This is a genomic window from Sulfitobacter sp. THAF37 (genome assembly GCF_009363555.1).
Classification (GTDB): domain Bacteria; phylum Pseudomonadota; class Alphaproteobacteria; order Rhodobacterales; family Rhodobacteraceae; genus Sulfitobacter.
The window spans coordinates 170,846-226,156 of sequence record NZ_CP045372.1; the positions used below are offsets into that span (position 1 = coordinate 170,846).

The window sequence follows — 55,311 nt, forward strand, 5'->3', positions numbered from 1 at the left end:
AGCGAGGCCGACACCGGGACGGCGATGATGTCCGCTTTGGGGATGGACACGTCATCGACCCGCATCCGGCGCAGGTTCATCATCCCGCGTGCGCTGACACGATCCGCCGGTGGCGGTGTCACATCGTCGTCTTCATCTGAATCCGAGGGACTGAGCGCCCCGATCACACGCGAGAAAAAGCTGCCCTGTCGGGAATGGCTGTCGTCGTGTTCATCAATATTGTCTTCGTCAAGCGCGCTACGCGCTGCGGTAGAAGATCCGTCTGTGTCGCCCATTGGGTCCTGTCTAAGAGTATCGGGCATACGCCCCTTCAATTCCTATATGGGTCATCCAGACCCATCTTGCCAAGTATTTTGACCTCCAGCCCCTCCATCAGGGCCGCATCAGCGTCGGTTTCGTGGTCATAGCCGAGAAGATGCAACACTCCGTGAACCAGCAAATGCGTCACATGAGCCGGCATCGGCTTTTGCGCCGCCTGCGCCTCGCGGTCGCAGGTGTCAAAGCTGATCGCGATGTCGCCGAGTTCGCATAATCCGTCAATGCCCCGTTGCGGCGGGCGCGGAAAATCGCCGGGGGTGACGGGTGCGAGGTCCGCGGCGGGCCAGCTCAGGACATTGGTGGGCACCGGCTTGTCGCGGAAGTCGCCGTTCAGAACCGCGATACGGGCATCGTCGCAGGCCAGCACGGTGACTTCGCAGCTGCCGGGGTCGATGTTGCGGTCGGTCAGCGTGGCGCGGATCGCGGCCTCGGCCAGTTCGTCCAGCGCCAGACCCCGCCACCGGTCGTCCTCGATCACCAGGGCAAGCTCATCCACGGCCTGCCCCCGTCGCGGGAAGGAATGCAAAGTAATAGTACGGGCGCATCAGCCGGTGCCCAGATCCGCCTCATAGGCCTCGATGATGGCCGCGACCAGCGGGTGGCGCACCACGTCCTTGGAGGTGAAGTAGTTGAAGCTGATCTTCGGGATCGTCTTGAGCAGGCGCTCCGCGTCCGCCAGGCCCGAGGCCACACCGCGCGGCAGGTCGATCTGGGTCCGGTCGCCGGTGATGACCATGCGAGATCCCTCGCCCAGTCGGGTCAGGAACATCTTCATCTGCATCGACGTGGCGTTCTGCGCCTCGTCCAGCACGACAAAGGCATTCGACAGGGTGCGCCCGCGCATGAAGGCCAGCGGCGCGATCTCGATCCGCTTTTCCTCCAACAGTTTGGCCAGTTGCTTGCCCGGCAGGAAGTCGTTCAGCGCGTCATAGAGCGGCTGCATGTAGGGATCGACCTTGTCCTTCATGTCGCCGGGCAGATAGCCCAGCTTCTCGCCCGCCTCGACCGCCGGGCGGCTGAGGATGATCCGGTCCACATGGCCCCCGATGAACATGCTGACCCCCACCGCGACGGCGAGATAGGTCTTGCCGGTGCCGGCGGGGCCGATGCCGAAGGCCAATTCATTCTCGAACAGGGATGACACATAGGCCTTCTGCGCCGCGGTGCGCGGCTCCACCCGTTTCTTGCGGGTGTGGATTTCGACCGTCTCGCCGATCGGCATCTCCATCTGGTCGCCGGACCGCACGCCGGTGCCCGCGTCCGAGCCGCCCATGCGCAGCGCGCTGCTGATGTCAGCCGGTTCGACCGAACGGCCGCCTTCAAGCCGCGCATAAAGCGTGTTGAGCAAGGCCGCGGCGCGGTCCGCCGCATCGGCATCGCCCAAAACGCTCAGGTGATTGCCGCGGCGCACGATCTGGACCTCAAGCGCCTTTTCGATCGCAGCCAGATGTGCATCGAAAGGGCCGCAGAGATCAATCAGCAGACGGTTGTCGGGAAATTCCAGCACACGGTCCACCGGGGCATCCGGTGCAGTGGTCAGGTCACTTGTGGTCAAGGGAAGCTCCTTGGTTGGGAGTTGGGGGCGGCGGTGCAGACTCGACTGATGCAAACATAGGAAAAGGGCCGGCGTGTGCAACACGCCGGCCCCGATATCGCGACAAAGCGGGTCAAATCAGTTCGGGTCCGGAATGCTGGAGCCGCCCTTGAAGTCACCCACGGTATGGTTGGGCGGCGCCACGCCCGAACAGACGGGCTTGCCGAATTTGTCCAGGCGCTGCGACAGGTAGCCTTCGACGCCATCGTCGATGATCCAGTGATCGCATCCGTTCGGATCGACCCAGATGCCGGCCTGAAGCTGGCTGAGGTGTTTTCTGTCGATCCCGCGGTCAATGGATTTGTCCGACGGGTAGCCCCGGCCCAGGCCGCCCTCGTAATCGGCACAGGCCGAAAGCCCGAAAGCGCAGAGGGTCACCATAAGAATTTTAGTTTTGATCACTTAACTGTCCCCTCAGCGAATGCAGATGATTTCGACGCGGCGGTTCTTGGCCATGCCGGCGGCGGTGTTGTTGGACGCTGCGGGCATCCGTTCGCCGTATCCGCGCACGTCCGCGATGCGGGCCCCCGCCTGGTTGGCGATGGCCGCGACAGCGTTGGCACGGTTGTAGCTCAGCCGCATGTTGTAGGCGTCAGATGCCCGGCTGTCGGTGTGACCGGTGATGATGTAGCTGACGGCGCCGGTGGTGCGGAAGAAGTTGTCCAGGCGCGCGCGGCCCGCTTTGTGAATGCGGTAGCTGTCGGTGGCAAAGAACTGGTCGGACTGCATCACGCCGCAGACGTTGCCGCGACGGCAGACCGGGATGCCCTGACGGCTGACATGGGGCGACATGTACCCTTCGGCCCCGTCGTCCATAACCCAGTGTTCGCATCCGTCGGGATCCACCCAGATCGTCGGAATGTAGACACCTTTGTCGCGGCCCTGCTGGGACCGTGTCTGCGCGTCGGCAGCAGACGCTTGCAAGGCGATGGCCGCTACCAGCGAAATACTCGCCACCGCGCGGATCGCTTTGGAGATTAGTTTCACCACAGCTTGTTTCCTTTGTTATTCCCCCAGGAGAGCCGCCCCGCCCGTAATCCGGCGCGGCTCTGCATATGCCGCAAGGTTAGGTAAGTTTTCTTCGACTGTGAAGCGCGTATCGCCATTATCCCACCGATTTTTGCCGCGCAAACAACGAAATAGCGCGTTTGATTCACAAATGAACCGAATTGCCGTCGCCGGAAAGCCGCCGGGACGGGATCTCATGATGGGCCAGAGGTATTCGCGCCATGACCGGAACAAACCGATTCCCCAGCCCCGGCATGGCACGGATGATTTCCCGACCCGGGCCTTCGGCGGGCGGCCCGGCCTGGCATCCGAGACTTGCCTTCAACCGTGGTCCGCGCAAGTCTGACGGCAGCACAACCTGGCCGTGCCGCGTTTGAGACGTTGCCAGGAAGACATGTCAAAAATGACATGTCTTCCTTTCAGAGTCGGCTTTGGCTTGGGGGATAACTTGGCCTGCGACGGCGGCTTCACACGCGGGATAATGCGTCAAGCCCGGCAGAGGAGCGGGCTCGAGGACGTCAGGATCTGTCGGCAAAATGGCACCCATGGCCCGCGAATGACACGCAGCCCGACGGCACGCCATTGCACGACCGAGACAGCGCATTTTGCGTGCGCTTCAACGCCATTGTTTCCATATTGCGATCAATATCGCATGATGCGCCTGTTTTTTTCAAGACCGCTGCAAGTTGCCGGAGAATCGATTGGGGGTTGCACCCGCCCATTCGTCAAACGGTTCCGCCCTTCATAAACCGCCGATGCCATAGCCACGCGGGCCCGCCACACCCCGAAGCCGACCAGCCGTCACGGGGCTATGAAACAAGGGCCGGAGGGGATCCGAGCCAGTACCGGCCCGCACCGCCGCCACAGCGGCTGACGGGCAAGTTCAGATCTGGACGCCGCCCAGCGAGTTGGTCTTGGCGTCCAGCACCCTGACCCGCGCGATGTCGCCCACCGCTGCCGTGCCATCCTGAATATGGACGGAGTGCAGATAGGGCGATTTGCCGATCATCTGGCCGGGGTTGCGCCCCGGCTTTTCCACCAGCACATCCATCTCGCGTCCGACCATGCTGTCCTGGATCTCGCGCTGGTGGGTGGTGATCAGGGCCTGCAACCGTTGCAGCCGGTCATCCGCCACAGCCGGATCCACGCCGGGGCGTTCCGCCGCCGGGGTGCCGGGGCGCGCGGAATACTTGAACGAAAACGCGTAGCCGTAGCGGACCTGTCGGACCAGTTCCATCGTCGCCTCGAAATCGGCGTCCGTCTCTTCGGGGAAGCCGACGATGAAATCGCCTGACAGCACGATGTCGGGCCGCGCGTCGCGGATGCGCTCGATCAGCCGCAGATAGCTTTCCGCCGTATGGCTGCGGTTCATCCGTTTGAGAATACGATCGCTGCCCGATTGCACCGGCAGATGCAGATAGGGCATCAGCTTGTCCACCTCGCCATGCGCCGCGATCAGGTCGTCGCCCATGTCGTTGGGATGGCTGGTGGTGTAGCGGATACGCTCCAGCCCGTCGATGCGCGCCAGTTCCCGGATCAGGCCCGCCAGGGTCATGCCGCCGTGGTAGGCGTTCACGTTCTGGCCCAGCAGGGTCACTTCGCGCACGCCGCGCGCCACCAGGTCGCGCGCCTCGTCCAGCACGCGGGTGGCGGGGCGGCTGACCTCCGCGCCGCGGGTGTAGGGCACCACACAGAAGGCGCAGAACTTGTCGCAGCCTTCCTGCACGGTCAGGAACGCCGCAGGGGCACGCCGGGCCTTGGGGCGGCCTTTCAGGTGGTCGAACTTGTCTTCTGCCGGAAAATCGGTGTCCAGCGCGGGTTTGCCCGCGCGCACCCGCGCCTCCATCTCGGGCAGGCGGTGGTAGGTCTGCGGGCCGACAACCAGATCGACCGCAGGTTGGCGGCGCATGATCTCTTCGCCCTCCGCCTGGGCGACGCAGCCCGCCACGCCGATCTTCAGATCCGGGTTCAGCTCCTTCAGCGGCTTCAGCCGCCCCAGTTCGGAATAGACCTTCTCCGCGGCCTTTTCGCGGATGTGGCAGGTGTTGAGCAGGATCATGTCCGCGTCTTCGGGCGTGCCCGTCTCGACGTAGCCCTGCCCGCCCAGCGCCTCGGCCATGCGTTCGCTGTCGTAGACATTCATCTGACAGCCGTAGGTCTTGATAAAGAGCTTCTTGGTCATCGGTCCGGTCCTGATGCGGGGGAGTCTGCCCTCTAACAGGGCGCGGCGAGGCTTGCAATGCACCCGGAATTAACCGATTCTGCATGAAAAACCACCCAGAGAGAGCGCATGCAGTATCCCGATCTGACCGCGATGATCAAGGACAACACCGCAGCCCTGGCCAAGGGGCCGGTGGCGCTGATCCTGGTGGAGGACGATGTGGAGGTCGCCACCACCCTGCGCCATCATCAGCAGGCCGGGTTCGTCAACGTGATCGCCCTGATGCCGGACACCTTCGATCTGCCGCGCGACCTGCAGGACACGGTGCTGCGGGTGGACTACAACATGAGCGCCGATGATGCGATGGAAACCGCCGTCAACACGGTCATCGACGCGGTGCCGGGGCAGTGGCTGTATTATTGCTTCAACGCCGAATACCTGTTCCACCCCTTTTGCGAGACGCGCAATGTCGTCGAACTGCTGGCCTATCATGCCGAAGAGCGGCGCGATGCGATGCTGACCTATGTCGTCGACCTGTATGCCGAAGACCTGAACCGCTATCCCAACGCGGTGTCGCTGGACCAGGCGCATATGGACCGCTCGGGCTATTACGCGCTGGCCCGCCGGGACGACGCCAACCACGGCCACCCCAAGGAACGACAACTGGATTTTTTCGGCGGCCTGCGCTGGCGGTTCGAAGAACACGTCCCCGCCGTGCGCCGCAAGATCGACCGCATCGCGCTGTTCCGGGCCAAGAAGGGCCTGCGCCTGCGCTGGGATCACACATTCAACGACGAGGAATACAACACCTACGCCTGCCCCTGGCACCACAACATCACGGCGGCGATCTGTTCGTTCCGCACCGCCAAGGCTTTGAAAAGCAACCCCGGCAGCAGAGACGAGATCGAAACCTTCAAGTGGCACAATTCGGCCCCGTTCGAATGGCATTCGCGGCAATTGCTGGATCTTGGGTTGATGGAACCGGGCCAGTGGTTCTGAGGGTAAGAGATCGGATAGTGGCCTGCATCATGGCATGAAGATTTCGGGGCAGGCTTCACCAATCCAACCTTGACCAAAAGGCAGAGCCAGCGCCGCTGTGCGGACTTTGCGCCTGTCCCATTGGCGCGGCATCACCCAGGAAAGCTCCCTGCCCGGCGCAGCTCGCTCAGCGCCCCCAAAGCACCGGAAACCAGTCTTCGCGCAGTTTCTGCCCCGGGATCATGTCATGGCCCGGAAACGGCGGCGAGGTCGGGCCGGGCCGTTCCACGTAGCGCGCATCGTCGCCCACCAGACGCAGCGAAAACGCGCGGCGGCGCTGGTCGGTCGAATTGCCCCGCGCGCCATGCAGGATGCCATAGTTGAAAGCCACCGCGTCACCCGGCGCCATCTCCCATTCACGGATGTCCATGCCTTCGGCATCGGGGTCCGGGACGGGCATGTAGGGGGCCGGGTCGAAGAACGCGTCGCCCTTGACCCAGCGGGTCGGCAGCACCGGCTTTTCCCACAGGTGCGATCCCGCGACGCAGCGCAGGGACGCCTGCGTCACAGGATCGAGCGGGGACCAGAAACTGATCGTCTGCCGCCCTTCGACAAAGTAATATGGTCCGTCCTGATGCCAGGGCGTCGCCATCGACGTGCCCGGCTCCTTGACCAGCACATGGTCGTGGAACATCTGCGCCGTCCTGCTTTGCATCAGTTCCGCCGCCACCTGGGCCGCGTCGGAGCCGTGGATCACGTCCTCGAATTCAGGAATGCGCTGCCAGTTGCAGTAGTCGTCAAAGAACCGCCCGGTCTCGCCCGGTTTGTCGTTGTTCGAAGCATAGGGTCCGGGCGTGTCCATGTTGCGCTCGACCCCGGCGCGCAGGGTGTCCACATGATCCGCAAACAACCCCTTGATCAGCACGACACCGTCGCGCTGATAGGTTTCGATCATGTCCTCAGTGAGCAGCGGATGGGTCATGGCCACATAACCCTGAGCGCAATCACGCCTTGCGCCGCAGGCGGATCACCACGTCGACCGATGCGATCTCGGCCCCCTCGGGTGCATCCGGCAGGTTCGAGATGATCAACTGATCCGACGGCGCATCGGTCAGCTTACCGTCGTCTTCCCAGTAAAAATGCGGATGGTCGTGGGTGTTGGTGTCAAAATAGCTTTTGGAGCCGTCAACAGTGACTTCCTGCAACAGACCCGCGTCGCAGAAAGCGCGCAGGGTGTTGTAAACGGTGGCGAGCGAAACGGTATCGCCCTGCTGTTTCGCCGCTTCGAACAGGCTTTCGGCGGTGACATGGCGATGCTTGCCGTCGCCGACCAGCAGGCGCGCGAGAATGGCCCGCTGCCGTGTCGGTCGGACGCCGCCCTGCTCCAGCCATTTTTCTCCGTTGTCCTGATGCGCTTGCGCCATTCCGGCCCCATTGTCTGTATCTTCTACTGTCCTAAGCATTTCGTGCTGTTTTTTCAATCGGTATTCCGAAAAGCGGCTGACCGCCGGAACGGGCCGCAGTGTTCCCGAAGATTCCTTGCCCGTGCTGGAATTCTGCCAGAATTGCGGCCCCAGATGCGTGAAACAGCACATGAGGCGCAGATGACGAGACTGATGGGTATCTTCTTTTTGACGGGCGTGCTGCTGTGCATGGGCGCCGCGATGATGGCGATCGACATCTACATGACCGACGACCGGAAGACGGCTGCGCGCGCCAGCATCAACGCCCAGCTCGACGAAGCCGCTGCCAGCTACGACGAGCGCGCCGAGAACGGCTGCCGCCGCAGGTGCGGTTTTCTGGCCACCATGGCCAAGGCCGTGACCGATCTGCGCGACGGCATCTTCGCCGGGCCGCCGTTCGATCCCGAAACGGTCTTCGCACAGCCGCCCGAGGGCTGGCGGATGGCGCCCTACGATCTTGCAACCGTGGAAGGCATCATGGGCCACAGGCTGAACCGCACGCCGCTCGTGTCCCCGACCTACAACCAGTTGCTGACCCGCTTCGACGACGTGGCCAAGGCCGCGCAGACCGGTGCCGTGCGGCTTTATGCCAAGGATGAGGCGCGGGTCGCCATCGCCCTGAAGATCACCGACGCAGGGCTGCGCGGCAAAGACGCCCCCCGGACAGCCCCGCCGGAAGGGGTCATCGCACCGCTCACCGCCACGGACGGCCTGCCGTTTCGCCTGCACCCCCAGGTATCCGTCGACCTGCTGCGCGATACCCGGATTGCGGTGGGTTATCGGCACTATTCGATGGATCTGGACGGACAGGTCCGGATCGACGTGCTCGCCACTGGCCCGACCGCCAAGGTCGAGGCTCTTCTGTCGTCCTTCGATCTGGAACCGATCATAGACGCCTTGCCGCGACCACCAGCAGGGTATCGTCCCGACGACCGGGTCCTGTCGGTGGCGCGCACGCCGACGACCGGCGGATGAGGACCAAGGTGCCCCTTGCAGCGGCGGCAACGGCGATGATAGACCCCCGCAAAGCCCAAGCAGGAGCATTCAGACAATGGCCGACTACCCGACCAGCTTCGACAAGGACGATCTGCTGAAATGTGCGAGGGGCGAATTGTTCGGCCCCGGCAACGCGCAATTGCCCGCCCCGCCGATGCTGATGATGGACCGGATCACGGATGTCTCGGCCGATGGCGGCGCGCATGGCAAGGGCCACATCAACGCCGAATTCGACATCACGCCCGACCTGTGGTTCTTCGAATGCCATTTCCCCGGCAACCCTATCATGCCCGGTTGCCTGGGCCTTGACGGTCTGTGGCAGCTGACCGGCTTCAACCTCGGCTGGCGCGGCTGGCTGGGGCGCGGCTACGCATTGGGTGTGGGCGAGGTCAAGCTAAAGGGCATGGTCCGCCCCGACCGCAAGATGCTGACCTATAGAATCGACTTTACCAAGGCCGTGCAGACGCGGCGCCTGACCATGGGCGTGGCGGACGGCATCGTCGAGGCGGATGGCGAAGTCATCTACGAAGTCAAGGACATGAAAGTGGCCCTGAGCGAAAGCTGAACGCAGGCCACGGCAAGAAATGAAACGCCCCGGACCTCATCCGGGGCGCTTTTCCATTCCGCGGTCGCGGGTGTGATCTAGGCCGCCTGAAACGGCGCGTCCGCCGCGGATTGCATGCTCAGCGACTGACCGTCGCAGGACCCCGTCACAGCTGCCCGTGCGAGGGTAAAGGCCACGTCGGCCCGGCTTGCCTTGGCCTGTGGATCAACCTCTCTGCCCAAGACAACATTGCCGGAGCGCGGGTCGTCCGTCAGCGCGACCGGACGCAGGATGGCATGCGTCAGCGAAGAGGCCTGCAAGTGCTGATCCGCATCATGCTTGGCTTCAAGATAGTGCTTCAGGGGGTGGTCCGCAGGCGGCGCATCCGCCCCGATGGAACTGAGCATGACAAACCGCTGCACGCCGTTCTTCTCGGCCAGGTCGACGAGGCGCTTCGCGCCCAGCCGGTCGACCTTGTCGGTCATGTCCGCGCCGGTGTCACCACCGGAACCGGCGGCAAACACCACCGTGTCGATTTCCGCGCAGACATCGTCGGGCAGGTCGGTCAGATCGCCGGACCGTGTCGTCGCGCCCTCGGGCAGGACCTGCGTGTCGGATGCGTCACGCACGAGGGCGATCGGATCGGCCCCGAGATCAATCAGGTCGCGGAAGAGAAGACGCCCGGTCTTGCCGGTGGCGCCAGCTACGAGAACCTTGTGTTTCATTTCGCTTCACCTTTTGAATTCAATTGGACTGTGGCGGGGCCGCGGCCCCGCCGTTCTTTGCGTTTCAGCCGGGCAGGAAGATCGACTTGATGTTCACGAACTCCTTCATGCCAAAGCCGCCGTGTTCGCGCCCGTAGCCTGAATCCTTGACGCCGCCAAAGGGCATGTTCGGATCCGCCGCGCCGAAGGAGTTGATGCGCACCATCCCCGTGTCGAAGTGGTCCCGTGCAAGGCGGATCGCACGGTCCTCGTCCTTGGAAAAGATGCCGCCGCCCAGCCCATAGCGGCTGTCATTGGCGATGCGCATGGCGTCCTCGTCATCCTTGGCACGGATGACGGAAGCGACGGGGCCGAAAATTTCGTCATCATAGGCAGGCATGCCCGGCGTCACGTCGCCCAGGACAGTCGCGGGGTAATAGGCCCCTTCCCTGTCCGGCACGCCACCGCCGCACAGCACCTTGGCCCCCTTCTTGACGCTGTCTTCGACCTGGTCGCGCACGGTCTCGAACTGCTCCTGGCTCGACAGCGGACCCAGCTTGGTTTCCTTCTGCATGGGATCGCCGAGTTCGATGCTCTTCATCTGGGCGACAAAAGCGTCGGTAAAGGCGTCGTAGACCTTGTCGGCCACGACGAACCGCTTCGCGGACACGCAGGTCTCGCCGTTATTGTAGAGCCGCCCCATCACGCAGAACTTGACCGCAGTCTCGATGTCGGCGTCCTCCAGCACGATGAAGGCGTCGTTCGAGCCGAGCTCCAGCACCGTCTTCTTGAGCGCCTTCGACGCGACGGCGCCGATGTGCCGCCCTGCCGTATCGCTCCCGGTCATGGTGACACCGCGCACCAGTTCATGTTCGATCAGCTTGTCGCTGACGTCATGCCCGATCAGAACCACCTTGAAGAGATCGCGGGGCAACCCTGCCTCCTCGCAGATTTCCTGCAACCGCAGCGCGCTGCCGGTGCAGATCGACGCATGTTTCAACAGGCAGCCATTGCCCGCGATCAGGTTGGCCGCCAGCACGCGCACGGGCTGATAGAGCGGGAAGTTCCACGGCTGGATCGAATAGATCACGCCGACGGGCTGATAGCTGACGATGCCGCGTTTCTTGCCGCCCGCATGGGTACGTTCCTCGTCGGCCAGTTCAGTGGGTCCGTTCGCGGCCGCGTATTCGAACAGCGCCGCGCAGAGATCCACTTCGGTCAGCCCATCCTTGTAGAGCTTGCCGGTCTCGCGGGTCATCAGTTCGGCCAGCTCCTCCTTGTGCTCGCGCAGCTTGGCGGCAATATCGTTGAGATAAGGCGCGCGGTCTTCGACGGTCTTCTTGCGCCAGTCCAGAAACGCCGCGTGACAGGCTTTCAGGTGATCCTTGGCCTCGGCCTCGGACATCTTGGGGTAGGCCGCGATCTTCGTGTCTGTCGCGGGATTGATGGTGATGATCTGGTTCATGGTGCTCTCCTCATTTGGGTGGAAACGGGTGGCGCCGGACAATGGTTCCTGTTGGTTCCTGCCTTACCCTGCGCCACCGGCGCATCCGCCAATCCGGTTGCGTGTCCCGACGGTCATGTCCTAAACAGGGCGAGGACCATCTGAGGACCAATAAAGGAGTGCGCCCATGCGCCGCGTCGTCGTCACGGGATTGGGGATCGTATCCTCGATCGGAAACAATGCCGAAGAAGTGCTTGCCGCCCTCAAGGCCGGCACCTCGGGCATCACCGCGAGCGCGGAAATGGCCGAACACGGCTTTCGCAGCCGCATCGCCGGGACGCTCAAGATCGATGTCTCTGAACATATCGACAAACGCGCTCTGCGGTTCATGGGGCCGGGCGCGGCCTATGCGCATATCGCCATGGGTCAGGCGATTGCCGACGCGGGGCTGGAGGACACAACCATCAGCAATCCGCGCACGGGCCTGATCGCCGGTTCCGGCGGTCCTTCGACCTCTGCCATGCTGTCTGCCCACAATGTTGTCCGGGAAACCGGCGCGACGAAACGGATCGGCCCCTTCGCCGTGCCCAAATGCATGTCCTCGACCATCAGCGCGAACCTCAGCACCGCCTACAAGATCAAGGGCATCAATTATTCCATCACCTCGGCCTGCTCGACCTCGCTGCATTGCATCGGGTCGGCGGCGGAACAGATCATGATGGGCAAGCAGGACGTGATGTTCGCCGGCGGCGGCGAAGAGTTGGACTGGACCCTGTCCTGCCTCTTTGACGCGATGGGCGCGATGAGCAGCAAATACAACGACACCCCCGAGAAAGCCTCCCGCGCGTTCGATGCCAACCGCGACGGTTTCGTGATCACGGGCGGCGGCGGCATCGTCGTGCTCGAAGACCTGGAGCACGCCAAGGCGCGCGGCGCGAAGATCTACGCCGAGGTGACGGGTTTCGCGGCCACATCTGACGGGCACGACATGGTCGCGCCGTCGGGCGAAGGCGGCCAGCGGGCGATGGAACTGGCACTGGCCACCCTGCCCGGGGACCGCAAGGTCGGCTATATCAACGCGCACGGCACCTCGACCCCGGTGGGCGACGTGGGCGAGATCGAAGCGGTGCGCCGGGTCTTCGGCCAGGGCAGCACCCCGCCGGTCAGCTCGACCAAGTCGATGACGGGCCACGGCCAGGGCGCTGCGGGCGCGATGGAGGCGATCTTCAGCCTCCTGATGCTTGAGCACGATTTCATCGCCCCCTCGATCAACGTGGAAACGCTGGACCCCGCCCTGGACCCCAGCGAAATCGCACTCGAACGGGTGGATAACGCGGGCCTGGATTCGGTGATGACCAACTCCTTCGGGTTCGGCGGCACCAACGGGTCGATGATCTTGTCGAAATACCAGGGCTGAGGGGCCGGACATGTCGAATACACTCAAGGGAAAACGCGGCCTGATCATGGGGGTCGCGAACGATCGCTCCATCGCATGGGGCATCGCCCGGGCAATGGCCGAAGCGGGGGCGGAGCTTGCCTTCACCTACCAGGGCGAAGCTTTCGGCACCCGGCTGAAGCCGCTGGCCGAAAGCGTGGGCTCCGATTTCATGGTGGATGCGGATGTGACCGACGACGCCTCGCTCGACGCGGCCTTCGACCAGCTGGCGGCGCGCTGGCCCACCATCGACTTCGTCGTGCACGCCATCGCCTATTCGGACAAATCCGAACTCAACGGACGGTTCCTGAACACCAGCCGCGCCAACTTCAAGCATTCGCTGGACATTTCCGCATACAGCTTCATCGACGTGGCGCGCCGGGCGCATCCGCTGATGGTGGACAACGGCGGTACCCTGCTGACCCTCACCTACCAGGGATCGAACAAGGTCGTGCCGAACTACAACGTCATGGGCGTGGCCAAGGCGGCGCTGGAATCGGCCACCCGCTACCTCGCCAACGACCTCGGTCGCGAAGGCATCCGGGTGAACGCGATCTCTCCGGGTCCGATGAAGACACTGGCCGGGGCCGCCATCGGCGGCGCGCGGCGCACCTACAAACACACCGACATGAACGCCCCGATGCGCGCCAATGCCACGCTGGAAGCGGTCGGCGGCACCGCCGTCTACCTCGCCTCGGACGCGGGCGCCTGCACCACGGGCGAGATCATCCACGTCGACGGCGGTTTTCACGTCCTGGGCATGCCGCAGGCCGAAAACCTCTGAAGGGTGCGCCCTCAGGGCCTGCGGATCGGGCGCAGCGGGGCGCGCGGCCCTGCTTCTTTATGCCAAAAATACCTCAATCCGACGGGGCAGCCAGCGGCACGGCGGCCCTGACGCGCCCGGCATGCCACCGCCGCCTCAGCGCAGCGGCCCCGTCTGCCACAGCCAGACCTTCATCCCGCCATGCGCCACCGGCGCGCTTTGCGCCTGCCACGGCAGGCCCGTCGCCTTGGCCAGCGGCGGCTCGCTGGTGACCAGCCCGACGCGCCAGCCGCTGAACCGCGCCAGCAGGGTCTGCCCCAGCGTGCCGTACAGCGGATAGAGCAGCTTCTTGTTGCCGATCCGCGCGCCGTAGGGCGGGTTGACGATCACCAGCCCCGGCGCGCCCTCTGGCGGGGTGATTTCGCCCGCGCCGTGGCAGGCGAAGGCGGTCCATGCGTCCACCCCCGCGCGCTGCGCGTTCGCCTGGCTCATGCGGACCGCCCCCGCGTCCCGGTCGGACCCCTGGAACCGGGCCTGCGGCGCCTGCACCGGGGCCGCCGCGCGCATATCGGCCCAGTGCGCCGCGTCGAAGCTTGCCAGTTTCTCGAAGGCAAAGGCGCGGCTGCGGCCCGGGTTCAGGCCCGCCGCGATCTCGGCCGCCTCGATGACGAATGTGCCGGAGCCGCACATCGGGTCCAGCACCGGCCCGGTCCCGTCATACCCGCACTGCCGCAGGAACAGCGCCGCCAGGTTCTCGCGCAGGGGGGCCTTGCCCACCGCTTCCTTGTGGCCCCGCTTGTGCAGCGCCTCGCCACTGGAATCGAGGCTGATCGTCACCGCGTTGTCGTGGATGCGGACCTTGATCACCAGGTCGGCCTCTGCCGATACCGTGATCCCGTGGCTGTCCCGCAGCGCCGTTTCGATCCGCTGGGTAGCCGCCCCGGCGTGATATATCTTGGACGCCTTGCAGGTCACTTGCACCTTCACGGGGACGTCGGGGCGCAGGACCTCGCCCCAGGGAAACTTGCGCGCCCGTTTGTCGAGTTGCGCCAGATGAAAGGCCATGAACTGACCGATGCGCACCAGCACCCGTGTCGCGCCCCGCAGCTCCAGGTTCGCACGCCAGACCTCGGGCCAGCCACCGCGCATGGTGACACCGCCGGGACCGGCCACGGGATCGGCAAATCCCCTCTCCGTCACCTCTTCCAACAGGATGGGTTCCAGCCCCGGAGGGCAGACAACAAAGATTTCAAGGTCGCTGTCGCTGTGCATCCCCCTGCATAGGCCGTTGCCGCGACGGGCGCGAGGGGATATCGGGCTTTTCGGAATCGCGGCGCCGGAAAATATGGGTTTTCCGCCCCGCCCCGGGAACAACGCCCTTCTTTTGCCGAATTCCGGCGCTACGGCGGGGCGATGAATTTCGCCGAGACATACCGCCACGAAGTGCTGCAATCGCGCCGGGACCGGTCGCGTCGCGCGCTGTTCTGGTCCCGCATCCTCGGGATCGTGCTGATGCTGACCATCGGCGCCGTCCTGCGGGCAGAGCCTGACCTGCGCCGCGCACTGGCAACCGCGGGCAGCGATGCGATCCTTGCCATGACGGGGCGCGCGGCGGCGGCACCGGCCGCGCCGCTGAGCGTGCCTGCCGCGCCACCGCAGACGGCACAGGACCACGGGGTCCGGGTCGCCACCCGCCCGCGTGACCGGGTCAAGGTGAACCGACCCGCCAACGCGCAGCCCGTCGCCGACGCGACCGGCCCCGCCATCGACCCGGCGGCCCTGGCGAACGAAATAGGGGCGCAGCTTCAGACCATGAAACCGCGCCCCTGAATTTCGACCGGCGGTGCCGGTCCCGGCCAAAGACCTCAGCCGATGCTGACGACTTCGATGTCGAACTTCAGGTCCTTGCCCGCCAGCGGGTGGTTGGCGTCCAGCGTCACGGTGGATTCGTCCACCTCGACCACGGTCACGGGCAGTGCCTGACCATCGGGGGTCTGCATCTGCAGCTGGGTGCCGATATCAAGCGGGATGTCCGCCGGGATGCCTTCGCGCGGGACGGCCTGGCGCATCTCGGGGTTCACCGCGCCGTAGGCTTCGTCGCTGGGAACCGTGACCGCCTTTTTCTCGCCCACGGACATGCCGGGCAATGCGCCGTCGAGACCCGGGATGATCTGGCCGGAGCCGACTTCGAACTCCAGCGGATCGCGGCCTTCGGAGCTGTCGAATGTTGTACCGTCCTGCAGGGTGCCGGTGTAGTGAATAGCAACTTTATCGCCTGATTTGACCTCGGTCATGACGTTCTCCAATCTGTTCGGGAAGGGGATGAAGGCCGCGTGTCTGCGCGGGTGCTTCGGATTCGCTTAAGCCTTTCAAACCATGGCCCGAGTGTAAACCCCCTGCCCCGACGCCCCCGGCCACAGGCCATTTGGGGTCTTTCAAGGCCGCGCGCAGCATGACAATCTGCGCGCGAAAAGGAGGCACCCATGCCCATCACCACCTGCGTCTTCGACGCCTACGGCACGCTGTTCGACGTCGCCGCCGCCGCGCGCCAGGCCGCCACCGAGCCCGACTTTGCCGCCATCCGCGAAGACTGGCCAACCCTGGCAGAGCATTGGCGCAGCAAGCAATTGCAGTATTCGTGGCTGCGGGCCGTCACCGGCGCGCACGAGGATTTCTGGGTCGTCACCCAGAACGGCCTGGACTGGGCGATGGAAAAGACCGGCCACGGCGGCGATAGCGCCCTGCGCGAACGGCTGCTGGCGCTCTACTGGGAACTTCAGGCCTATCCGGAGGTCCCTTCGATGCTTGCCGCGCTGAAGCAGGGCGGGCTGAACACCGCGATTCTCTCCAACGGCTCCCCCGCGATGCTGCAGGGCGCCGTGGACAGCGCCGGGATCGGCGATCTGCTGGACGTGTCGCTGTCGGTGGAAAGCGTGGGCATCTTCAAGCCCGCCGCATCGGTCTACGACCTCGTGGGGCAGCATTTCGGCTGCGCCAGGGAGGATGTGCTGTTCGTCTCGTCTAACGGCTGGGACGCGGCGGCGGCGACCGGCTACGGCTTTGCCACCGCCTGGGTCAACCGCGGGGCGGAGCCGCTGGACCGCCTGCCCTGGACCCCGGCGCACCATCTGGATGACCTGACCGGCATTCCGGAACTGGCAGGTCTGTGATGGCGCGGTTCACCTCTTCTGACGGGCTGTCGCTGTATTACACCGACAAAGGCGCGGGGCTGCCGATCCTGTGCCTCGCGGGGCTGACGCGCACGGGCGCGGATTTCGACTATGTCGCGCCGCATCTTGTCGGAAACCGCCTTATCCGGCTCGATTACCGGGGGCGCGGACAATCCCATTTCGACACCGACTGGCGGAACTATACCCCGCCCGTCGAATGCCGCGACGTGCTGGAGCTGCTCGCGCATCTGTCGCTGGACAAGGTGGCGGTCCTGGGCACCTCGCGCGGGGGGCTGAACGCCATGGGCCTCGCGGCGGGGGCGAAGGAGCGGCTTCTGGGCGTGGCCCTGAACGACGTGGGCCCCGACGTCGATCCCAAGGGACTGGATTTCATCATGGGTTATATCGGCCGCAATCCGGCGGCCAGAACCCATGCGGCGGCGGCGGCGGGCATGGCCCGCGCCTTTCCCGAGTTCGAGGGCGTGCCCGACAGCCGGTGGCAGGCTGAGGCCGAGAAACATTATGTCCAGACGGAAAGCGGCCTCAAGATCACCTACGACCCCGCCCTGCGCAAATCGGTGGAGGCGGCGATGGCGCAGGACGCGCCGGATCTCTGGCCGTTCTTCGACGCGCTGGAGGGTCTGCCGCTGGCCTGCATCCGAGGTGCCGCGTCAAACCTGCTGAGCGCGCAAACCCTGGCAGAGATGCAAAAACGCCGCCCCGACATGATCACCGCCGTGGTGCCCGGGCGGGGCCATGTCCCCTTTCTGGATGAGCCGGAGGCGGTGGCCGCCCTGAAGGAATGGATAGGAAGAATGAAATGAACATCGAGATGATCCGCGCCGCTGCCCAGCGCCTTGAGGGCCATGCGCGGCGCACGCCGCTGCTGTCCTCTCCCTTTCTCGATGAATTGGCCGGACGCCGGGTCTGGGTGAAACCGGAGTGCCTGCAACACACCGGCAGCTTCAAGTTTCGCGGTGCCTTCAACGCCCTGGCGGCGATGGACGCCGAGGTCCGCCAGCGCGGTGTCATCGCCTTTTCCTCGGGCAATCACGCGCAGGGCGTGGCCTTGGCCGCCCGAATGCACGGCGTGCCTGCGGTTATCATCATGCCTGCCGACAGCCCCGCGCTGAAGCTGGCGAACACCGCTGCCCTGGGGGCCGAGGTCATCACCTATGACCGCGCGACCGAGAACCGCGACGAGATCGGCGAAAGGCTCAGCCTTGAACGCGGTCTGACGCTGGTGAAACCCTTCGATGAGCCGGAGGTGATCGCGGGCCAGGGCACCTGCGGGCTGGAGATCGCGCAGCAGGCGGCGGAACAGGGGATCAAGACCGCCGATGTCATCGTCTGTTGCGGCGGCGGCGGGCTGACCAGCGGCATCGCCCTGGCGCTGGAGGCCGACGCACCGGGTCTGCGCGTGCGCACGGCGGAACCTGAAGGGTTCGACGATGTGGCCCGCTCTCTGCAATCGGGCGCGATCGAGCGGAACAGCCGCACCTCCGGCAACATCTGCGATGCCATCATCACCCCGCAACCGGGCAACATCACCTTTCCCATCATGAAACGGCTGTGCGGCCCCGGCCTTGTCGTGACCGAGGACGAGGCGCTGGCGGCCATGGGCCAGGCCTTCAACCGGCTCAAACTGGTGGCCGAACCGGGCGGCGCCGTGGCGCTGGCCGCCGCGCTCTGCCGCGCGGACCAGATCGAAGGGGAGGACGTGATCCTCACCATTTCGGGCGGCAATGTGGACCCGGCGATGTTTGCCCGGGGGCTGGACAGCCTGTGACCGCCTTCACCGTCGCCAGCTTCAACGTCAAGAACCTGATCGGGCCGGACAAGGAATATTACAAATTCCAGTCTTACACTCCCGAGGAATACGCCTGGAAAGAGGACTGGCTGGCCGACCAGATCGCGACGCTGAACGCGGATGTGATCGGCTTTCAGGAGATCTTCGAAGAAGACGCCCTGCGTGCCACCATCGCCCGCGCCGACCGCTACGGCATGGACAGCAACGCCGCCACCCTGCCCGGCGAGGACAAGCGGTATCGTCACCGAGCGATCTTCGACCGGCTGGCCTACCGCGATTACGGCAATGCCGCGCTGGCCTTTGCCCCCAATGTGCATGACGGGCCCCCGGGCCAGCGTCGTCCCGGCGTCGCGGTGTTGTCCCGTCCGGGGTTTGCCGAAGAGCCGCAGGTCATTCAGGTCCTGGACCGGCCCATGCAGATCCCGTTTCAGACCTTTGGCGGGGACGAGGGCGGCCATTTCACCATCCATAAACTCAGCCGCCCGATCCTCAAGGTGCGTGTCCCGGTGGGCGGTCACGTCATCACCGTCTTCAACTGCCATCTGAAATCGAAACTGGGCGAATTCATCCGGCCGGAGGGGGCCGAATTCGCGCCCGAGGCCGACCTGACACATTACGATCCGGTCGGCCGCGCGCTGGGTGCCGCGCGGGCCGCGATGCGTCGCATGGCCGAGGCCTGGGTGCTGCGGGCCGCGATCATTCAGGAGCTGCGGGCAGGCCATCCGGTGATCGTGCTGGGCGATTTCAACGACGGCGAACATGCGGTCAGCACCGAAATCATCACCGGCGAAGTCCCGTTCAGGAACTATTCATGGATGTTGCGGCACGACGCGCAGCACCGGGGCGACCGCTATACCGAAGCAGAGCACGCGCAGATCACCGAGGATATCGAGGCGCTGCGCCTGCATCCGGCGGAAAAGCTCTTTGTCCGCAAATCCCTGCGCGACATGGTCTACACGGCGGCCTTCGGCGGCAATTACGAGAGTATTGACCAGATCATGCTGTCGCGGCATTTCCTGCCGGACTGGAAGGGGCATATCGGCGAAATGACCTATTTCAGCGTGCTGAACGACCACCTGACCGATGGCAGCCACCCCGAAGCGCCCTATAACAAACTGGCCTCGGACCACGGCCAGATCATGGCCACCATAGACCTGAACGGAGACCCCAGATGAAGATTTTCGATACCGGCGACGTGCGCCTGCATTACCGCGTGGATGGCCCCCGTGACGGCGCGCCGGTGGTCTTTGCCAATTCGCTGGGGACCGACATGCGCCTGTGGGATCCGATCCTGCCACTGCTGCCCGAAGGGCTGCGGATCATCCGCTACGACAAGCGGGGGCATGGCCTGTCTTCCTGCCCGCCCGCACCCTATTCCATGGGCGCGCTGATCACGGACATCGAACGGTTGCTGGATTTTCTCGAGGTGCGGCAATGCGTCTTTGTCGGCCTGTCCATCGGCGGCATGATCGCGCAGGGGCTGGCGACCAAGCGTCTGGACATGATCCGCGCGATGGTGCTCAGCAACACCGCCGCCAAGATCGGCAACCCCGAGATGTGGGCCGAACGCATCGCCGCCGTCGAGAAGGGCGGCATCGAGAGCCTCGCCGACGCGGTGATGGAACGCTGGTTCTCGGCCGATTTCCGCGCCAGACCGGAACTTGAACTCTGGCGCAACATGCTGGTGCGGGGCGAGGACGCGGGCTATGCCGGGTGTTCCGCCGCGATCTCCGGCACGGACTTCTACACGCCCACTGCCGCCCTGCGCCTGCCCGTGCTGGGCATCGCCGGGTCGGATGACGGGTCCACGCCGCCGGACCTTGTGCGCGAAACGGTCGATCTGATCCCGGCATCGAAGTTTCAGCTGATCCGCAAGGCGGGGCACCTGCCCTGCGTCGAACAACCCGAGGAATACGCCAGGGTGCTGGGCGACTTTCTCAGGGGGGTGGGCCATGTCTGATCGGGTGTTGCCCCTCGGGGGGCGCTGCTGATGGCCGGGTCGGTGTTTGATTCCGCGCTCTACGGGCGGCTGTTCGATCCGGGAGAGGCCGGACGCCTGTTCACCGACAGCGCGGCGGTGCGGGCGATGCTGCTGGTCGAGGGGGCGCTGGCCAAGGTGCAGGGCGCGCAGGGGATCATCCCCGAACTTTCCGCCGCCGCGATCCACCGTGCCGCGCTGGAAATTGCGGTTGATCCCGGCGCTCTGGCGGCGGAGACCGGCCAGAACGGCGTGCCGGTCCCGGCGCTGGTCAGCGCCTTTCGCGCCGAGATGCAGGCCCCGGAACATGCGCAATACGTCCACTGGGGCGCCACCAGCCAGGACATCGTGGATACGGGGCTGATGCTGCGGTTGCGGCAGGTACTGGCCCTTGCCGAAACGGATCTGAAGGCGATCATCGCCACGCTGGGCGAACAGGCCGCCGAACACGCGCATCTGCCGATGCCTGCGCGGACCTACGGTCAATACGCCACGCCCACCACCTGGGGGGCGGTGCTGGCGCAGTTCGGCACACCGCTGCTGGATGCATTGGCGGGGCTGGAGGCCCTGCGCAAATCCGCGCTCTGGGTGTCGCTTTCGGGGGCTTCGGGCACCGGCTCGGCCTTGGGCGACGATCCCGCTGCCACCCGCGCCGCGCTGGCCGGGGCGCTGGGGCTTGAGGATCCGCAACGCTCCTGGCACACGGACCGCACGCCGATCCTGCGCATCGCCGACTGGCAGGGCCAGGTGATGGCGGCGCTGGCGCATATGGGCCAGACGCTGATCGCGCTGGCGGGAAGCGATACGCAGGAGGTGGCGCTCGGGTCGGGCGGGTCGTCCTCGACCATGCCGCAGAAGCAGAACCCGGTCGCGCCCTCGGCGCTGGTGGCGCTGGGGCATCAGTTCACCGGGCTGCGCGCCGGTCTGCAGGCGGCCGCCGCGCACCAGCACCAGCGCGACGGGTCCGCCTGGTTCGCGGAGTGGATGGTGCTGCCGCAGCTGTCGCTGTCGCTGGCGGCGGCGCTGCAGCACGCCAGGGCGCTGACCGCCGGCGTGGTGCCGCGGCCGGTGCAGATGCAGGCCAACCTGGACAGCGGGCTGGGCCTGATCCACGCCGAAGCCCTGAGCTTTGCCCTGGCCGAAATCATGCCCCGTCCCGAGGCGCAGAAGGTGACAAAGGCGCTCTGCCTTGATGCGTTGGACAAACGCACGCCGCTGGAGACTCTGGCGCTGGCCGATTATCCGCAACTCGACCGCGGGGTCTTTGCCCCCGGCGCAGGCACCGGAGAGGCCCCGCGCGAGGCCCAGAGCTTTGCCGCACGGGCGCGGGCGCTCTGACGGGATGAGCCCCGCCGCGCTGTTCATCATGCTGACGGTGATGATCGACGCGATGGGCATCGGTCTGATGGTCCCGGTGATACCGGATCTGATCCGCGACGTGCACGGCGGCACGCTGGCCGAAGCGGCGCTTTGGGGCGGTGTTCTGGCCACCAGCTATGCGGTGATGCAGTTTCTCTGCGGCCCTGCGCTTGGCAGCCTGTCCGACCGCTTTGGCCGTCGGCCTGTCCTGCTGGTTTCGCTGGCGGTGATGGCAGCCGATTATGTCGTGATGGCGCTGGCGGGCAGCATCTGGCTGCTGCTGGCGGGCCGTGTGATTGGTGGCATCACCGCTGCCACCCAAGCCACCGCGACAGCCTATATGGCCGATATCTCAGCCCCCGGCGCGCGCACGCGCAACTTCGGCCTGATCGGGGCCAGCTTCGGGGCGGGGTTTGTTCTGGGGCCGCTGGTCGGCGGCGTGCTGGCCGAATACGGCACCCGCGCGCCGTTCTGGGCGGCCGCCGGGCTGGCGGGTGGCAATGTGGTGCTGGGCTGGGTGGTGCTGCGCGAAACAGTCCGGCCCGAACACCGGCGCGCCCTGGACTGGCGCCGGGCCAACCCGCTGGGCGTGGTGCGCAACCTCGCCCGCCTGCCGGGGGTGCGCCGGCTGCTGCTGGTCTATTTCCTGTATCACATGGCCTTTGCCGTCTACCCGTCGGTCTGGTCCTATTTCGGGCAGGAGCGTTTCGGCTGGACGCCCGCGCTGATCGGCCTGTCGCTGGGCCTGTTCGGCGGGGTCATGGCGCTGGTGCAGGGCGGCGCGATCCGGCTGGCGCTGCTTTGGTGGGGCGAACGCGGCACGGTCGTGGCGGGACATCTCTTTGCCGTCGCCGCCTATGGGGTGCTAGGTGTCATCGCCTCCGGCCCGCTCGCACTTGTGCTGACGCCGCTGGCCGCGCTGGCCGGCGTGATCCCGCCCGCCTTGCAGGGGATCATGTCGCAGAGGGTCGCGGCAGATGCCCAGGGCGAGTTGCAGGGTGCGCTGACCTCCGCCGCGGCGCTGGCGATGATTCTGTCACCGCTGGCGATGACCTGGACCTTCGCCGCCTTCACCCATCGCGGCAGCGCGGTCTACCTGCCCGGCGCACCGTTTCTGGTGGCAATGTGCCTGACGATCGGGGCGCTGGCGCTGTTCCTGCGTCCCGCTGTGCGAACCGACGCAGCGTAAAGCGGCAGCCCCCCGCATTTCACAGGTTGCACCGCAGGGGGCGCCGGTTCAGGTTGTCATGCAAACGCCACCCCGGAAAGGATACGCCCGTGCAAATGATCAAAGCCGCCGTCGCCCATGAATTCGGTGCCCCTCTGGTGATCGAGGAGGTTCAGCTGCGCGCGCCAGAGGGCACCGAGGTCGAGGTGACGCTGGATGCCGTTGCGATCTGCCATTCGGACATTTCATTTGCCGAAGGCGGCTGGGGCGGCACGCTTCCGGCGGTCTACGGCCACGAGGCGGCGGGCCGGATCTCGGCCGTGGGGCCGGGCGTGAAGGGGCTGGCGGCCGGTGACAGCGTCGTGGTGACGCTGATCCGGGCCTGTGGCACCTGCCCGAACTGCGCCAGTGGCAGCCCCACCGTCTGCGAAACACCCTATGACGGCGACAAGGGGCCGCTGAAGACCGCGGATGGCGGCACCCTGCATCAGGGCATGGCCTCGGGTGCCTTTGCCGAGAAGGTCGTGGTGGAACAGGCGCAGGTCGTGAAGGTCAGCGAGGACATTCCGAAAGAAGCCGCCGCGCTGATCGCCTGCGGCGTGATCACCGGCGTCGGTGCCGTGGTCAACGCGGCGGGCCTGCGGGCGGGGCAGGACGTGGTGGTGATCGGCGCGGGCGGCGTGGGGCTGAACGCCATCCAGGGCGCGCGCATCGCCGGGGCCCGCCGCATCGTCGCGGTGGACATGAGCGAAGAGAAACTGGCGGTGGCCAAGGAATTCGGCGCCACCGACGGGGTGCTGGCCAGCGCCCCGAAGCCTTGGCGCGCGGCGCAGAAGGCGATGGGCCGGGGCGCCGATGCGGTGATCGTCACGGTGGGGGCGGTTCCGGCCTATGATGCGGCGCCCCGCTATCTTGCTTGGGGCGGCAAGGTGATCATGGTGGGCATGCCCCATTCCGGCGACCTTTCGTCCTATGAGCCGGTCACGATGGCCTTCATGGGTCAGGGCATGGTCGGCTCCAAGATGGGCGATGTGGTGATTCAGCGGGATATTCCCTGGATGGTGGACCTCTACCTGCAGGGAAGACTGAAGCTGGACGAACTGATCTCGGGGCGCTGGTCGCTGGACCAGATCAACGAGGCCATTGCCGACACCAAGACCGGCGCGGCACGGCGCAACGTGATCCTGCTCGACCGGTGAGCGCCGGGGGGCCAGCCCCCCGGACCCCCCGGAGGTATTTGGGGCATAAAGAAGGATTGAAGGCATGAAGCTGGCAGATCTGGACGTCATCGTGACCGCGCCCCCGGCGCCCGGCTGGGGCGGGCGGTACTGGATCCTGGTGAAGGTGACGACGGATACCGGCATCATCGGCTGGGGCGAATGCTATGCCGCCTCTGTCGGGCCGGATGCGATGCGCGCGGTCATCGCGGACGTGTTCGAGCGGCACATGGCCGGGGAAAACCCCGAGAACATCGAACTGATGTTCCGGCGGGTCTATTCCAGCGGCTTCACCCAGCGGCCCGATCTGACGGTGATGGGGGCCTTTTCGGGGCTGGAGATCGCCTGCTGGGACATCCTGGGCAAGGACCGCGACCGCCCGGTGCATGCGCTGATCGGCGGGCGGATGAACGACCGCGTGCGCGCCTATACTTATCTTTATCCCCTGCCCCAGCACGACCTGCCCGATTTCTGGACCTCGGCCGAGATGGCGGGGGAAGCCGCCGCCGATTGTGTCGCGCGCGGCTATACGGCGGTAAAGTTCGATCCCGCCGGACCCTATACTCTGCGCGGGGGCCATATGCCCGCGATGAGCGACATCAACCGGTCCGTCGCGTTCTGCGCTGCAATCCGCGACGCGGTGGGCGACAAGGCCGACCTGCTTTTTGGCACCCATGGCCAGTTCACCACGGCAGGCGCGATCCGGCTGGGTCAGGCGATCGCCCCCTATTCCCCGCTGTGGTACGAGGAACCGGTGCCACCGGACAACGTGGCACAGATGGCGCAGGTTGCGGGTGCTGTCGGCATTCCCGTCGCCACGGGCGAGCGGCTGACGACAAAGGCCGAATTCGCGCCCGTCCTGCGGGCCGGGGCGGCGGCGATCCTGCAGCCGGCACTGGGCCGTTCGGGCGGCATCTGGGAGACCAGTAAAATCGCTGCGATGGCGGAGGTCTACAACGCGCAGATGGCGCCGCACCTTTACGCCGGGCCGGTGGAATGGGCGGCCAACATCCAGTTTGCCGTGTCGATCCCGAACCTGCTGATGGCCGAGACCATCGAGACGCCGTTCCACGTCCGGCTGATCAAGGGAAGTATCCGGGTGGAGGACGGGTTTATCCCCGCGCCGGAGGCGCCCGGCCTGGGGATCGAGGTGGACGAGGACCTGGCCCGCGCGCACCCCTACACCGGCACCGGGCTGCATCTGCAGATGCAGGAAGATCCCTGCGACTACGTCAATGGCAACGCCTTCGAGGGCGGCGCACCCGCCCCCCGCGACTGACCGTCAGAGTTCGGCTTCTGGACCGATGGGCTTCAGCGCGCCCACGGCGGCGAAATGCGCATGGCGCAGGGCGGCGGCATCCTCTGCCGTGCTGCGCGGCGACATCTGGCTGAGCACCTGCACCAGCACACCGTTGAGCGCCGCATAGCTGTGCAACACGGTTGTCGATCTATTCGGCCCGGCCAGCCGGTAGGTCAGCGTTCCGAAGGGCGCGCCGTTGATCGACCGGCTGTCGAGATCGACGAATTCGAAGTCCTGACCGACGGCGCCGGCGCGGGCATCTATCATCTCGATGATCCGCGTCTCGATGGCCTGTTGCGTGACGCTGAGCGCCGCACCCTTTTCGGCCAGAACCTTGGAGATGAAGCCCTTGGGATGCAGCCAGTAGCTGATGCCCTTGTTCTGCCCTTTGTCGATGCGCATGAAGTCCGCACCGGCGCAGAAGGTCAGACCGGGTCCGGCGCGGCTGCACTCCGGCAGGACTTCCGCCGATAGCACCGGCTGGGCGAAAAGGGAAAGAAGGCAGGCCGCAAAAAAATTTCGAAACATGGGAACTCCTGTTGCGCGTTGCGCGTTAAGACTAACCCACGATGGTTTTCAAAAGCAAAACACGACCGCAATAAAACGGTCACAATTTGTTTTGCCGCCCAAATATGGTGCAAAAAAGCCCCAGAGATACCGCTTGTTGTCCCCACGACGGCCAGATCAGGGGTCATTTTCGGCCCAGCGCCCCTTCCCATGACGAAAACAGCGCCCCCATGCCGGGGGCGCTGCCGCATGCCATTTGGCACGACCTGTTATCGATTCAGGCAAGATGGGTCGAAGCAGTGTTCGGGGGGGGGGAGGTAAGTCCCCTCAATCCCGCATCAGAAGAACGCCTGCAGGCCGGTCTGGGCGCGGCCCAGGATCAGGGCGTGCACGTCATGCGTACCCTCGTAGGTGTTCACGGTTTCAAGGTTCATCATGTGGCGGATCACCTGGAATTCACCTGAAATGCCGTTGCCGCCGTGCATGTCGCGGGCATGCCGCGCCACGTCCAGCGCCTTGCCGCAGTTGTTGCGCTTGACGATAGAGACCATCTCCGGCGCGGCGTTGGCCTGATCCATCAGGCGACCCACCTGCAACGACCCCTGCAGGCCCAGCGAGATTTCGGTCATCATGTCGGCCAGTTTCTTCTGGAACAGCTGTGTCTGCGCCAGGGGCTTGCCGAACTGCTTGCGGTCCAGCCCGTATTGGCGTGCCGCGTGCCAGCAGAACTCTGCCGCCCCCATGGCCCCCCAGGAAATGCCGTACCGGGCGCGGTTCAGGCAGCCGAACGGCCCCTTGAGACCCTGCACATGCGGCAGCAACGCATCCTCGCCCACCTCGACACCGTCCATGACGATCTCACCGGTGATCGAGGCGCGCAGGCTCAGCTTGTTGCCGACCTTGGGCGCGCTCAAGCCCTTCATGCCCTTCTCAAGCACAAAGCCGCGGATCTTGCCGTCATGCTCGTCGGATTTCGCCCAGACGACAAAGACGTCGGCGATCGGCGCGTTGGAGATCCACATCTTGGAGCCGGTCAGCTTGTAGCCGTTTTCAGTCTTGACCGCGCGGGTCTTCATCCCGGCGGGGTCCGAACCGGCATCGGGTTCGGTCAGGCCGAAACAGCCGATCCATTCGCCGGTACAGAGCTTGGGCAGGTACTTCTTGCGCTGCGCTTCCGAGCCGTAGGCATAGATCGGATACATCACCAGGCTGGATTGCACCGACATCATCGACCGGTAGCCGGAATCGACGCGCTCCACTTCGCGCGCGACCAGCCCGTAAGAGACATAGCCGCTGCCCAGCCCGCCGTATTCCTCGGGAATGGTGATGCCCAGCAGGCCCATCTCGCCCATCTCGCGGAAGATCTCGGGGTCGGTTTCCTCGTTGGCAAAGGCGTCGATGACGCGGGGCTGCAGTTTTTCCTGCGCATAGGCATGCGCGGAATCGCGGATCATCCGCTCATCTTCGGTCAGCTGGCTGTCCAGGCGGAACGGGTCGGCCCAGTCAAAGGTGCCCAGGTCGGGGGCATCCTTGGCGCGCAGGATCGGGGCTTCGGCATTCATGGCAATTCCTCCATAGGGGTTGCGGTTGCGCGCAGTATTGCAAAATCCGGGCCCGATGACTATCGCTGCTTTGTACTGCTTATATGAGAAAAAGTCATAGATGATCGCGCCCAGACGTTTCCTGCCCTCGATCTCCGCCCTGCTCGCCTTCGAAGCGGTGGCACGGCTTGGCGCCGCCACCCGCGCCGCCGAAGAGCTGTCTCTGACCCAGTCGGCGGTCAGCCGGCAGCTCAAGACGCTGGAGGATCAGCTTGGCGTGGAGCTTCTGACACGCAAGGGCCGTCAACTGGTCCTGACAGAGGCGGGCCGGTCCTATGTCGGTCATGTCCGCGACATTCTGAACCGCCTGGCGCAGGCCAGCGTCGCGGCCCGGACCAACCCGCGCGGCGGTGCCCTGAACCTGGCGATCCTGCCCGCTTTCGGGATGCACTGGCTGGCGCCCCGGCTGCGCGACTTTGCCCGCAGCCACCCGGAGGTCACGGTGAACCTGTCCACCCGGCTGAAGCCTTTCGCGATCCAGGACAGCCCCTTTGACGCAGCGATCCACTTCGGACACGAGGACTGGCCGGGCGTCAACTACCTGCCGCTGATGCCCGAGACCGTGGTGCCGGTCTGTGCCCCGGCGCTGATAGACGCCCCGGTGCGCGATGCCGCCGAGATGCTGACCCATCCGCTGCTGCATCTGGAGACGCGGCCAAAGGGCTGGGCGCGGTGGCTTGCCGCGCTCGGGGTTCAGGCCGACCCCCCGGCCGGGATGGTGTTCGATCAGTTCTCGACCATGGCGCAGGCCGCGATCCACGGGCTGGGCGTGGCGCTGCTGCCGACCTTCTTCGCCGATCCCTATCTTCGCGACGGCCAGCTGGCGCTGGCGTCGGATCAGACCACCCAGAGCATCGGCAGCTACTATCTGGTCTGGCCCAGGGACCGCGAGACCGGTGCCGCGCTCGGGTCCTTCATCGACTGGCTGGCGGCGCAGGCCAATCAGGCCGAGGACCAATAGGGGTAAAACGGGGCGGACGGACAAATTTTTGCCATATTCAGAGATTAACAAGAGCTGTCCGTAACCGGGTGGGGCCGTTACAAGGAGCATGTCGATGCTTGATTATTTCTGCAAGGGCGCTGTCGCCGCTGCTGTTGCAACCGCATTCTGGGCCGGTGCCGCGCAGGCCGATAACCAGTCCGTGCTGATCATGGAGGGGTCGTTTTTCCCTTCCACGACCTATGCCCGGCCAGGTGACAACCTGATCTTCACCAATCTGAGCGGCCAGGTTCAGCATCTGTCCGGCCCCGAGGGCTCGTGGACCTCCGGCCCGATCGAGGTGGATGGGACCTATCGGCTCAACCTGACCCATTCGACCCCGCTGACCTTCGGCAACGGCGCCGAGGGCGAAGCACTGGTGGAAGGCGAGATTTCCTACGATCCTGCACCGCTGAACGACTGATCCATCCAACGTCGAAACAGGGCCTCGTGATTGCCACGGGGCCTGTCGGCCTGCGCTCAGACAGGCGCGATCAGCTCCGCCCCCTCGGCGCGGTTGGAATTCACCGTGCGGGAAACCCGGTGCCAGGTCAGCGCATCCTCGGCTGCGGGCACCATCAGGGTCGCCGCGCCCTTGCCCGCCTCCCCCAGCCAGAGCGGCCAGTCCTTCGGCTCAAGCACCACGGGCATGCGGTGGTGAATGACCTGCATCGGCCTGTTCGCGGCGCAGGTGACGACGGCACAGCTGCGCAGCCGGTCCCCGGTGTCGGGGTGCTGCCAGTCCTGCCAGACCGCGGCAAATGCCAGCGGCGCGCCGTCGCGCCGGGTGATGTACCAGGGGTCACGCCCGCCGTCCTCGTCCTTGGTCCATTCGTAAAACCCCGTGGCCACGATGATCCCCCGCCGTTCCTGGGCGGCGCTGCGAAAGGCGGGCTTTTCGGCAATGGTTTCGGCACGCGCGTTGATCAGCAGCGGGCCGTCGCCGGGTTTCTTGTACCAGTGCGGGACAAACCCCCAACGCATCGCGCCAAGCCGACGCTGGCCCTGATCGTCCCCGCCGGTCACGATATGCACGTCGTTGGTGGGGCAGACATTGTAGTTCGGCACCCGCGGCAGCGCATTCGCGGGGGCCGCGGCAAATATCTGTGCCATCGCGTCATGCGGCAGGGTCACGGCCATGCGTCCACACATCGGGCTGTCCTTTCCGGCTCTGGTCCGATCTGAGCCTACAGCGCCGGCCCGCGCCCTGCAAAGCCCCCTGCCCGACGCGCCGCTGGTCATCCTTGGGCGGCAAGCAGTCGGGGTGTCGCGGCAACTGCCGGTCGGATCGCCTGTCCGCGCGACCTTTTGCGGGGGGCGGGATCATCCGAAGATATCTGACCGGCAGGAAAAAAGGCGCGACCGGGCCCGGCCGCGCCTTCCGGTGCGCAGGACGCGCGCCTTACTTTGCGGTGATGCGCCCGTCGGTATAGGGCGTGTACGGTCCGTTTTCGGCCAGGTATTCCGCCGTGACGTCCGCCAGGTCCGGGCCGAAGTCATAGGGGTTCATCGCCGTCTTGAACATCTCGTAGCCGTCCCCGCCGTTGCGCACGTAGTTATTCGACACAACGCCATAGGTCTTGGCCGGGTCCAGCGGTTCGCCGCCCACGGTCACATCGCTGATCCGGCTGCCCGGCTCGGCGCTGGCGTCGAATGCAAAGGTCATGCCCGCCACCTGCGGGAAGCGGCCCGCGCCCTCTTCGATCTGGCTCACCCCGTTTTCGAGCGCGGCCTTCAGTGTCTCGCCAGTGACCTGGAAGGTGGACAGCGTGTTCTGGAACGGCAGTACCGTCAGCACCTCGCCCATCGTGACCTCGCCCGCGTCGATGGAGGCGCGCAGACCGCCCGAGTTCGAGATCGCCACGTCAATGCCCTGGTCGCTGACCCGCGCCAGCATGGCGTCGGAGACGAGATTGCCCATGGAACATTCCTGCGCGCGGCAGACGTCGCGGTTGCCCTCGATCGGATCGGTGGTCTCGGCCACGACCTTGTTGCGGATCTCTTCCAGCGGTTTGGCCGCCTCGGCGATGCGCGCGACGGTGCCTTCTTCCTCGGTCACAGCGGCGTCCATGATCAGCGGTTCGCCCGTTGCCTCGATCAGGTTGCCCGCGTCGTCGAAGGTCACATTCAGCTCGCCCAAAAACTTGCCATAGGCATAGGCCTGCACGATGGCCACGTCGCCCACCATGGTCGGGTATGGCCCTTCGGCGCGGTCGTTGGTGTTGCTGAGCAGGGTGTTGGTGTGCCCGCCCACGATCACGTCGACCCCGGTGGTTTCGGCTGCGACGCGCTGGTCCACCCCGTATCCGGAGTGCGACAGGACGATGATCTTGTTCACGCCTTCCGCGGTCAGCTTGTCCACCTCGCCCTGCACGGCGGCCACGGGATCGGAGAAGGTGATGTTTTCGCCGGGGCTGGCCAGTTCATCGGTATCCTGCGGCGTCAGGCCGATCAGGCCCAGCTTTTCGCCGCCGCGTTCGATCACGACTGATTTCGGAAGGTTGTCCGCCAGCAGCGGCTCGGCGGAAACATCGGCGTTGGACATCAGGATCGGGAATTCGAGGGTGTCGATGAAGCCCTTGAGCACCTCGGGACCGTCGTCGAATTCGTGGTTGCCCACGGTCATCGCGTCGTATCCCATCTTGTTCATCATTTCGGCGGCCAGCGCGCCCTTGTAATAGGAATAGAACAGCGTGCCCTGAAACTGGTCGCCACCGTCCACGAGGATCGAGTTGTTCGACCGCGCCCGTGCCTCGGTGATCGCGGTCATCAGGCGTGCGGAGCCGCCGAAACATTCGCCCGCGGTGTTGTCCTCCGCCGCGCAGGGGCCGTCGTATTTGCTGATCGGTTCGAACCGTGCGTGGAAGTCGTTGGTGTGCAGGATGGTCAGCTGGTAGTCGGCTGCGGCCGCACCGGCCGTCAGGGCCAGCGCCGCGGCGCTCATCAAGAATCGTGTCATGGTCTTTCCCCAGTTGGAATGCATGCCCGCATGGTGGCGTGCGGCCCGCCGCCTGTCAAAGGCTTGTACGCCCGCTGCCGCCGGGTCAGCCGGTCCCGGCGGCAGCGGTGCCGCGTCATGCGGCGGATGCGCGGGCTGAAACCGCGTGTTGGAGTATTTTTGGCATAAAGAAGCGGGGGGGGGCGTGCCCCGCCCGCGAACCTGCGCCCCTGGCAGGCGCGGACGCTTGACCACCGGCCTCTGCCGGGGCATCACTGCGCCATGTTGATCTACAAGATTTTTCTCGCCGACCAATGGGCCGCGCTGCGCCGGAACGGCAGCACCCCAGGCGCGCCGATCGACGTGGCGGACGGGTACGTGCATTTTTCGACCGCCGAACAGGCCCCCGAGACGGCGGAGAAATATTTTGCCGACATCGAGGGGCTGATGCTGGTGGCGGTGGACGCCGAGGCGGCGGGCGCGGACCTGAAATGGGAGCCGTCGCGCGGGGGGGCGCTGTTTCCGCATCTCTACCGCAGCCTGACGATGGCAGACGTTGTCTGGGCCCAGCCGTTGCCCATCGTGGACGGCGCGCATCAGTTTCCCGCGGGTCTGGAGGAGGCCAGCCGATGACCGGATACATCGACCCCGACCGCGCGCAGTTCGACGCCTTCAAGGCGCTGGACCGCGATGCGGAGCTGAACATGCTGAACCTCGTGGCATACAACGACAAGGCCAATTACCCCGGCGACCACCCGCTGGCCCGCGACGGGCTGACCGGGGCCGAGGCCTATGCCCTTTATGGCAAGCACTCCGCCCCGGTGCTGGCGCGTGTGGGCGGCAGCCTGCTGTGGAGCGGTCGGTTCGACGTGACCCTGATCGGTCCGCAGGAGGAGACCTGGGACGCGATGTTCATCGCCGCCTACCCCAGTGCACATGCCTTTCTCGCCATGGTGTCCGACCCCGAATATCAGCGCGCGGTGATCCATCGGCAGGCGGCGGTGCGCACCTCGCGGCTGATCCGCACGACGCCACGGCCAACCCAGGGCAGCTTCGGGTGAGGCCTGTGATGGAGCGGCTGGGGCTGGCCGCGCTGCACCGGCTCGACCCCGAGAGGGCCCACCGGCTGGCGATGCGGGCCTTGCGCAGCGGCATGACCGCCCGACCCGGCCCCGTGACATCGCCGCGTCTGAAGACCACGCTTGCCGGGATCGACCTGCCCAACCCGGTGGGACTGGCGGCGGGGTTCGACAAGAACGCCCGCGCCACCTGGCCCCTGTCGCAGGCCGGGTTCGGGTTCATCGAGGTGGGGGCGGCAACCCCGCTGCCGCAGCCCGGCAACCCCCGCCCCCGTCTGTTCCGCCTGAAGGAGGATGCCGCGGCGATCAACCGCTTCGGGTTCAACAACGATGGCGCGCGGCTGATCTGCGACCGGCTTGCGCGGCGGCGCAGCGCCGTTCCGGTGGGGCTGAACCTGGGTGCGAACAAGGCCAGCATCGACCGGTCCGCCGATTTCACCGGGGTCATGGTGGCGGCGCGGGACCACGTGGATTTTGCCACGGTCAATGTCTCCTCGCCCAACACGGAAAAGCTGCGCGACCTGCAGGGCAAGGCGGCGCTGGCGGGGCTGCTGGCCGGGGTGATGCAGGTGCGCGGCGCGACGCCCGTGTTCCTGAAGATCGCGCCCGACCTGACCGAGGCCGAGATCGCCGACGTGGCCGAAGTGGCCCAGTCTGCCGGGGTCGCCGCGATCATCGCCACCAACACCACGCTGGACCGCACCGGCCTGCGGTCGGCCCATTCCGGTCAGGCCGGGGGCCTGTCGGGCCAGCCCCTGTTCGACCGTTCCACCCGCGTTCTGGCCCGGCTGTCAACGCTGACGGATATCCCGCTGATCGGCGTCGGCGGGGTCGGATCGGCGGAACAGGCCTATGCCAAGATCTGCGCGGGGGCCTCTGCCGTGCAGCTTTACACCGCCCTTGTCTTTCACGGGCTGGGCCTGATGACGGAAATCGCGCGGGGCCTTGATGCGCTGCTGGAGCGGGACGGCTTCGGCACTGTCGCAGAGGCCGTCGGCAGCCGCAGGGAGGACTGGTTGTGATCACCATCTGGCACAACCCGCGCTGTTCCAAATCGCGGCAGGCGCTGACGCTGCTGGAGCAGGCCGGCGCCGACGTCACGGTGCGGCGGTACCTGGAAGATGCGCCGAGCGCCGCCGAGATCGAGGCGGTGCGCGACATGCTCGGGCTTGCCTCGCTGCGTGGCATGCTGCGCAGCGGGGAAAAGACGTTCCGGGAGCTGGGCCTGACATCGGACAGCCCGGAACCCGACCTGCTGACGGCGATGGCGACGCATCCGATCCTGATCGAGCGGCCCATCGTCGTTGCGGGCGACCGCGCGGTGATCGGCCGTCCGCCGGAAAAGGTGGGCGATCTGCTGGGACCGGAGGCAGGACGCGCCGGCACAGCGGTCTAGCTGGCGGCCCGTTCCAGCGCCGGATAGCGCAGGCCCAGCGTTACCGCGCGGGCCGCGAAGGCGATCATCAGCGCCGCCCAGAGGCCGTGGTTGCCATAGAGCGGCAGCAGGAGCAGCACCGCCGCCACGTAGACCAGAAAGCTGACCGCCATCATGTTGCGCATATCCCGTGACCGCGTGGCCCCGATGAAGATCCCGTCGAGCATGAAAGCGGCGCAGGCGATCAGCGGCAGGACGACCACGTAAGGCAGATAGATCCGCGCGGCCTGCTGCACCTCGGGCGCCTTGACCATCAGGTCGACGATCTGCGGCCCGGTCAGCGCAAAGACCACCGTGACCAGCGCCGAGGTCGCAAAGGCCCAGCCGGTGCTCAGCAGGGCTCCGCGGCGCAGCACCTCGCGCTGACGCGCGCCTGTCGCCCGACCCACCAGCGCCTCGGCCGAGAAGGCGAAGCCGTCCAGTCCGTAGGACGTGATCATCAGGAAATGCAGCAGCACCTGATTGGCCGCCAGCGTCACGTCGCCCCGGCCCGCCCCGACGAACATGAAGGAGACGAACATCGCTTCCAGCAGCAGCGACCGGATCAGGATGTCGGAGTTGAGCCGCGCCATGCGGACCCATCTCGCCCGGTCAAAGACACGGGCCCAGTCGCGCCACGCAGGCCCGGCGAAAGCGGCACGGCAGAACCACAGGCCCAGCGCCGCACCTGTGCATTCCGCGATGAAGGTCGCGATGGCGACGCCCTGCACGCCCCAGTCCAGCCCCAGCACGAACCACAGGTCCAGCACGATGTTGATCCCGTTCATCGCGAATTGCAGCGCCAGAACCGCACGGGTACGCTCCAGCGCGATCAGCCATCCGGTGATGGCGTAGACGGCGATGGCCGCCGGGGCGGACCAGATCCGGATCGCCATGTAGGACCGCGCGAGGGCCTCGACCTCGGGTGTGCCGGGCGCGACCTCGAAGGCTGCGAGGAACAGCGGCAGTTGCAGCCCGACCACCAGCAGCCCTGCGATCATTGCGATGGTCAGACCGCGGGTCAGCAATGCCGCAACCTCGGCCTCGTCCCCGTGGCCGGCGGCCTGCGCCGTCAACCCCGTGGTGCCCATGCGCAGGAACCCGAAGACCCAGTAGATCGCCGACAGGATGATCGCACCCAACCCCACGGCGCCGACCGGGGCGGCAAGGCCGATCTGACCGACGACGCCGGTGTCCACCGCGCCCAGGATCGGAACGGTGGCGTTGGAGATCACGATGGGCAGCGCGATGTTCAGGACCCGGCGGTGAGTGATCACGTCGCGCGGGGCCAGCGCGCCTGCCTCGATCGCGCGAACCTCGCTGTCCCGGATCGGATCGGTCACGTCAATCCCTGCGCTGCGGCATGACGAAATGTCCTGTGGCCTGCGCGAACATCCGGTCCCGATGGTCCTGCCAACCCTCCACATGGACGCTGGCATAGCGTCGGCCGGACCGGTTGATCGTGGCGCGGGCATAGGCGTCGCGCGGCAGGCCGGAGCGCAGGTAGTCGACGGTAAAGTCGATGGTCTTGGGCAGGCGGGGCAGCGTCACATTGTCGACGTCGCTGACATCCAGGGCGCCGCTTTCCATATCTTCCCAGATGAACGCCCAACTCAGCGTGATGATCGCCGTCACCTCCAGAAATGCCGCCGTGGCGCCGCCGTGCAGCGCAGGCAACAGGGGATTGCCGATCAGCTCTTCCTTGAAGGGCATGGTCCCGGTCAGCTCGTCCCCGCGCCGTTCGAATCCGATGCCCATGAACTGCACGTAGGGCACCCCGTCGATCAACGCGCGCAGCACGGAATCGCGGCGCTGCTTGACCACCTGAACGGGTTCGGGCCGGGGACGCTTGTTCATCTGCGGCCCTCCACCGAAAAGGTTCCGGTCGCCATCGCCACAGGGGTCTCGCTGTTGTCGTCCGTGGCCGTCGCGCGCACAAAGGCGACATGACGGGTCATGTGATAGCAGGTCGCCTCGGTCGTGATCGTCTGTCCCGGCACGGCGCCGCGCAGGTACTCGATTCGCAGGTCGATGGTGGCGGTGGACCCCGGATTGCTGGGGTGGCTCATCACCGCCGCACCGCAGGCCGTGTCCATCAGGGCCGAAACCGCCCCGCCGTGCACGACCCCCGTGTCCGGATCGCCGATCAGCTTTTCCGCATAGGGCATGGCGATGACGGCAACCCCGTTTCCCAGGCTCTGCAACTCCATTCCCAGCGCACGCGAATGCGGCAAGGCGCGGATGAACTGGTTGGCATGTTTCAGCTTGTCGGCCATCGGTGTCCCCTGCGTATCAGCCCTGTTATCGGTGTCCGGCGCGCAAAGGACAAGAGCACCTGTTGCGCTTGGCCCGGCATCATCCTAGCTTGCGCCCGGGGAGAGCGAAGATGGCCGACGACAGACTGACTTTCAAGCAAATGTGCGAGCGTTTCGACGTGACGCCGCGGACCTTGCGGTATTACGAATATATCGAACTGCTCGACCCCGACCGCGAAGGCCGGTCCCGGTTCTACAGCCCGCGCGAATGTGCCCGGATGAAACTGATCTTGCGGGGACGCAAGTTCGGCTTTTCCCTCGAAGGTATTCGCCAGTGGCTGCTGATCTACGAAAAGGAAGGCACCGAGGCGCAGATGCAGGCCTGGGTCGTGGCATCGGAACGTCAGCTGAAGGAACTGGCGGACCAGCGCGCACAGCTGGACGAGGCGATGGCCGAATTGCAGCGGCTGCACGATGAGACAGTGGACGAACTGGAAAAGCGCCGGGCCTGACGACGTCGGCTATGCCTCCCTGTGGTCTGATTGGCAGGCCGCCTGCCACGGAAAGGGTCCTGCTGGCCGACCTTAACCCTTCGCGGAAGCGTCCTGATTGACCTCGTTACGGACAATTCCACTTGAAATCCGGTCGAGATCCGCGGCGATCACGATCAGTTCGGACACCAATCTGCTGGAATGCGACGTCGCCAGATCATAGGCCGCGTCTTCAACCAGCTTCGCGGCCTCGACCAATTTGGCGCGCGCGTCAGCCTGGGCAAGTTCGCTTGGTGAATTCTTCATTTGGCAACCTTTCGCAGATTGCTGCACCTGCAGCATCGGATAGACGGGTCGGATAGCCCTCCTGAAACTGAGGGTCATGTCCCGCAAGTACGCTACACAACGTCCATGTCCTTGATCCGGAGAAGACCGGATCCCAACCCCTTTATGGCCGCTGTTGTACGATCATTCACATCTAGTTTTTCAAATAGTCTGCGCCCCATGGTGTCAACCGTATGACGTGAGATACCCAGTATCTCGGCGATGACGCTGTTGCTCTTGCCCCGCGCCATCCACCGCAGGATCTCCAGTTCGCGCGGCGAAAGCTCGACGCGTTTGCGCACCGGTTCGATCAGTTCGCAAAACCGCAGATGTGCGATCTGGGCCGCGCATTGCAGCTCAAAGATCTGCTTCTTGTCTGGATGGTACCGCGGTGTGCCAAAGCCCAGTCCAAAGTACGCATTGCGCCCCTTTGGACCGAACGTGGGCAACGCCAGCCCCTCTCCGATCCGGGATTTCTTGCGCCGCTGCATGAAATCGGTCTCGGTTTCGCTCAGATCGCCGAGCGCCTCTATCTCGGACCACAGAAAGGGGCGGGACAGCTTTTCGGCCAGGCCGGGAATCGGATCGGACACGCGCAGGTTCGAATTGATGTATTCACAGACCCATTCCTCGGGGAAACCGTCCTCGACAAAGCCCAGACATCCGCCCGGCAATTCGCCGGTATCTTCGAGGTGGTAGCTGACCATATCTATGTGGCGGCTATAGAAAAAAGTAACCACCACCGACCACAGGCGCGTTGCATCAGCCGCGTCTGCGCAGTCTCCGACGAGTCCCTTTATTGTTTCATGTGACATAAATCACCGGGCTCAATGCCTAATCCTACATGATTTTGGGCAATATGTGGAATGCAAAATGGGGTCAAACTGCATTACGCCAAGGGCGCCTGGAATTCGGCGAGTCATTGCAGCAGCTTGAGCGGAGAATGGCCGAGAGCGGCCCAAAGTGACGTGACGTAGGAGTTACGTAAACGTCAACTCATGTTGTAAGAGCGTTTTCGTATTCCCAGATTGCCGTCAACACAGACGAAATTCTGATGAAAGCTGATGAGATGACAACCGATACAATGACCATACGCCAGATGTGCGACACCTTCGATGTGACACCGCGCACCCTGCGCTTCTACGAGGCGAAGGAACTGCTGTTTCCGATCCGTCAGGGGCAAAAACGGCTTTTCACCAAGCGCGACCGCGCACGTCTGAAACTTATCCTGCGCGGCAAGCGGTTTGGCTTCTCGCTGGAGGAAATCCGCCAGTTGCTGGACCTTTACCATATGGGCGACCAGCAGCAGACCCAGATCGCGCGCACCTATGACATCGCGCGCGCCCGCCTGGCCGACATGGAAGCCCAGCGGGACGAACTGAACGAGGCCATAGACGACCTCAAGGACCAGTTGAAATGGGGGGAAAAGATGATCGCCTCCATGGCCCAATCCCGCAAGGCCGCCGAATAAGCCCTCTGAAATATCGACACGCGTATCAGGAAAAGACCCATGCCAAGCTACACCCCTCCCGTTAAAGACCTGCAATTCGTTCTGCACGACGTGTTGAACGTGACCGGCAGCGGCACCCCCGGCTACGACGAACTGGAAGCGGATTTCACCTCGGCCATCCTGGAGGAAGCAGGCAAGCTGACCTCCGGCGTTCTGGCCCCGCTGAACGTGGTGGGCGACAAGGAAGGCTGCCGGCTGGAAAACGGCGTCGTCTACACGCCCAAAGGCTTCAAGGAAGCTTTTGAACAGGTCAAGGAAGGCGGCTGGCCCGGTCTGGACATGCCGGAACAATACGGCGGGCAGAACATGCCTTACGTGATGGGCACCGCCGTGGGCGAGATGTTCTCGGCTGCGAACCAGGCCTTCACGATGTATCAGGGCCTGACCCACGGCGCGGCCTCCGCTATCCTGGCGCACGGCACGGACCAGCAGAAAGACACCTACCTGCCCAAGATGGTCGCCTGCGACTGGACCGGCACCATGAACCTGACGGAACCGCATTGCGGGACCGATCTGGGCCTGATGCGCACCAAGGCGGCACCGCAGGACGACGGCAGCTACAGGATCACCGGGCAGAAGATCTTTATCTCCTCGGGTGAGCACGACATGGCCGACAACATCATCCACCTGGTGCTGGCCAAGATCGAAGGCGGCCCGGAGGGGATCAAGGGCGTATCGCTGTTCATCGTGCCGAAATTCATGGTGAACGAAGACGGCTCCCTGGGAGAGCGCAACGGCGTCGCGGTCGGCTCCATCGAGGAGAAGATGGGCATCCACGGCAATTCCACCTGCGTCATGAACTATGACGGGGCGACCGGCTACCTGCTGGGCGAGGAACACAAGGGCATGCGCGCCATGTTCACCATGATGAACGAGGCCCGGCTGGGCGTCGGCATGCAGGGTCTGGCCCAGGCCGAGGTCGCCTATCAGAACGCGCTGGAATACGCCAAGGACCGCCTGCAGGGCCGTGCAGTAACGGGCGCGGAATACCCCGACAAACCCGCCGATCCGCTGATCGTGCATCCCGACATCCGCCGCAGCCTGATGGACCAGAAAAGCTTTGCCGAAGGCGCGCGCGCCTTCATCCTCTGGGGCGCTTCGATGATTGACGCCGCCCACCGCGCGGGCGACAAGGACGCGGACGGCCTCGTGTCGCTGCTGACCCCGGTGATCAAGGGCTTCCTGACCGATCAGGGATACGACATGACCGTGAAGGCCCAGCAGATCTATGGCGGGCACGGCTATATCGAGGAATGGGGCATGTCGCAGTTCACCCGCGATGCCCGGATCGCGATGATCTACGAAGGGGCCAACGGCGTTCAGGCGCTCGACCTCGTGGGCCGCAAGCTGGCGCAGGACGGCGGCAAACATGTGATGGCCTTCTTCGACATGGTGAAAGGTTTCATCAAGGAGAACGCCGGTCAGGATGCCGAATATGATGCCGCCTTCCTCGACCCGCTCAAGGCCGCCAGCAAGGACCTGCAACAGGCCGGCATGTACTTCATGCAGAACGGCCCGAAGAACCCCAATCACGCGCTGGCGGGCTCGAATGACTTCATGCATATGTTCGGGCATGTCTGCCTGGGCCTGATGTGGGCACGCATGGGCCTCGCGGCGACAAAGGCGCTGAAGGACGGCACCGGCGACGCGGCGTTCTATGAGACAAAGCTGGCCACCGGGCGTTACTATATGGCACGTCAGTTGCCAGCGACGGCGCTGCATCTCACCCGAATCCAGTCGGGGGCGGATACGGTGATGGCGCTGGACGCGGCCAACTTCTAAGATTGCGAGGGGGGCGGGGACAGCCCCCGCCCGACCCACCACCCGGAGAGACAATGCCAAAACGCTTTCGCCTCACCCGCCGGTTTCCCGTTGCCATGACCGAAGACGGCTACCGCCGCCTGAAGAAATTCAGCAGCGAGGCGGGGCTTGACGAGGGCGAGGCGCTGTCTTTCCTGTTCGAGAACTTTGGAAGCGTGATCAACGAGGAAAACCTGATCGCACGGCTGCGGCTCTTCAACGCCGAACTCGACGACCGCAAACGCTGAGCGGCATCAACACACCTGGGGAGGTTTCATGAACGATATGAGCACGGCACCATCGGGCTGGATGACGGACGAACACCGCCAGGTCGCCGACATGGCGTCGGACTTCATCCGCACCGAATGGGCGCCGAAATTCGAGAAATGGCGCAAACAGGGCGAGATGGACCGCGAGACCTGGGCCCAGGCGGGCGAACTGGGCCTGCTCTGCCCCTCCATCCCCGAGGAATACGGCGGCGCGGGGGGCGATTTCGGCCATGAGGCGGCGATCCTGATCGAGGGCGCGCGCGCCAACCTGGCCAGCTGGGGCAACGGCATCCATTCCGGCATCGTCGCGCATTACATCCTGGCCTACGGCACCGAAGAGCAAAAGAAACGCTGGCTGCCCAAAATGGTATCGGGCGAGATGGTGGGCGCGCTGGCGATGACAGAACCCTCCGCCGGGTCCGACGTGCAGCGGATCAAGACAAAGGCCATCCGCGACGGCAACGCCTACCGGTTGTCGGGGCAAAAGACCTTCATCACCAACGGACAGCATGCCAATCTGATCATCGTCGCGGCCAAGACGGACCCCACCGAGGGGTCCAGGGGCGTGTCGCTCGTCGTGCTTGAAACCGAGGGGGCCGATGGATTCCAGCGCGGTCGCAACCTGGAAAAGATCGGCAAACATGCCTCCGATACCTCGGAACTCTTCTTCGACAATGTCGAAATCCCGCCCGAGAACATCCTGGGCCAGGAAGAGGGCAAGGGCTTTTACCAGATGATGCAGCAGCTCCCGCAGGAACGGCTGATCATCGGTTGCGAGGCCGTGGGGTCGATGGAGGGCGCCGTCGATCTGACGATCAGGTACTGCAAGGAACGCGAAGCCTTCGGCGGCCCGCTGACCCAGTTCCAGAACACCCGGTTCAAACTGGCGGAATGCAAGACCAAGGCCGCGGTGGGCCGGGCCTTTCTGGACACCTGCATCGCGGAACACCTGCGCGGCGCGCTGACCGTGGACCGGGCCGCAATGGCGAAATACTGGCTGACCGACACCCAGGGCGAGGTGCTGGACGAGTGCCTGCAACTGCACGGCGGCTATGGTTTCATGCAGGAATACGCCATCGCCGAGATGTGGACCGACGCCCGGATCCAGCGCATCTACGGCGGCACCAACGAGATCATGAAGGAACTGATCGCGCGGTCACTGTGACGCGCGGGCAGGTTTTCATTGTTCCGTAAATATACCACGGGGGTCCGGGGGTGTGAAACCCCCGGTCCGACCCAGACATAGGAGAGACAGCAGATGACCATCAAACTCCACTGCTTCGGCGAATCCGGCCACAGCTACAAGGCGGCGCTGGCGCTGGAACTGTCCGGCCTCGACTGGGAACCGGTCAAGGTGGACTTCTTCGGCGGTCAGGGCCGCACACCGGAATTCCGCAACGACCTCAACATCATGGGCGAGGCGCCGGTGATGATCGACGGCGATGTCCGCCTGACCCAGTCGGGCGTGATCCAGGATTATGTCTCCGAAAAATCCGGCAAGTTCGGCGGCCGCGACGCGGCCGAGCGGCGCGAGATCCTGCGCTGGGTGCTCTGGGACAACCACAAGCTGAGCTCGCAAGCCGGGATGACACGGTTCCTGATGAACTTTCTGCCCAGGGAGAAACGCCCGCAGGAGGTTATCGACTTCAACCTCGGGCGGCTGAAGGCCACTTACGCGGTGCTCGACGCGCATCTCGCGGGCCGGGACTGGATCGTGGGCGACGCGATCACCAACGCGGACCTGACCTGCTGCGGCTATCTCTACTATCCCGAACCTTTCGGCTTCGACCGTGCCGACTGGCCCAACATCGACGCCTGGCTGACACGCCTGTCCGAACAACCGGGCTGGAAAGCCCCCTATGACCTGATGCCCGGCAGCCCCGCTGACCGCGCCTGAGAAAGGAAGAGATCACCATGACAGACGCTTACATCTACGACGCGCTGCGCACCCCCCGCGGCAAGGGCCGCAAGGACGGCGCGCTGCACGAAGTGACCGCGCTGCGGCTTTCCGCCCAGACCCTGAACGCGGTCAAGGAGCGCAACAATCTGCAAGGTCACGCGGTCGAGGACGTGATCTGGGGCAACGTGACCCAGGTGATGGAACAGGGCGGCTGCCTCGCACGGTCCGCCGTGCTGGCCTCTGATCTGGACGAACGGATCCCCGGCCTTGCCATCAACCGGTTCTGCGCCAGCGGGATGGAGGCGGTGAACCTGGCCGCCAACCAGGTCCGCGGCGGCGCGGGCGAAGCCTATATCGCCGGCGGGGTCGAAATGATGGGCCGCGTGGCGATGGGCAGCGATGGCGCCGCCATCGCCGTCGATCCCTCCATCGCGATGGAGCAGTACTTCGTCCCCCAGGGCATCTCTGCCGACATCATCGCCACCGAATACGGGTTCTCCCGCGATGACGCCGACCAGCTGGCCATGGCCAGCCAGCAGCGCGCGGCGGCAGCCTGGAAAGACGGGCGTTTCGACAAATCCGTCATCACCGTCCGCGACCAGAACGGTCTGACCATCCTGGACCGCGACGAATACATGCGCCCCGAAACCGACATGCAGAGCCTCGGCAGCCTGAACCCGGCGTTCCAGGCCATGGGCGAGGTCATGCCCGGCTTCGACAAGATCGCGATGATGAAGTACCCGCACCTGGAAAAGATCAACCATATCCACCACGCGGGCAATTCCAGCGGGATCGTGGACGGCGCTGCCGCTGTGCTGATCGGCACCAAGGAATTCGGCGAAAAGCACGGGCTGAAGCCGCGCGCCCGCATCCGCGCCACCGCCAAGATCGGCACCGACCCCACCATCATGCTGACCGGCCCCGTCCCGGTGACAGAGAAGATCCTCAAGGACAACGGCATGAGCATCGGCGACATCGACCTTTTCGAGGTGAACGAGGCTTTCGCCTCGGTCGTGCTGCGCTTCATGCAGGCCTTTGACGTGGATCACGACAGGGTCAACGTGAACGGCGGCGCCATCGCCATGGGCCACCCGCTGGGGGCCACCGGCGCCATGATCATCGGCACCCTGCTGGACGAGCTGGAGCGGTCCGACAAGGAAGTCGGGCTGGCCACGCTCTGCATCGCCTCCGGCATGGGCGCGGGCACCATCATCGAGCGCGTATGATGCTGAACCTGCAGGCATTTCTGGACAAGGTCATCGACATCATCCGCGCGGATGATGCCGAAGGCTACCTGTCCATGATCGACCTGCCCTACCAGGTGATCACCGCCCGGGACACCCGTACCTTCGTGCACCGCCGCGACATGCGCGAACACTTCCACCTGTTCCGCATCGGTCTGCATCAAATGGGCTTCAGCGACCTGCACCACCGGGCCAACTCCGCCACGATGCTGGGGGCCGACCTGGCGACGGGCATCTACGAAACCGAACTTTTCCGCGACGACCAGCTTTTCGTCGCGCCCTACCGGTCCTGCATCACCCTGCGGCGGTCGGAAGGGGTCTGGCGGGCGGTCAGCACGGCGCACACCATTGGACATGCCGACTGGATGGACCGGATGAACGCCGTGTCAGGCATGCACACCACAGATTAAAGGACACATCGAATGACCGATTTCACCATGAAGACAGACGCCGACGGCGTTGCCATCATCACCTGGGACGTGCCCGGCAAGTCCATGAACGTCATGTCCATCGACGGGCTGACCGAACTTGACGGCCTGATCGACGACGCCCTGGCCGACGATGCGGTCAAGGGCATCGTGATCACCTCCGGCAAGGACGGCTCATTCGCCGGCGGCATGGACCTGAACCTGCTGGCCAAGATGAAGGCGGACGCGGGCGACGACCCGGCCAAGGGCCTGTTCGAGGGCACGATGAAAATGCATGCCCTGCTGCGCAAGATCGAACGCGCGGGCATGGACCCCAAGAAGCTGACCGGCGGCAAACCCATCGCCGCCGCCCTGCCCGGCACGGCTGCGGGCATCGGTCTGGAACTGCCGCTGGCCACGCACCGGATCTTTGCCGCCAACAATCCCAAGGCGCGGATCGGCCTGCCGGAAATCATGGTCGGCATCTTTCCCGGCGCGGGCGGCACCACGCGCGTGTCGCGCAAGCTGGGCGCGATGGCCGCCTCCCCCTTCCTGCTGGAGGGCAAGATGGTCGCGCCCGAGGCTGCCGTGAAGGCGGGCCTGATCGACGAAGTCGCCGATGACCCGGTCGCCGCCGCGAAGGACTGGGTGCTGAATGCCAAGGATGCCGATCTGGTCAAACCCTGGGACGCCAAGGGCTACAAGATGCCCGGCGGCGCGCCCTACCATCCGGCGGGCTTCATGACCTTCGTGGGTGCCTCCGCCATGGTCAATTCCAACACCAAGGGGGTCTACCCCGCCGCCAAAGCGCTGCTGTCGGCGGTCTATGAAGGGGCGCTGGTCGACTTTGACACCGCGCTGAAGATCGAGGCGCGCTGGTTCACCCACGTTCTGATGAACCCCTCTTCCTCGGCCATGATCCGGTCGCTGTTCCTGAACAAGGAAGCACTGGAAAAAGGTGCCGTGCGTCCCGAAGGGATCGCGGATCAGCGGGTGAAGAAACTGGGCGTGCTGGGCGCGGGCATGATGGGCGCGGGCATCGCGCTGGTCTCGGCCCAGGCGGGGATCGAGGTGGTGCTGATCGACCGTGACCAAGCAGCGGCCGACAAGGGCAAGGGCTATGCCGAAGCCTATTTCGACAAGGGCCTTGCCAAGAAGAAATCCACCCCCGAGAAGAAGGAAGCCGCCCTTGGCCTGATCACCGCCACCCCGGATCTGGACGCGCTGAAAGGCTGCGACCTGATCATCGAAGCGGTGTTCGAGGACCCCAAGGTCAAGGCCGAGATGACCCAGAAGGTCGAGGCGGTGATCCCCGAGGACTGCATCTTTGCCTCCAACACATCGACCCTGCCGATCACCGGCCTTGCCAAGGCATCGAGCCGCCCGGATCAGTTCATCGGCATCCACTTCTTCAGCCCCGTGGAACGCATGGCGCTGGTGGAAATCATCAAGGGCGAAAAGACCGGCGACCGCGCGGTGGCCAAATCGCTCGACTACGTGCGCCAGATCCGCAAAACCCCGATCGTGGTCAACGACGCGCGGTTCTTCTACGCCAACCGCTGCATCATCCCCTACGGCGGCGAGGCGAACCGCATGATCACCGAAGGCGTGGCACCGGTGCTGATCGACAACGCCGCGCAACTGCTGGGCTTCCCCGTGGGGCCGGTGCAGCTGGGCGACGAAACCTCCGTCGATCTGGCCACCAAGATCATGCGCGCCACCAAGGCGGCGATGGGCAACGAATACCCCGCTTCCGAGGCCGACGACCTGATCGTCTGGATGGAAGAGCTTGGCCGTCTGGGCCGCAAGGCCAAGGCCGGGTATTTCGACTACGATGAAAAGGGCAAGCGCCTGGGCTACTGGAAGGGCATCCACGACAAGTATCCGCTGGCCGACGAACAGCCCGAGTTGCAGGAAATTCAGGACCGGCTGATGTTCGTTCAGGTTCTGGAAGCCGTGCGCGCGCTGGAGGAAGGTGTGCTGATGGACATCCGCGAAGGCGACGTGGGCGCAATCCTGGGCTGGGGCTTTGCCCCGTGGTCCGGTGGCCCGTTCTCCTGGCTGGACATGATCGGCACCCCCTATGCGGCGGAACGCTGTGACCAGCTGGAGGCCAAGTTCGGCCCCCGCTTCAAGTGCCCCGACCTGCTGCGCGAGATGGCCGAGAAGAACCAGACCTTCTACGGCCGTTTCGGCCCCGAGGCACAGGCAGCCGCCTGAGCCCGACCACCGCACCGCGCGTCAATAAGGGGGGGGCCAGACGGCCCCCTTTTGCATTTCGTGGGGCAGATGGGGATAAGGGCGCGCCGCGCGATGGCCGCTCCAAGCCAATTGCGGACCTAGTTTCACATCCTCCGGCACGGAATCGAGGCCGCCCATGGCGGCCGCCGTGCCAGCGCCGGACCGGCCCCATGGGCCGGCGCTTTGGCTGAGCTTGGTGCATAGCTTCGAGCGAAGATGTACTTGGCTGCGATAAAGTGCATCAGCTCCAATGTCGGATGCGCCGTCCCCCGGTCCGGCGCTGGCACGGCTGGGCAACGTCCGTTTTGTCCGCCACCCCGAAACGCAAGGGGCTGGCCAGTCGGCCCCCTTTTCCAGCTCATGATGCCCGGGAAAACCCGCCGCGGTTCGCAGCACAATGACCGCTTGGACCCCACTTCGACCGATGTTGCTCCGGCGGTCACTGGCAGGCCATTCAACAGTTTCGGAAGGGCCATCAGGTCACGCGCAGTTTGACATGCTGCGGCCTGCAATGGCACGCTGGGCCTCATCATACCTTCTTGTCGGGAAATGGAGCATCAATGGCGGCATTCGTAATTGGCCAAATGCAGATCCATAGTCGCGACTGGATGGACGACTACTTCTCGAAAATCCCTGCAGTGGTAGAGCGACACAGCGGACGGTTTCTGGTGCGAGGCGGCAATCCGGAGGCGATGGAAGGTGAGAACGTGCTGCCAGACGCTGCTTTCATCATCGAGTTTCCAGACCGCAGCTCCGCGAGGGATTTCTGGAAATCGAAGGAGTTTCAGGAACTGGCCGCCCTGCGTCGGACAGGATCGACACTCAACGCGATTCTGGTAGACAAACTGACATAGAATGCACTTGCGAGGTCCAATGCCCTCTCTCCCTATTACGGCGACCCGAAAATCCAGGCACTTCAAAAGGCAAGGGATGAGCAGGTGCCAGAGCTCATCGACATGCCGGGAGCGGTGGTCCATGCACGCACGTTTTCGAGCGACGACCCGACGGCCCTGGGCTGGAGTTACTTGCGCAACGTCATGTCTGACGAAGGCCTTGTAACGCTGCGCGGTGCCGACCCGGCAACAGTCGAAACCGCGAAAAAGGAACTCGGCGCGTTCGAGCCAAATCTGCATTACTGGGACCTGTTCATGGCAGACGCCCGGGCGATCCGCGACGTATGTGGGAGCATCGTCGAAGCCGCACTTCCGGAGGGTCTTCTGCCTGTTCCCGATGATGAGTTGACCCCCCAGAAGGTCCGCGACGTGCAGGCCTTTCTGACAGATCAGGGTGTTTCTCCGTTTTCGGCGGATGCTCTGCTCGGGAGGCTCTTCCAAGCACAGCTCATCGCCCTTCAGAATATCGACGGTCGTATTGTCGCGACCGGTTTCGCGGCCATGACCCACAACCCTCACAGCCCGTTCTACAAGTCGGCATGGGTCGGGCTGATAGCTGTCGAGCCTGCGTTGCGCGGTCTCGGACTGGGCAGATACATGGACGCGCTTTGCAACCTTGCCGCCGTCACCAAGCTGGGAGCGGAGTCGACGATGGAGTTTGTGGCTCGGGACAATGCTCCTTCACGGGCCAAGCTGGAAAGTTGCGGGTTGAGACAGGTGAAGGGAAAATCGGTCGTAATGCTCTCCACATCTGTGGATCGCATCACGCGACAACGGGCATCTCGGGATAAGAAGAACAGCCCGCTTTCATATCTGGCGCACGAAGAAGGGGAGGCCCGAAAGCCTCCCCTCCATGCTTGCCCGAAAGCCATATCAGTCGAGACCGACTTCCTCTGCCAGACGGATGTCCGCATCAAGCAGGCGCACTTCGGATTCGTTGAATTCCGGCATGCTCTCAAGGCGCTCTTCGGTGGTGCCGGGCACGATCAGCTCGGTCTCGCGGACCAGCATCTGGTTCACCGGCACGGCAACCTCGTTCTCGCCCATGCCAAGGAAACCGCCGACACCGATGATCGCCACGATCGTATCGCCGCGCACACCGATGAAATCGACTTCGCCGACATCTTCGCCGGTCTCTGTCGCCACGCTGCGGCCCACCAGTTCGCTGACGGTCATGTCAAAGATCGGCAGGTTCTGTGTCTCGTCCGCATAGCGCGCCCGGTCGTCTTCGGACATGTTGCCCTGTTCGTCCGCGTTGTAGTCCTTCATCACGATCTGCGCTTCTTCCTGCGTCACGTTGATGTCGGCCCCCTCGGCGCGTTCGACATTGACCTGCGGATCTTCGGCTTCGTCCATGACGACATTGGCGTCGCCGCTCTGCTCGACGTTCACCTGGGCCTCTGCCTGGTTCACGTCGACCTTGGCTTCTTCGGCCTCGGCCACGTCGACCTGGGCCTCTGCGCTTTCGACCTGGATGTTCGGTTCGCTCTCCTGAACGGTGATCTTCGGCTCTGGACGTACGAAACGAACGACCGGTTCCGGCTGGTTGAGGTCCACCTTCGGCTCGCCCGTGTTCACGTCGACTTCGGGGTTCGGCACCGCGATGGTGACGACCGGTTCCGGGATGGCGACGGTAATCTGCGGCTGCGCCTGCTCGACCGTGATCACCGGGGCCTGCTGCTGGACGCGCACGGTGGGTTCGGGCACTTCGACGGTGATTTCCGGCTGCGGCTGTTCCACGGTCACGACAGGCTGACCCTGTGTCACATTCACGTCGGGTTCTGGCACGGTCACATCGACTTCGGCGTCCTTCTGCTCAACCACGACTTCGCCGCCCTGCACAGGGGTCGAGTTGGTCTGCTGAGCGGATGCGGGCAGCACCGCCGCGAGGGTCAGCGCAGAGGCGCCGAGCAACAGCTTGCTTGTCGAAAATGTGCGTGATGTGCGGATGGTCATGTAGATCTCCTTGATATTTCCAAGTGTTAGGCAGCCGGTGGCGGGACAGCGCCGCCCCCGGCATTTTCTCTGGTGGGGCAACAAGTCGGCGTCGGCGATGTTCCGCGCATTCTTTTCGAAACAGGCGGGAACATTTTCGAAGCACTGATCGACAGGATCAAAAATGATCACTTTTCAGTCATTTGGCGGACAGGCTTTCCGCGTCATGCCGTCAGCAAAAAGGTTGATTTTTTTTGAGATGCCCTGTTCGCCGGACCATCGCGGGCAATTTTTCCTGGCGACAGGTTGCCGCGACCCGGGCAGGCGGGAACCCGTCAGCGGTATCTGCGGCTAGACAAGACAACCACAGGCTGCAGAATTGTCCGCGCGACACCGGCAGGACCCTCACGCCCCAGCGTGGCGGAGGCATATTCCGACTTTTTTCATCGGAAACCATTTCCTTATTAATTCACTCGGATATAACGGGGCCAGCCAGCCCCGACTCGACCGCGGGCACGCCACTCGCCAAGGGCCGTGCGGCCCAGCACCCCGCCCGCGGCACGGCGGCCCCTAGACGAAAGGACATCCCATGACCCGCTCCATCCTGCTTTCCACCGCCGCCTTTCTGGCCGTCGCCGCCCCGGCGCTGGCCGTGGAAAAGGCCGAGGTGATCGAAAACTACGCCGACATCGCATCGGCGAAATACGCGGACAGCCTGACCACCGCCAAACGCCTGCAGGACGCGGTCGCCGAGTTCGTCGCGGCCCCCAGCGCAGAGGGGCTGACACGGGCGCGGCAGGCCTGGCTGGCGGCCCGCGTGCCTTATCAGCAGTCCGAAGTCTACCGGTTCGGCAACGCGATTGTCGACGACTGGGAGGGCAAGGTGAACGCCTGGCCGCTGGACGAGGGGCTGATCGACTACGTCGACGACAGCTATGGCGGCCCGTCCGACGAGAACGGGCTGGCGGCGCTGAACGTGGTGGCGAACCCGACCTTCACCCTGTCCGGCAGCGAGGTCGACGCGACCGAGATCACGCCGACCCTTCTGGAAGACACCCTGCAGGAGGCTGACGGGATCGAAGCGAACGTCGCCACGGGCTACCACGCGATCGAATTCCTGCTCTGGGGTCAGGATCTGAACGGCCACGCCCCCGGCGCGGGCAACCGCCCCTGGACGGACTACGCCACCGGGGCGGACTGCACCAACGGCAACTGCGACCGGCGCGCCGACTATCTGGTGGCCGCCACCGATCTGCTGGTGTCGGACCTGGAATGGATGGCAGGTCAATGGGCCGATGGCGGCGCCGCGCGCAGCACCCTGCTGGAGGACGAGAACGCCGGGCTGGTCGCGATGCTGACCGGCATGGGGTCGCTGTCCTACGGCGAACAGGCCGGTGAACGGATGCGCCTGGGCCTGATGCTGAACGACCCCGAAGAAGAGCACGACTGCTTTTCCGACAACACCCACAACAGCCATTACTACGACGGTCTGGGCGTGCAGAACACCTATCTGGGCGAATATGTCCGCGTGGACGGCACCACCGTCTCTGGCCCGTCCCTGTCGGACCTGGTGGCCGAAACCAACCCCGAGCTGGACCGCGAAATGCAAGAGAAGCTTGCGACGACGATGATGGCCCTGGGCAGAATCAAGACCGCCGCCGAAGCGGGCTTTGCATATGACCAGATGCTGGAACGTGGCAACGCGGGGGGCGAAACCCTGATCATGGGGGGCGTCAACGGCCTGATCGACCAGACCCGCACCATCGAACGCCTCGTAAATGAGCTTGGCCTCGATCAACTCGCCTTCGAAGGCTCGGACAGTCTCGACAATCCAAACGCCGTTTTCCAATAATGCGGTGCGCTGGCAGCAGGTTGCCAGCGCCTTCCTCCCCTCCCTAGGACAACAACAATGAAAAAACAGTTAAACTTGGCGGGGCTTTGCAGCCTCGCGATACTCGGTGCGCAATCGGCAACGGCACAGGACGCCGCCTTTACTTGGGAAGGCAGCGTCGAGGTCGGCGTGGACAGCACCGTCAGTTCCGATGACCCCACCGCGGAATTCAGCGATACCTACATCAGCATCGAAGCCGCCTTTGAGGCCGCGATCACCGACCGTATCACCGCGTTCGGCGGGCTGACGCTGGAATCCATCACCGACGCCACCGACGACCGCGCTTTCGAAGATCTGGGGCTCTACGTCGATGCGCTGGGTCTCAGCTTTGCCTTTGGCGAGACCACGCTGTCACTGGGCAAGCTCAGCCCGGTCTTTGGCGTGGCGTGGGACGCGGCGCCGGGCTACTACGGCACCTCGCTGGCCGAGGATTACGAACTGTCCGAAATGATCGGCGCCGTTGTCGATACCCCGATCGGCACCAACGGCACCCTGTCGGTGGCGCTGTTCTACCCTGACGACACCTTTCTCAGCGACAGCATCGGCAACCGGCGCGGGCGCAATTCCGCGGCGGCGGGCGGTGTGGGCAACACCGGCAAGCTGAACAATGCGGCGGTGCAATACACCCACAGCTTCGGCGCGACCTCTGCCTGGGTCGGCGCACGGCACCTGTCGGCAGGCATCGGCGACGTGTCGGACGAAAACGGTCTGGTCGCGGGCGTCGCCCATGATTTTGGCAACGGCTGGGACATGATCGGCGAAGTCGCCCATTTCAACGGCGCGGGCGGCACCGGAGCCGATGCCACCTATACCACCCTCGGCGCGGCCTATGCGTTGGACCAGTGGACATTCTCGGGCACCGGAACCGTGGTCAACACCTCCGGGACGGGGCGTGACTCCATGCTGGCGCTTGGTGTAGACCGCGCCCTGAATGACCGGACGGAAATCAACTTCGGCGTCGCCCGTTTCGATGTGGGCGGGGTAAAATCCACGGCGGTCGGCCTCGCGGCGGTCGTGTCCTTCTGACTCAAGGGGTGCCTTCATGACGGTCAGCCAACCGCTTCCAGCCCGCTTGCAGGATCGGACCGCCCGCCCGTCAAGACCCACCTGGCACCTGTCCTGCGCCCTGCTGCCGCTGGCCCTGTTTACGGGGTCGGCGGTTCTGGCGCAGGACACCCCCACGCTGGACGACGCGCATCTCGACGTGATCCCCCGCACAACGGCGGAAGCCGCCCGGATCGCCGCCGTCACCGCCCCGCCCACCGATTTCACCGCGCCGTCGCCGTTCGAACACCTCTCGGGCGGGGCGGCGACCGTGCGGGCGCGGCAAACCGCGGATGCCTTTTCACAGCCTTCGGGCAACATCAGCTTCGAGGACGAGCTGACCTTCAAGGTCGGCAACGGGCTGTTCCGCAAGCTCTGGGTCTCGGCCCCCGCCTCCACCCTGGCCTCCGACGGGCTGGGGCCGCTCTATAACGCCCGGTCCTGCCAGCGGTGCCATATCAAGGACGGGCGCGGCCACCCGCCCGAAGCGGGCGACGACAACGCGATCTCCATGTTCCTGCGGGTGTCGATCCCCGGCGGCGAAAGCGATGCCATCGAAGAAATCGAGGGCTACATCGCCAGCCGTCCCGACCCGACCTATGGCACCCAGCTGCAGGATTTCGCGGTGCTGGGCCTGCCTGCCGAATACCGGCTCGACGTCACCTATACCGAAAACACCATCGCGCTGGCCGACGGCACCGAGGTGTCGCTCAGGCATCCGACCTATCGCGCCGCCGATCTGGGCTATGGCCCGCTTCACCCGCAAGCGATGCTCAGCCCGCGCGTCGCGCCGCAGATGATCGGCATGGGCCTGCTGGAGGCGATTCCCGCCGCCGACATCCTGGCGCTGTCGGACCCGCAGGATGCGGATGGCGACGGCATATCCGGTCGGCCCAATATCGTCTGGTCCACCGCATTGGACAAACCGATGCTGGGCCGCTTCGGCCACAAGGCGGGCAACCCATCGGTGTTGGAACAATCCGCTTCGGCCTTTATCGGGGACATCGGCATTTCCAACCCGCTCTTCACCGCAGGCGCGGGGGAATGCACCGACCTACAGGCCGATTGCCAGGCCGCCACCCACGGCGACGGCGATGCGCGCGGCACCGAGATCGACGCCGAAGGGCTGGACCTTGTCACCTTCTACAGCCGCAACCTGGCCGTGCCGGAGCGGCGCAATGTCGATGACCCACAGGTCCTGCGGGGCAAGCAGGTGTTCCACGACACCGGCTGTGTCACCTGCCACCAGCCCAGCTTTGTCACTCACCGGCTGAACGACCAGCCCGCGCAGAGTTTTCAGCTGATCTGGCCCTATTCCGACATGCTGCTGCATGACATGGGGCCGGGGCTGGCCGACAACCGCCCCGAGGCGCGGGCGACGGGAACGGAGTGGCGCACGCCGCCGCTTTGGGGTATCGGTCTGACGCAAGCCGTCAGCGGCCATACCTATTTCCTGCACGATGGCCGTGCCCGGTCCCTGCTGGAAGCGATCCTGTGGCACGGCGGCGAGGCGCAGGGACAGCGGGATGCGGTCATTGATCTGCACGCCGCCGAGCGCGATGCGCTCATTGCCTTTCTGGAGAGCCTATGAAACAGCTGACGATCCTTCTTGCCGCGCTGCTCCTGCCCCTCGCGGCGGCCGCGCAGAACGCCCCGGCCAGGACGGCCGATGTGGTCAACAATCACATCCTGCCGCGTGTCGACGCCCTGTCGGACACGGCCCGGACGCTCGCCGGGGTCGCGCAGACGGACTGCGAGACCACCTCGCCCGAACTGCGCGCGGCCTTTCACGACAGCTTTGACGCCTGGATCAGCGCCAGCCACCTGCGCTTTGGCCCGACCGAGGTGGGCGACCGGGGCTTTGCCCTGGCCTTTTGGCCCGACAGCCGGGGCGCCACGCCCGGCGCGCTGGCCGGGCTGATCGCCGACCGCGACCCGGTGATCGACACCGCCGAGGGCTTTGCCCAGGTTTCCATCGCCGCGCGGGGGTTCTATGCGCTGGACTACCTGCTGTATGACACCGGCCTGACCGAGGGCGCGGATGCCGCCTATCTCTGCGCGCTGGTGCGTGCCGTGAGCACGGACATCGCCGCAACGAGCCGCGCGATCCGCGAGGACTGGCGGGACACTTATGCCGAGGCGATGCTGACCCCCGGCCCCGACGCACCCTATCGCTCTGAGCAGGAGGTGCTGAAACAGCTCTTTACCGCGTTGACGACCGGGCTGGAATTCACCGCCGAAACCCGGATGGGCCGCCCGCTGGGCACCTTCGAGCGGTCCTATCCCGCCCGCGCCGAGGCCTGGCGCTCTGGCCGCTCCGCGCGGAACGTGCGTCTCAGCCTCCTGTCCCTGCGCGATCTGGCCGACCGGCTGGCCACAGGCCACCCCAAGGTGACCGCCGCGCTCGATTCCGCATTCGTAAAGCCGCTCGACCGGCTGGAGACGCTGGATGACCCGGTTTTTGCCGGTGTGGCCGAGCCGCAGAGCCGGCTGAGAATTGAGGTGATCCAGCAGGACATCGCCGCCATCCGCGCCCTCGCTCGTGCCGACCTGGGCCCGACGCTGGGCGTGGCCGCCGGGTTCAACTCAATGGACGGTGACTGACATGCAGCGCCCCGCCAACACCGGACGCCGCCGCTTTCTCGGCGGGCTGATCGCCGCAGGGGTTCTGCCGCGCCCCACCTGGGCCGACGCCGGTTCGCCCGCCTATCTTGCCGCCGGGGGGCGGTCCGACGGCAGCTACCTGCTGTGCGGGATCGGCGCGGACCTGTCGGTGCGGTTCGAGATCCCCTTGCCCGCGCGCGGCCACGCGGCGGCGGCCCACCCCAGCCGCCCGCAGGCGGTGGCCTTTGCCCGCAGGCCCGGCACCTTCGCGCTCGTCATCGACTGCGCGAGCGGTCGGTTGCTCAGCACCCTGGCCTGCCCCGAGGGGCGGCATTTCTACGGCCACGGCGCCTATTCGCGGGCGGGCGACCTGCTATACACCACCGAGAACGATTTCACCAAGGGCACCGGGCGCATCGGCATCTGGGACGTCGCAGCGGGGTATGCCCGTGTGGGCGAGATCGCCAGCGGCGGCATCGGCCCGCATGACATCAGGCGCCTTCCGGGGTCCGACACGCTGATCGTCGCCAACGGCGGCATCGACACCCACCCCGACAGCGGGCGGGCCAAGCTGA

At 65.1% G+C, this 55,311-nt stretch carries 58 protein-coding genes (2 of these 58 only partly in view); 36 read left to right on the top strand and 22 right to left on the bottom strand.

Annotated features, from left to right (window positions below; all coding sequences use genetic code 11):
* The 6 genes from FIU94_RS00840 to miaB form a co-directional block, all read right to left on the bottom strand.
* On the bottom strand, positions 1-275 hold the 5' portion of the coding sequence (locus FIU94_RS00840; RefSeq protein WP_152463981.1) for a hemolysin family protein. It extends 625 nt beyond the left edge of the window; 275 of the gene's 900 nt are visible here — the first part of the coding sequence; the start codon lies at positions 273-275; its stop codon lies beyond the left edge, outside the window.
* Between the two features lie 35 nt (positions 276-310).
* On the bottom strand, positions 311-814 hold the full coding sequence (gene ybeY / locus FIU94_RS00845; protein WP_152463982.1) for an rRNA maturation RNase YbeY: 504 nt from the start codon (positions 812-814) through the stop codon (positions 311-313).
* 48 nt (positions 815-862) lie between these two features.
* On the bottom strand, positions 863-1,873 hold the full coding sequence (locus tag FIU94_RS00850; protein WP_152463983.1) for a PhoH family protein: 1,011 nt from the start codon (positions 1,871-1,873) through the stop codon (positions 863-865).
* Between the two features lie 117 nt (positions 1,874-1,990).
* On the bottom strand, positions 1,991-2,314 hold the full coding sequence (locus tag FIU94_RS00855; RefSeq protein ID WP_172975821.1) for a hypothetical protein: 324 nt from the start codon (positions 2,312-2,314) through the stop codon (positions 1,991-1,993).
* Between the two features lie 12 nt (positions 2,315-2,326).
* Entirely contained in the window at positions 2,327-2,878 is a 552-nt protein-coding gene (locus FIU94_RS00860; protein WP_254702639.1) for an OmpA family protein, read from the bottom strand.
* Between the two features lie 925 nt (positions 2,879-3,803).
* On the bottom strand, positions 3,804-5,102 hold the full coding sequence (miaB, locus tag FIU94_RS00865) for a tRNA (N6-isopentenyl adenosine(37)-C2)-methylthiotransferase MiaB (RefSeq protein ID WP_152463985.1): 1,299 nt from the start codon (positions 5,100-5,102) through the stop codon (positions 3,804-3,806).
* 108 nt (positions 5,103-5,210) lie between these two features.
* Between miaB and FIU94_RS00870 the strand changes: the two genes are divergently transcribed.
* A complete protein-coding gene (locus tag FIU94_RS00870) occupies positions 5,211-6,080 on the top strand; it encodes a hypothetical protein (protein WP_152463986.1) in 870 nt (289 codons plus the stop codon).
* Positions 6,081-6,246: 166 nt separating this feature from the next.
* On the opposite strand, the gene FIU94_RS00875 is transcribed toward FIU94_RS00870, so the two are convergent.
* The gene (locus FIU94_RS00875) at positions 6,247-7,041 is read right to left on the bottom strand and encodes a phytanoyl-CoA dioxygenase family protein (RefSeq protein ID WP_152463987.1); all 795 of its coding nucleotides are present in this window, start codon (positions 7,039-7,041) and stop codon (positions 6,247-6,249) included.
* 22 nt (positions 7,042-7,063) lie between these two features.
* Entirely contained in the window at positions 7,064-7,483 is a 420-nt protein-coding gene (irrA, locus tag FIU94_RS00880) for an iron response transcriptional regulator IrrA (RefSeq protein ID WP_152463988.1), read from the bottom strand.
* A gap of 180 nt (positions 7,484-7,663) precedes the next feature.
* Between irrA and FIU94_RS00885 the strand changes: the two genes are divergently transcribed.
* Together FIU94_RS00885 and fabA are read left to right on the top strand one after the other, a co-directional pair.
* A complete protein-coding gene (locus FIU94_RS00885) occupies positions 7,664-8,497 on the top strand; it encodes a hypothetical protein (RefSeq protein ID WP_152463989.1) in 834 nt (277 codons plus the stop codon).
* Positions 8,498-8,573: 76 nt separating this feature from the next.
* Positions 8,574-9,083 (top strand): bifunctional 3-hydroxydecanoyl-ACP dehydratase/trans-2-decenoyl-ACP isomerase, encoded by a 510-nt coding sequence (gene fabA / locus FIU94_RS00890; RefSeq protein ID WP_152463990.1) that lies wholly within the window; start codon positions 8,574-8,576, stop codon positions 9,081-9,083.
* A gap of 77 nt (positions 9,084-9,160) precedes the next feature.
* On the opposite strand, the gene FIU94_RS00895 is transcribed toward fabA, so the two are convergent.
* Both FIU94_RS00895 and FIU94_RS00900 read right to left on the bottom strand, forming a co-directional pair.
* Positions 9,161-9,787 (bottom strand): SDR family oxidoreductase, encoded by a 627-nt coding sequence (locus FIU94_RS00895; RefSeq protein WP_152463991.1) that lies wholly within the window; start codon positions 9,785-9,787, stop codon positions 9,161-9,163.
* A gap of 64 nt (positions 9,788-9,851) precedes the next feature.
* A complete protein-coding gene (locus FIU94_RS00900) occupies positions 9,852-11,231 on the bottom strand; it encodes an NAD-dependent succinate-semialdehyde dehydrogenase (RefSeq protein WP_152463992.1) in 1,380 nt (459 codons plus the stop codon).
* Positions 11,232-11,397: 166 nt separating this feature from the next.
* Between FIU94_RS00900 and fabB the strand changes: the two genes are divergently transcribed.
* Both fabB and FIU94_RS00910 read left to right on the top strand, forming a co-directional pair.
* A complete protein-coding gene (gene fabB / locus FIU94_RS00905) occupies positions 11,398-12,627 on the top strand; it encodes a beta-ketoacyl-ACP synthase I (RefSeq protein WP_152463993.1) in 1,230 nt (409 codons plus the stop codon).
* 10 nt (positions 12,628-12,637) lie between these two features.
* Positions 12,638-13,429, top strand: a complete 792-nt coding sequence (locus FIU94_RS00910) for an enoyl-ACP reductase (RefSeq protein WP_152463994.1) — start codon at positions 12,638-12,640, stop codon at positions 13,427-13,429.
* A 135-nt stretch (positions 13,430-13,564) separates the two neighbouring features.
* Here FIU94_RS00910 and FIU94_RS00915 read toward each other — a convergent pair whose 3' ends face one another.
* Positions 13,565-14,680, bottom strand: coding sequence for a class I SAM-dependent RNA methyltransferase (locus tag FIU94_RS00915; RefSeq protein WP_152463995.1), 1,116 nt, complete (start codon positions 14,678-14,680; stop codon positions 13,565-13,567).
* A gap of 141 nt (positions 14,681-14,821) precedes the next feature.
* On the opposite strand from FIU94_RS00915, the gene FIU94_RS00920 reads away from it, so the two are divergent.
* Positions 14,822-15,238, top strand: a complete 417-nt coding sequence (locus FIU94_RS00920; protein WP_152463996.1) for a hypothetical protein — start codon at positions 14,822-14,824, stop codon at positions 15,236-15,238.
* A gap of 35 nt (positions 15,239-15,273) precedes the next feature.
* Here FIU94_RS00920 and FIU94_RS00925 read toward each other — a convergent pair whose 3' ends face one another.
* Positions 15,274-15,702, bottom strand: a complete 429-nt coding sequence (locus tag FIU94_RS00925) for a peptidylprolyl isomerase (RefSeq protein ID WP_152463997.1) — start codon at positions 15,700-15,702, stop codon at positions 15,274-15,276.
* Positions 15,703-15,891: 189 nt separating this feature from the next.
* Between FIU94_RS00925 and FIU94_RS00930 the strand changes: the two genes are divergently transcribed.
* The 9 genes from FIU94_RS00930 to FIU94_RS00970 all read left to right on the top strand — a co-directional run bounded on the left by FIU94_RS00930 (position 15,892) and on the right by FIU94_RS00970 (position 25,389).
* Positions 15,892-16,578 (top strand): haloacid dehalogenase type II, encoded by a 687-nt coding sequence (locus FIU94_RS00930; RefSeq protein WP_152463998.1) that lies wholly within the window; start codon positions 15,892-15,894, stop codon positions 16,576-16,578.
* The gene (locus tag FIU94_RS00935; protein WP_152463999.1) at positions 16,578-17,402 is read left to right on the top strand and encodes an alpha/beta fold hydrolase; all 825 of its coding nucleotides are present in this window, start codon (positions 16,578-16,580) and stop codon (positions 17,400-17,402) included. The genes FIU94_RS00930 and FIU94_RS00935 overlap by 1 nt, the downstream gene beginning before the upstream one ends.
* On the top strand, positions 17,399-18,367 hold the full coding sequence (locus tag FIU94_RS00940; RefSeq protein ID WP_152464000.1) for a threonine/serine dehydratase: 969 nt from the start codon (positions 17,399-17,401) through the stop codon (positions 18,365-18,367). Before FIU94_RS00935 ends, FIU94_RS00940 begins: the two co-directional genes overlap by 4 nt.
* Positions 18,364-19,563 carry an endonuclease/exonuclease/phosphatase family protein gene (locus FIU94_RS00945; protein WP_152464001.1) on the top strand — a complete coding sequence of 400 codons (1,200 nt, stop codon included), beginning with the start codon at positions 18,364-18,366 and terminating at the stop codon, positions 19,561-19,563. Before FIU94_RS00940 ends, FIU94_RS00945 begins: the two co-directional genes overlap by 4 nt.
* Positions 19,560-20,348, top strand: coding sequence for a 3-oxoadipate enol-lactonase (gene pcaD / locus FIU94_RS00950; protein WP_152464002.1), 789 nt, complete (start codon positions 19,560-19,562; stop codon positions 20,346-20,348). The genes FIU94_RS00945 and pcaD overlap by 4 nt, the downstream gene beginning before the upstream one ends.
* A gap of 30 nt (positions 20,349-20,378) precedes the next feature.
* Entirely contained in the window at positions 20,379-21,704 is a 1,326-nt protein-coding gene (locus tag FIU94_RS00955; protein WP_152464003.1) for a lyase family protein, read from the top strand.
* Between the two features lie 4 nt (positions 21,705-21,708).
* On the top strand, positions 21,709-22,914 hold the full coding sequence (locus FIU94_RS00960; protein ID WP_152464004.1) for a TCR/Tet family MFS transporter: 1,206 nt from the start codon (positions 21,709-21,711) through the stop codon (positions 22,912-22,914).
* Positions 22,915-23,003: 89 nt separating this feature from the next.
* Positions 23,004-24,092: an alcohol dehydrogenase catalytic domain-containing protein gene (locus FIU94_RS00965; protein WP_152464005.1), complete on the top strand. Its 1,089-nt coding sequence runs from the start codon at positions 23,004-23,006 to the stop codon at positions 24,090-24,092.
* 64 nt (positions 24,093-24,156) lie between these two features.
* On the top strand, positions 24,157-25,389 hold the full coding sequence (locus FIU94_RS00970) for a mandelate racemase/muconate lactonizing enzyme family protein (RefSeq protein WP_152464006.1): 1,233 nt from the start codon (positions 24,157-24,159) through the stop codon (positions 25,387-25,389).
* Between the two features lie 3 nt (positions 25,390-25,392).
* Here the strand turns inward: FIU94_RS00970 and FIU94_RS00975 are convergent, their stop codons facing one another.
* Both FIU94_RS00975 and FIU94_RS00980 read right to left on the bottom strand, forming a co-directional pair.
* The gene (locus FIU94_RS00975) at positions 25,393-25,938 is read right to left on the bottom strand and encodes a hypothetical protein (RefSeq protein WP_152464007.1); all 546 of its coding nucleotides are present in this window, start codon (positions 25,936-25,938) and stop codon (positions 25,393-25,395) included.
* A 317-nt stretch (positions 25,939-26,255) separates the two neighbouring features.
* Entirely contained in the window at positions 26,256-27,479 is a 1,224-nt protein-coding gene (locus FIU94_RS00980; protein WP_152464008.1) for an acyl-CoA dehydrogenase, read from the bottom strand.
* 100 nt (positions 27,480-27,579) lie between these two features.
* Between FIU94_RS00980 and FIU94_RS00985 the strand changes: the two genes are divergently transcribed.
* Both FIU94_RS00985 and FIU94_RS00990 read left to right on the top strand, forming a co-directional pair.
* Positions 27,580-28,479 carry a LysR substrate-binding domain-containing protein gene (locus FIU94_RS00985; protein ID WP_152464009.1) on the top strand — a complete coding sequence of 300 codons (900 nt, stop codon included), beginning with the start codon at positions 27,580-27,582 and terminating at the stop codon, positions 28,477-28,479.
* A 94-nt stretch (positions 28,480-28,573) separates the two neighbouring features.
* On the top strand, positions 28,574-28,921 hold the full coding sequence (locus FIU94_RS00990; protein WP_152464010.1) for a hypothetical protein: 348 nt from the start codon (positions 28,574-28,576) through the stop codon (positions 28,919-28,921).
* 56 nt (positions 28,922-28,977) lie between these two features.
* On the opposite strand, the gene FIU94_RS00995 is transcribed toward FIU94_RS00990, so the two are convergent.
* Both FIU94_RS00995 and FIU94_RS01000 read right to left on the bottom strand, forming a co-directional pair.
* Positions 28,978-29,649: an SOS response-associated peptidase gene (locus FIU94_RS00995; protein ID WP_152464011.1), complete on the bottom strand. Its 672-nt coding sequence runs from the start codon at positions 29,647-29,649 to the stop codon at positions 28,978-28,980.
* Between the two features lie 250 nt (positions 29,650-29,899).
* Complete coding sequence (locus FIU94_RS01000) at positions 29,900-31,456, bottom strand: bifunctional UDP-sugar hydrolase/5'-nucleotidase (protein WP_152464012.1); 1,557 nt, start codon at positions 31,454-31,456, stop codon at positions 29,900-29,902.
* 261 nt (positions 31,457-31,717) lie between these two features.
* Between FIU94_RS01000 and FIU94_RS01005 the strand changes: the two genes are divergently transcribed.
* From FIU94_RS01005 to arsC, 4 genes are read left to right on the top strand one after another with little or no spacing between them, the layout of a single operon-like run.
* Entirely contained in the window at positions 31,718-32,068 is a 351-nt protein-coding gene (locus tag FIU94_RS01005; protein ID WP_152464013.1) for a DUF952 domain-containing protein, read from the top strand.
* Positions 32,065-32,496 carry a DUF1330 domain-containing protein gene (locus tag FIU94_RS01010; RefSeq protein ID WP_152464014.1) on the top strand — a complete coding sequence of 144 codons (432 nt, stop codon included), beginning with the start codon at positions 32,065-32,067 and terminating at the stop codon, positions 32,494-32,496. Before FIU94_RS01005 ends, FIU94_RS01010 begins: the two co-directional genes overlap by 4 nt.
* Before the next feature lie 8 nt (positions 32,497-32,504).
* Positions 32,505-33,536 (top strand): quinone-dependent dihydroorotate dehydrogenase, encoded by a 1,032-nt coding sequence (locus tag FIU94_RS01015; RefSeq protein ID WP_152466901.1) that lies wholly within the window; start codon positions 32,505-32,507, stop codon positions 33,534-33,536.
* Positions 33,533-33,910: an arsenate reductase (glutaredoxin) gene (arsC, locus tag FIU94_RS01020; protein WP_152464015.1), complete on the top strand. Its 378-nt coding sequence runs from the start codon at positions 33,533-33,535 to the stop codon at positions 33,908-33,910. Before FIU94_RS01015 ends, arsC begins: the two co-directional genes overlap by 4 nt.
* Here the strand turns inward: arsC and FIU94_RS01025 are convergent.
* The 3 genes from FIU94_RS01025 to FIU94_RS01035 are packed head-to-tail and all read right to left on the bottom strand — an operon-like array spanning position 33,907 to position 36,204.
* Positions 33,907-35,235, bottom strand: coding sequence for an MATE family efflux transporter (locus FIU94_RS01025; protein WP_254702640.1), 1,329 nt, complete (start codon positions 35,233-35,235; stop codon positions 33,907-33,909). The genes arsC and FIU94_RS01025 overlap by 4 nt on opposite strands.
* A 37-nt stretch (positions 35,236-35,272) precedes the next feature.
* Positions 35,273-35,785 (bottom strand): PaaI family thioesterase, encoded by a 513-nt coding sequence (locus tag FIU94_RS01030; protein ID WP_152464017.1) that lies wholly within the window; start codon positions 35,783-35,785, stop codon positions 35,273-35,275.
* Complete coding sequence (locus tag FIU94_RS01035) at positions 35,782-36,204, bottom strand: PaaI family thioesterase (protein ID WP_152464018.1); 423 nt, start codon at positions 36,202-36,204, stop codon at positions 35,782-35,784. The genes FIU94_RS01030 and FIU94_RS01035 overlap by 4 nt, the downstream gene beginning before the upstream one ends.
* A gap of 110 nt (positions 36,205-36,314) precedes the next feature.
* Here FIU94_RS01035 and FIU94_RS01040 point away from each other — a divergent pair, with 110 nt between their 5' ends.
* On the top strand, positions 36,315-36,695 hold the full coding sequence (locus FIU94_RS01040) for a MerR family DNA-binding transcriptional regulator (protein ID WP_152464019.1): 381 nt from the start codon (positions 36,315-36,317) through the stop codon (positions 36,693-36,695).
* 72 nt (positions 36,696-36,767) lie between these two features.
* Here FIU94_RS01040 and FIU94_RS01045 read toward each other — a convergent pair whose 3' ends face one another.
* Both FIU94_RS01045 and FIU94_RS01050 read right to left on the bottom strand, forming a co-directional pair.
* Positions 36,768-37,058, bottom strand: coding sequence for a hypothetical protein (locus FIU94_RS01045; protein ID WP_152464020.1), 291 nt, complete (start codon positions 37,056-37,058; stop codon positions 36,768-36,770).
* Positions 37,059-37,072: 14 nt separating this feature from the next.
* Complete coding sequence (locus FIU94_RS01050; RefSeq protein WP_152464021.1) at positions 37,073-37,813, bottom strand: LuxR family transcriptional regulator; 741 nt, start codon at positions 37,811-37,813, stop codon at positions 37,073-37,075.
* Between the two features lie 254 nt (positions 37,814-38,067).
* On the opposite strand from FIU94_RS01050, the gene FIU94_RS01055 reads away from it, so the two are divergent.
* From FIU94_RS01055 to FIU94_RS01095, 9 genes are all read left to right on the top strand, one after another.
* Positions 38,068-38,469: a MerR family DNA-binding transcriptional regulator gene (locus tag FIU94_RS01055; RefSeq protein ID WP_152464022.1), complete on the top strand. Its 402-nt coding sequence runs from the start codon at positions 38,068-38,070 to the stop codon at positions 38,467-38,469.
* Between the two features lie 39 nt (positions 38,470-38,508).
* Positions 38,509-40,290, top strand: a complete 1,782-nt coding sequence (locus FIU94_RS01060) for an acyl-CoA dehydrogenase C-terminal domain-containing protein (RefSeq protein ID WP_152464023.1) — start codon at positions 38,509-38,511, stop codon at positions 40,288-40,290.
* A 53-nt stretch (positions 40,291-40,343) separates the two neighbouring features.
* Positions 40,344-40,556 (top strand): hypothetical protein, encoded by a 213-nt coding sequence (locus FIU94_RS01065; RefSeq protein ID WP_114275103.1) that lies wholly within the window; start codon positions 40,344-40,346, stop codon positions 40,554-40,556.
* A gap of 37 nt (positions 40,557-40,593) precedes the next feature.
* The gene (locus FIU94_RS01070) at positions 40,594-41,742 is read left to right on the top strand and encodes an acyl-CoA dehydrogenase family protein (protein ID WP_152466902.1); all 1,149 of its coding nucleotides are present in this window, start codon (positions 40,594-40,596) and stop codon (positions 41,740-41,742) included.
* A 93-nt stretch (positions 41,743-41,835) separates the two neighbouring features.
* Positions 41,836-42,474 (top strand): glutathione S-transferase family protein, encoded by a 639-nt coding sequence (locus tag FIU94_RS01075; RefSeq protein ID WP_152464024.1) that lies wholly within the window; start codon positions 41,836-41,838, stop codon positions 42,472-42,474.
* Between the two features lie 17 nt (positions 42,475-42,491).
* The gene (locus tag FIU94_RS01080; protein WP_152464025.1) at positions 42,492-43,703 is read left to right on the top strand and encodes an acetyl-CoA C-acetyltransferase; all 1,212 of its coding nucleotides are present in this window, start codon (positions 42,492-42,494) and stop codon (positions 43,701-43,703) included.
* Entirely contained in the window at positions 43,700-44,131 is a 432-nt protein-coding gene (locus tag FIU94_RS01085; protein WP_152464026.1) for a hypothetical protein, read from the top strand. Before FIU94_RS01080 ends, FIU94_RS01085 begins: the two co-directional genes overlap by 4 nt.
* 12 nt (positions 44,132-44,143) lie before the next feature.
* Entirely contained in the window at positions 44,144-46,348 is a 2,205-nt protein-coding gene (locus FIU94_RS01090) for a 3-hydroxyacyl-CoA dehydrogenase NAD-binding domain-containing protein (protein WP_152464027.1), read from the top strand.
* 581 nt (positions 46,349-46,929) lie between these two features.
* Positions 46,930-47,223, top strand: a complete 294-nt coding sequence (locus FIU94_RS01095) for a DUF1330 domain-containing protein (protein WP_152464028.1) — start codon at positions 46,930-46,932, stop codon at positions 47,221-47,223.
* Between the two features lie 912 nt (positions 47,224-48,135).
* Here the strand turns inward: FIU94_RS01095 and FIU94_RS01105 are convergent.
* The gene (locus tag FIU94_RS01105; protein WP_152464029.1) at positions 48,136-49,218 is read right to left on the bottom strand and encodes a PRC-barrel domain-containing protein; all 1,083 of its coding nucleotides are present in this window, start codon (positions 49,216-49,218) and stop codon (positions 48,136-48,138) included.
* Positions 49,219-49,786: 568 nt separating this feature from the next.
* Between FIU94_RS01105 and FIU94_RS01110 the strand changes: the two genes are divergently transcribed.
* The 5 genes in view from FIU94_RS01110 to FIU94_RS01130 are tightly spaced (at most 57 nt apart) and all read left to right on the top strand, a layout consistent with a single transcriptional unit that may run on beyond the window.
* A complete protein-coding gene (locus FIU94_RS01110) occupies positions 49,787-51,049 on the top strand; it encodes an imelysin family protein (protein WP_152464030.1) in 1,263 nt (420 codons plus the stop codon).
* Positions 51,050-51,106: 57 nt separating this feature from the next.
* On the top strand, positions 51,107-52,114 hold the full coding sequence (locus FIU94_RS01115) for a hypothetical protein (protein WP_152464031.1): 1,008 nt from the start codon (positions 51,107-51,109) through the stop codon (positions 52,112-52,114).
* 16 nt (positions 52,115-52,130) lie between these two features.
* Positions 52,131-53,723 carry a di-heme oxidoredictase family protein gene (locus tag FIU94_RS01120; RefSeq protein ID WP_152464032.1) on the top strand — a complete coding sequence of 531 codons (1,593 nt, stop codon included), beginning with the start codon at positions 52,131-52,133 and terminating at the stop codon, positions 53,721-53,723.
* On the top strand, positions 53,720-54,736 hold the full coding sequence (locus FIU94_RS01125; RefSeq protein ID WP_152464033.1) for an imelysin family protein: 1,017 nt from the start codon (positions 53,720-53,722) through the stop codon (positions 54,734-54,736). Before FIU94_RS01120 ends, FIU94_RS01125 begins: the two co-directional genes overlap by 4 nt.
* A 1-nt stretch (position 54,737) precedes the next feature.
* Positions 54,738-55,311 carry the 5' portion of a DUF1513 domain-containing protein gene (locus FIU94_RS01130; protein WP_152464034.1) on the top strand. Its footprint extends 509 nt past the window's final position, so 574 of the gene's 1,083 nt are visible here — the first part of the coding sequence; the start codon lies at positions 54,738-54,740; its stop codon lies beyond the right edge, outside the window.

Excerpts from the sequence above, each read along its gene's own strand:
- FIU94_RS01120 (WP_152464032.1), top strand. The coding sequence starts at position 52,131 with ATGACGGTCAGCCAACCGCTTCCAGCCCGCTTGCAGGATCGGACCGCC.
- FIU94_RS01035 (WP_152464018.1), bottom strand. The coding sequence starts at position 36,204 with ATGGCCGACAAGCTGAAACATGCCAACCAGTTCATCCGCGCCTTGCCG.
- FIU94_RS01055 (WP_152464022.1), top strand. The coding sequence starts at position 38,068 with ATGACAACCGATACAATGACCATACGCCAGATGTGCGACACCTTCGAT.
- FIU94_RS01085 (WP_152464026.1), top strand. The coding sequence starts at position 43,700 with ATGATGCTGAACCTGCAGGCATTTCTGGACAAGGTCATCGACATCATC.
- FIU94_RS01065 (WP_114275103.1), top strand. The coding sequence starts at position 40,344 with ATGCCAAAACGCTTTCGCCTCACCCGCCGGTTTCCCGTTGCCATGACC.
- FIU94_RS00935 (WP_152463999.1), top strand. The coding sequence starts at position 16,578 with ATGGCGCGGTTCACCTCTTCTGACGGGCTGTCGCTGTATTACACCGAC.
- FIU94_RS00895 (WP_152463991.1), bottom strand. The coding sequence starts at position 9,787 with ATGAAACACAAGGTTCTCGTAGCTGGCGCCACCGGCAAGACCGGGCGT.
- FIU94_RS01090 (WP_152464027.1), top strand. The coding sequence starts at position 44,144 with ATGACCGATTTCACCATGAAGACAGACGCCGACGGCGTTGCCATCATC.
- fabA (WP_152463990.1), top strand. The coding sequence starts at position 8,574 with ATGGCCGACTACCCGACCAGCTTCGACAAGGACGATCTGCTGAAATGT.
- FIU94_RS01060 (WP_152464023.1), top strand. The coding sequence starts at position 38,509 with ATGCCAAGCTACACCCCTCCCGTTAAAGACCTGCAATTCGTTCTGCAC.
- FIU94_RS01015 (WP_152466901.1), top strand. The coding sequence starts at position 32,505 with ATGGAGCGGCTGGGGCTGGCCGCGCTGCACCGGCTCGACCCCGAGAGG.
- FIU94_RS00975 (WP_152464007.1), bottom strand. The coding sequence starts at position 25,938 with ATGTTTCGAAATTTTTTTGCGGCCTGCCTTCTTTCCCTTTTCGCCCAG.
- FIU94_RS01045 (WP_152464020.1), bottom strand. The coding sequence starts at position 37,058 with ATGACCCTCAGTTTCAGGAGGGCTATCCGACCCGTCTATCCGATGCTG.
- FIU94_RS00990 (WP_152464010.1), top strand. The coding sequence starts at position 28,574 with ATGCTTGATTATTTCTGCAAGGGCGCTGTCGCCGCTGCTGTTGCAACC.
- FIU94_RS01030 (WP_152464017.1), bottom strand. The coding sequence starts at position 35,785 with ATGAACAAGCGTCCCCGGCCCGAACCCGTTCAGGTGGTCAAGCAGCGC.
- FIU94_RS00980 (WP_152464008.1), bottom strand. The coding sequence starts at position 27,479 with ATGAATGCCGAAGCCCCGATCCTGCGCGCCAAGGATGCCCCCGACCTG.
- FIU94_RS00985 (WP_152464009.1), top strand. The coding sequence starts at position 27,580 with ATGATCGCGCCCAGACGTTTCCTGCCCTCGATCTCCGCCCTGCTCGCC.
- FIU94_RS01000 (WP_152464012.1), bottom strand. The coding sequence starts at position 31,456 with ATGACACGATTCTTGATGAGCGCCGCGGCGCTGGCCCTGACGGCCGGT.
- FIU94_RS00970 (WP_152464006.1), top strand. The coding sequence starts at position 24,157 with ATGAAGCTGGCAGATCTGGACGTCATCGTGACCGCGCCCCCGGCGCCC.
- FIU94_RS00875 (WP_152463987.1), bottom strand. The coding sequence starts at position 7,041 with ATGACCCATCCGCTGCTCACTGAGGACATGATCGAAACCTATCAGCGC.
- FIU94_RS01075 (WP_152464024.1), top strand. The coding sequence starts at position 41,836 with ATGACCATCAAACTCCACTGCTTCGGCGAATCCGGCCACAGCTACAAG.
- FIU94_RS00920 (WP_152463996.1), top strand. The coding sequence starts at position 14,822 with ATGAATTTCGCCGAGACATACCGCCACGAAGTGCTGCAATCGCGCCGG.
- FIU94_RS01010 (WP_152464014.1), top strand. The coding sequence starts at position 32,065 with ATGACCGGATACATCGACCCCGACCGCGCGCAGTTCGACGCCTTCAAG.
- FIU94_RS00885 (WP_152463989.1), top strand. The coding sequence starts at position 7,664 with ATGACGAGACTGATGGGTATCTTCTTTTTGACGGGCGTGCTGCTGTGC.
- FIU94_RS00940 (WP_152464000.1), top strand. The coding sequence starts at position 17,399 with ATGAACATCGAGATGATCCGCGCCGCTGCCCAGCGCCTTGAGGGCCAT.
- fabB (WP_152463993.1), top strand. The coding sequence starts at position 11,398 with ATGCGCCGCGTCGTCGTCACGGGATTGGGGATCGTATCCTCGATCGGA.
- FIU94_RS00900 (WP_152463992.1), bottom strand. The coding sequence starts at position 11,231 with ATGAACCAGATCATCACCATCAATCCCGCGACAGACACGAAGATCGCG.
- FIU94_RS00870 (WP_152463986.1), top strand. The coding sequence starts at position 5,211 with ATGCAGTATCCCGATCTGACCGCGATGATCAAGGACAACACCGCAGCC.
- FIU94_RS01040 (WP_152464019.1), top strand. The coding sequence starts at position 36,315 with ATGGCCGACGACAGACTGACTTTCAAGCAAATGTGCGAGCGTTTCGAC.
- miaB (WP_152463985.1), bottom strand. The coding sequence starts at position 5,102 with ATGACCAAGAAGCTCTTTATCAAGACCTACGGCTGTCAGATGAATGTC.
- FIU94_RS01125 (WP_152464033.1), top strand. The coding sequence starts at position 53,720 with ATGAAACAGCTGACGATCCTTCTTGCCGCGCTGCTCCTGCCCCTCGCG.
- FIU94_RS01105 (WP_152464029.1), bottom strand. The coding sequence starts at position 49,218 with ATGACCATCCGCACATCACGCACATTTTCGACAAGCAAGCTGTTGCTC.
- FIU94_RS01070 (WP_152466902.1), top strand. The coding sequence starts at position 40,594 with ATGAGCACGGCACCATCGGGCTGGATGACGGACGAACACCGCCAGGTC.
- FIU94_RS01095 (WP_152464028.1), top strand. The coding sequence starts at position 46,930 with ATGGCGGCATTCGTAATTGGCCAAATGCAGATCCATAGTCGCGACTGG.
- pcaD (WP_152464002.1), top strand. The coding sequence starts at position 19,560 with ATGAAGATTTTCGATACCGGCGACGTGCGCCTGCATTACCGCGTGGAT.
- FIU94_RS00910 (WP_152463994.1), top strand. The coding sequence starts at position 12,638 with ATGTCGAATACACTCAAGGGAAAACGCGGCCTGATCATGGGGGTCGCG.
- FIU94_RS01115 (WP_152464031.1), top strand. The coding sequence starts at position 51,107 with ATGAAAAAACAGTTAAACTTGGCGGGGCTTTGCAGCCTCGCGATACTC.
- FIU94_RS01110 (WP_152464030.1), top strand. The coding sequence starts at position 49,787 with ATGACCCGCTCCATCCTGCTTTCCACCGCCGCCTTTCTGGCCGTCGCC.
- FIU94_RS01005 (WP_152464013.1), top strand. The coding sequence starts at position 31,718 with ATGTTGATCTACAAGATTTTTCTCGCCGACCAATGGGCCGCGCTGCGC.
- FIU94_RS00930 (WP_152463998.1), top strand. The coding sequence starts at position 15,892 with ATGCCCATCACCACCTGCGTCTTCGACGCCTACGGCACGCTGTTCGAC.
- FIU94_RS00925 (WP_152463997.1), bottom strand. The coding sequence starts at position 15,702 with ATGACCGAGGTCAAATCAGGCGATAAAGTTGCTATTCACTACACCGGC.
- FIU94_RS00915 (WP_152463995.1), bottom strand. The coding sequence starts at position 14,680 with ATGCACAGCGACAGCGACCTTGAAATCTTTGTTGTCTGCCCTCCGGGG.
- FIU94_RS00955 (WP_152464003.1), top strand. The coding sequence starts at position 20,379 with ATGGCCGGGTCGGTGTTTGATTCCGCGCTCTACGGGCGGCTGTTCGAT.
- irrA (WP_152463988.1), bottom strand. The coding sequence starts at position 7,483 with ATGGCGCAAGCGCATCAGGACAACGGAGAAAAATGGCTGGAGCAGGGC.
- FIU94_RS00995 (WP_152464011.1), bottom strand. The coding sequence starts at position 29,649 with ATGTGTGGACGCATGGCCGTGACCCTGCCGCATGACGCGATGGCACAG.
- FIU94_RS01050 (WP_152464021.1), bottom strand. The coding sequence starts at position 37,813 with ATGTCACATGAAACAATAAAGGGACTCGTCGGAGACTGCGCAGACGCG.
- FIU94_RS01080 (WP_152464025.1), top strand. The coding sequence starts at position 42,492 with ATGACAGACGCTTACATCTACGACGCGCTGCGCACCCCCCGCGGCAAG.
- FIU94_RS00960 (WP_152464004.1), top strand. The coding sequence starts at position 21,709 with ATGAGCCCCGCCGCGCTGTTCATCATGCTGACGGTGATGATCGACGCG.